The organism is Paenibacillus sp. 7541, from assembly GCF_002276395.1.
Taxonomy (GTDB): domain Bacteria; phylum Bacillota; class Bacilli; order Paenibacillales; family Paenibacillaceae; genus Paenibacillus_AQ; species Paenibacillus_AQ campinasensis.
Genome location: NZ_NQLZ01000007.1, coordinates 57,672 through 115,342 on the forward strand (window position 1 = coordinate 57,672; position 57,671 = coordinate 115,342).

45 protein-coding genes and 1 riboswitch (2 of these 46 cut by a window edge) are annotated in these 57,671 nt (G+C 52.7%); of the genes, 11 read left to right on the top strand and 34 right to left on the bottom strand.

The genetic code is table 11. From position 1 onward, the window contains the following. The 6 genes from CHH75_RS05220 to CHH75_RS05245 form a co-directional block, all read right to left on the bottom strand. On the bottom strand, positions 1-66 hold the 5' end (the start) of the coding sequence (locus tag CHH75_RS05220; RefSeq protein WP_255222964.1) for a choice-of-anchor I family protein. The gene continues 5,064 nt to the left of window position 1, outside the view; 66 of the gene's 5,130 nt are visible here — the first part of the coding sequence; the start codon lies at positions 64-66; its stop codon lies beyond the left edge, outside the window. A 202-nt stretch (positions 67-268) separates the two neighbouring features. After that, positions 269-1,249 carry a DMT family transporter gene (locus CHH75_RS05225; RefSeq protein WP_095265468.1) on the bottom strand — a complete coding sequence of 327 codons (981 nt, stop codon included), beginning with the start codon at positions 1,247-1,249 and terminating at the stop codon, positions 269-271. A 137-nt stretch (positions 1,250-1,386) separates the two neighbouring features. Beyond that, positions 1,387-1,571, bottom strand: a riboswitch (FMN riboswitch). Positions 1,572-1,843: 272 nt separating this feature from the next. Beyond that, the gene (locus CHH75_RS05230; RefSeq protein ID WP_095397620.1) at positions 1,844-2,050 is read right to left on the bottom strand and encodes a hypothetical protein; all 207 of its coding nucleotides are present in this window, start codon (positions 2,048-2,050) and stop codon (positions 1,844-1,846) included. Positions 2,051-2,284: 234 nt separating this feature from the next. Next, complete coding sequence (locus tag CHH75_RS05235) at positions 2,285-3,901, bottom strand: extracellular solute-binding protein (protein WP_095265470.1); 1,617 nt, start codon at positions 3,899-3,901, stop codon at positions 2,285-2,287. 43 nt (positions 3,902-3,944) lie between these two features. After that, on the bottom strand, positions 3,945-4,826 hold the full coding sequence (locus CHH75_RS05240; protein ID WP_095265471.1) for a carbohydrate ABC transporter permease: 882 nt from the start codon (positions 4,824-4,826) through the stop codon (positions 3,945-3,947). A 14-nt stretch (positions 4,827-4,840) separates the two neighbouring features. Next, positions 4,841-5,731 (bottom strand): ABC transporter permease, encoded by an 891-nt coding sequence (locus CHH75_RS05245; RefSeq protein WP_413773643.1) that lies wholly within the window; start codon positions 5,729-5,731, stop codon positions 4,841-4,843. A 405-nt stretch (positions 5,732-6,136) separates the two neighbouring features. Between CHH75_RS05245 and CHH75_RS24605 the strand changes: the two genes are divergently transcribed. Further along, complete coding sequence (locus CHH75_RS24605; protein WP_255222972.1) at positions 6,137-6,280, top strand: hypothetical protein; 144 nt, start codon at positions 6,137-6,139, stop codon at positions 6,278-6,280. Between the two features lie 108 nt (positions 6,281-6,388). Here CHH75_RS24605 and CHH75_RS05250 read toward each other — a convergent pair whose 3' ends face one another. The 7 genes from CHH75_RS05250 to alr all read right to left on the bottom strand — a co-directional run bounded on the left by CHH75_RS05250 (position 6,389) and on the right by alr (position 12,467). Further along, the gene (locus CHH75_RS05250; RefSeq protein WP_095397622.1) at positions 6,389-7,141 is read right to left on the bottom strand and encodes a hypothetical protein; all 753 of its coding nucleotides are present in this window, start codon (positions 7,139-7,141) and stop codon (positions 6,389-6,391) included. Between the two features lie 38 nt (positions 7,142-7,179). Next, on the bottom strand, positions 7,180-8,100 hold the full coding sequence (locus CHH75_RS05255; protein WP_095397623.1) for an ABC transporter ATP-binding protein: 921 nt from the start codon (positions 8,098-8,100) through the stop codon (positions 7,180-7,182). A 435-nt stretch (positions 8,101-8,535) separates the two neighbouring features. Next, positions 8,536-8,697: a hypothetical protein gene (locus CHH75_RS24770; RefSeq protein ID WP_155619094.1), complete on the bottom strand. Its 162-nt coding sequence runs from the start codon at positions 8,695-8,697 to the stop codon at positions 8,536-8,538. Between the two features lie 103 nt (positions 8,698-8,800). Next, complete coding sequence (locus tag CHH75_RS05260) at positions 8,801-9,130, bottom strand: radical SAM family protein (RefSeq protein ID WP_369680144.1); 330 nt, start codon at positions 9,128-9,130, stop codon at positions 8,801-8,803. 187 nt (positions 9,131-9,317) lie between these two features. After that, positions 9,318-10,376, bottom strand: coding sequence for a D-alanine--D-serine ligase VanG (gene vanG, locus CHH75_RS05265; RefSeq protein ID WP_095397625.1), 1,059 nt, complete (start codon positions 10,374-10,376; stop codon positions 9,318-9,320). Positions 10,377-10,402: 26 nt separating this feature from the next. Next, the gene (locus CHH75_RS05270) at positions 10,403-11,218 is read right to left on the bottom strand and encodes a D-alanyl-D-alanine carboxypeptidase family protein (protein ID WP_095397626.1); all 816 of its coding nucleotides are present in this window, start codon (positions 11,216-11,218) and stop codon (positions 10,403-10,405) included. Then, positions 11,184-12,467 (bottom strand): alanine racemase, encoded by a 1,284-nt coding sequence (gene alr / locus CHH75_RS05275; protein WP_230875741.1) that lies wholly within the window; start codon positions 12,465-12,467, stop codon positions 11,184-11,186. The genes CHH75_RS05270 and alr overlap by 35 nt, the downstream gene beginning before the upstream one ends. A 329-nt stretch (positions 12,468-12,796) precedes the next feature. Between alr and CHH75_RS05280 the strand changes: the two genes are divergently transcribed. Then, on the top strand, positions 12,797-15,061 hold the full coding sequence (locus tag CHH75_RS05280) for a helix-turn-helix domain-containing protein (RefSeq protein WP_095397627.1): 2,265 nt from the start codon (positions 12,797-12,799) through the stop codon (positions 15,059-15,061). A 172-nt stretch (positions 15,062-15,233) separates the two neighbouring features. Here CHH75_RS05280 and CHH75_RS05285 read toward each other — a convergent pair whose 3' ends face one another. Beyond that, the gene (locus tag CHH75_RS05285) at positions 15,234-15,908 is read right to left on the bottom strand and encodes a pectate lyase (RefSeq protein WP_095265478.1); all 675 of its coding nucleotides are present in this window, start codon (positions 15,906-15,908) and stop codon (positions 15,234-15,236) included. Positions 15,909-16,325: 417 nt separating this feature from the next. Here CHH75_RS05285 and CHH75_RS05290 point away from each other — a divergent pair, with 417 nt between their 5' ends. Both CHH75_RS05290 and CHH75_RS05295 read left to right on the top strand, forming a co-directional pair. Beyond that, positions 16,326-16,808, top strand: coding sequence for a PH domain-containing protein (locus tag CHH75_RS05290; protein ID WP_095397628.1), 483 nt, complete (start codon positions 16,326-16,328; stop codon positions 16,806-16,808). Then, positions 16,801-18,492: a PH domain-containing protein gene (locus CHH75_RS05295; RefSeq protein WP_095265480.1), complete on the top strand. Its 1,692-nt coding sequence runs from the start codon at positions 16,801-16,803 to the stop codon at positions 18,490-18,492. Before CHH75_RS05290 ends, CHH75_RS05295 begins: the two co-directional genes overlap by 8 nt. 80 nt (positions 18,493-18,572) lie before the next feature. On the opposite strand, the gene CHH75_RS05300 is transcribed toward CHH75_RS05295, so the two are convergent. The 5 genes from CHH75_RS05300 to CHH75_RS05320 form a co-directional block, all read right to left on the bottom strand. Continuing rightward, positions 18,573-19,220: a TVP38/TMEM64 family protein gene (locus CHH75_RS05300; protein WP_095397629.1), complete on the bottom strand. Its 648-nt coding sequence runs from the start codon at positions 19,218-19,220 to the stop codon at positions 18,573-18,575. A gap of 280 nt (positions 19,221-19,500) precedes the next feature. Next, complete coding sequence (locus CHH75_RS05305; protein ID WP_095397690.1) at positions 19,501-20,511, bottom strand: Gfo/Idh/MocA family protein; 1,011 nt, start codon at positions 20,509-20,511, stop codon at positions 19,501-19,503. A 295-nt stretch (positions 20,512-20,806) separates the two neighbouring features. Beyond that, entirely contained in the window at positions 20,807-22,912 is a 2,106-nt protein-coding gene (locus CHH75_RS05310; RefSeq protein WP_095265482.1) for an RICIN domain-containing protein, read from the bottom strand. Positions 22,913-23,272: 360 nt separating this feature from the next. Then, complete coding sequence (locus CHH75_RS05315) at positions 23,273-29,389, bottom strand: phosphodiester glycosidase family protein (protein WP_095397630.1); 6,117 nt, start codon at positions 29,387-29,389, stop codon at positions 23,273-23,275. A 300-nt stretch (positions 29,390-29,689) separates the two neighbouring features. Further along, positions 29,690-30,718 carry a CapA family protein gene (locus tag CHH75_RS05320; protein ID WP_095397631.1) on the bottom strand — a complete coding sequence of 343 codons (1,029 nt, stop codon included), beginning with the start codon at positions 30,716-30,718 and terminating at the stop codon, positions 29,690-29,692. 238 nt (positions 30,719-30,956) lie between these two features. Between CHH75_RS05320 and chrS the strand changes: the two genes are divergently transcribed. Genes chrS through chrA form a run of 3 tightly spaced genes read left to right on the top strand, consistent with a single transcriptional unit; the run spans position 30,957 to position 32,613 of the window. Beyond that, positions 30,957-31,436 (top strand): chromate efflux transcriptional regulator ChrS, encoded by a 480-nt coding sequence (gene chrS / locus CHH75_RS05325; RefSeq protein WP_095397632.1) that lies wholly within the window; start codon positions 30,957-30,959, stop codon positions 31,434-31,436. Positions 31,437-31,483: 47 nt separating this feature from the next. Further along, positions 31,484-32,071, top strand: a complete 588-nt coding sequence (gene chrB, locus CHH75_RS05330) for a chromate efflux transporter ChrB (RefSeq protein WP_176475475.1) — start codon at positions 31,484-31,486, stop codon at positions 32,069-32,071. Next, on the top strand, positions 32,071-32,613 hold the full coding sequence (gene chrA, locus CHH75_RS05335; RefSeq protein ID WP_095265582.1) for a chromate efflux transporter ChrA: 543 nt from the start codon (positions 32,071-32,073) through the stop codon (positions 32,611-32,613). Before chrB ends, chrA begins: the two co-directional genes overlap by 1 nt. Positions 32,614-32,759: 146 nt before the next feature. Here the strand turns inward: chrA and CHH75_RS05340 are convergent, their stop codons facing one another. The 8 genes from CHH75_RS05340 to CHH75_RS25470 form a co-directional block, all read right to left on the bottom strand. After that, a complete protein-coding gene (locus CHH75_RS05340) occupies positions 32,760-33,248 on the bottom strand; it encodes a cation:proton antiporter regulatory subunit (protein ID WP_095265486.1) in 489 nt (162 codons plus the stop codon). Between the two features lie 348 nt (positions 33,249-33,596). Continuing rightward, positions 33,597-34,595 (bottom strand): Gfo/Idh/MocA family protein, encoded by a 999-nt coding sequence (locus CHH75_RS05345; protein ID WP_095397633.1) that lies wholly within the window; start codon positions 34,593-34,595, stop codon positions 33,597-33,599. A gap of 56 nt (positions 34,596-34,651) precedes the next feature. Next, on the bottom strand, positions 34,652-35,107 hold the full coding sequence (locus CHH75_RS05350; protein WP_095265488.1) for an acyl-CoA thioesterase: 456 nt from the start codon (positions 35,105-35,107) through the stop codon (positions 34,652-34,654). Positions 35,108-35,420: 313 nt separating this feature from the next. Next, complete coding sequence (locus CHH75_RS05355) at positions 35,421-36,416, bottom strand: ABC transporter permease (RefSeq protein ID WP_095265489.1); 996 nt, start codon at positions 36,414-36,416, stop codon at positions 35,421-35,423. Continuing rightward, positions 36,413-37,954 (bottom strand): sugar ABC transporter ATP-binding protein, encoded by a 1,542-nt coding sequence (locus CHH75_RS05360; RefSeq protein WP_255222966.1) that lies wholly within the window; start codon positions 37,952-37,954, stop codon positions 36,413-36,415. Before CHH75_RS05360 ends, CHH75_RS05355 begins: the two co-directional genes overlap by 4 nt. A gap of 99 nt (positions 37,955-38,053) precedes the next feature. Continuing rightward, a complete protein-coding gene (locus tag CHH75_RS05365; RefSeq protein ID WP_095265490.1) occupies positions 38,054-39,169 on the bottom strand; it encodes a sugar ABC transporter substrate-binding protein in 1,116 nt (371 codons plus the stop codon). A gap of 289 nt (positions 39,170-39,458) precedes the next feature. After that, positions 39,459-40,097 (bottom strand): SGNH/GDSL hydrolase family protein, encoded by a 639-nt coding sequence (locus tag CHH75_RS05370; RefSeq protein ID WP_095265491.1) that lies wholly within the window; start codon positions 40,095-40,097, stop codon positions 39,459-39,461. 215 nt (positions 40,098-40,312) lie between these two features. Next, entirely contained in the window at positions 40,313-42,055 is a 1,743-nt protein-coding gene (locus CHH75_RS25470; protein WP_095265493.1) for an ABC transporter ATP-binding protein, read from the bottom strand. 132 nt (positions 42,056-42,187) lie between these two features. Between CHH75_RS25470 and CHH75_RS05385 the strand changes: the two genes are divergently transcribed. The 3 genes from CHH75_RS05385 to CHH75_RS05395 all read left to right on the top strand — a co-directional run bounded on the left by CHH75_RS05385 (position 42,188) and on the right by CHH75_RS05395 (position 47,071). Continuing rightward, entirely contained in the window at positions 42,188-43,630 is a 1,443-nt protein-coding gene (locus CHH75_RS05385; RefSeq protein ID WP_095265494.1) for an ABC transporter permease, read from the top strand. A gap of 13 nt (positions 43,631-43,643) precedes the next feature. Continuing rightward, the gene (locus tag CHH75_RS05390) at positions 43,644-45,152 is read left to right on the top strand and encodes an ABC transporter permease (protein WP_095265495.1); all 1,509 of its coding nucleotides are present in this window, start codon (positions 43,644-43,646) and stop codon (positions 45,150-45,152) included. Between the two features lie 92 nt (positions 45,153-45,244). Beyond that, the gene (locus CHH75_RS05395; RefSeq protein ID WP_095265496.1) at positions 45,245-47,071 is read left to right on the top strand and encodes an ABC transporter substrate-binding protein; all 1,827 of its coding nucleotides are present in this window, start codon (positions 45,245-45,247) and stop codon (positions 47,069-47,071) included. A gap of 407 nt (positions 47,072-47,478) precedes the next feature. Here the strand turns inward: CHH75_RS05395 and CHH75_RS05400 are convergent, their stop codons facing one another. The 6 genes from CHH75_RS05400 to CHH75_RS05425 form a co-directional block, all read right to left on the bottom strand. Next, positions 47,479-50,046: a glycoside hydrolase family 2 protein gene (locus tag CHH75_RS05400; RefSeq protein WP_095397634.1), complete on the bottom strand. Its 2,568-nt coding sequence runs from the start codon at positions 50,044-50,046 to the stop codon at positions 47,479-47,481. 241 nt (positions 50,047-50,287) lie between these two features. Continuing rightward, positions 50,288-51,325 (bottom strand): LacI family DNA-binding transcriptional regulator, encoded by a 1,038-nt coding sequence (locus tag CHH75_RS05405; protein ID WP_095397635.1) that lies wholly within the window; start codon positions 51,323-51,325, stop codon positions 50,288-50,290. Positions 51,326-51,553: 228 nt separating this feature from the next. After that, positions 51,554-52,480, bottom strand: coding sequence for a hypothetical protein (locus CHH75_RS05410; RefSeq protein ID WP_095265499.1), 927 nt, complete (start codon positions 52,478-52,480; stop codon positions 51,554-51,556). Between the two features lie 360 nt (positions 52,481-52,840). Next, positions 52,841-53,740, bottom strand: a complete 900-nt coding sequence (locus CHH75_RS05415) for a putative RNA methyltransferase (protein ID WP_095397636.1) — start codon at positions 53,738-53,740, stop codon at positions 52,841-52,843. A 213-nt stretch (positions 53,741-53,953) separates the two neighbouring features. Continuing rightward, positions 53,954-54,442 (bottom strand): DinB family protein, encoded by a 489-nt coding sequence (locus CHH75_RS05420; RefSeq protein WP_095397637.1) that lies wholly within the window; start codon positions 54,440-54,442, stop codon positions 53,954-53,956. Between the two features lie 72 nt (positions 54,443-54,514). After that, on the bottom strand, positions 54,515-55,018 hold the full coding sequence (locus tag CHH75_RS05425) for a DinB family protein (RefSeq protein ID WP_095265502.1): 504 nt from the start codon (positions 55,016-55,018) through the stop codon (positions 54,515-54,517). A 264-nt stretch (positions 55,019-55,282) separates the two neighbouring features. Here CHH75_RS05425 and CHH75_RS05430 point away from each other — a divergent pair, with 264 nt between their 5' ends. Beyond that, positions 55,283-56,245, top strand: a complete 963-nt coding sequence (locus CHH75_RS05430; RefSeq protein ID WP_095265503.1) for a helix-turn-helix transcriptional regulator — start codon at positions 55,283-55,285, stop codon at positions 56,243-56,245. Positions 56,246-56,499: 254 nt separating this feature from the next. Here the strand turns inward: CHH75_RS05430 and htpG are convergent, their stop codons facing one another. Then, on the bottom strand, positions 56,500-57,671 hold the 3' portion of the coding sequence (gene htpG, locus CHH75_RS05435) for a molecular chaperone HtpG (protein ID WP_095397638.1). The gene runs 706 nt beyond the window's last position; the window shows 1,172 of its 1,878 coding nt (coding positions 707-1,878); the start codon falls outside the window, past its right edge — the gene reads right to left on this strand; it ends in the stop codon at positions 56,500-56,502.

The following is a 57,671-nucleotide window of genomic DNA, read 5'->3' on the forward strand; positions in this document are numbered from 1 at the left end:
CAGCGAGGCTAACGTGATTTCAAAAGCCATCCATAATGAGACCACTTTCATGATCCTGTGCTTCAAAATTAGCTCCCCCTGTTCCAACTTGGAATCCATCATTCTCAAGTGTAAGGAGCGATTGTTAAGAGAGCCTCAAAATTTTCGGCGATTTATGTAAAAAAGCCCCCCATGCAAAAAGCCGAGCCCCCGGGTTGGAACCCGGATTGGCTCGGCAGTCATGACAGGCGCGCACGAGATCCGTCTCGCGGCCCGCCCATCTTCATATTCAATTCGCAACGGAAGGCTTGGATTGCAGGGAAATGGCAAACAGCACGCCCCAGATCAGCAGGAACCCAAGCATCTGGGCGCCTGTGACAACCTCACCGAACACCATCCAGTTGATGAGCACGCCCGCCATCGGAAAGCTCAGTTCCGCCAGGGTAGCTACAGAAGCCTTGGTTGTCGTCAAGCCTTTATAGTACACGAGCAGACTGAGCAGCCCCGGCAGCAGCGCCTGCCCCAGCAAATTGAGCGCCACAGCCCCGAAGGCGACGGTGTTCACCGCTGGCAGATTCCATGCGGCTCCCTCGCTCGCCGTAATGACAAGCAGCAGCGGCAGCGCCAGCACAAAGCGCAGTGAAGTCACCGTCTCGTACTTCAGCTTGCCAACCATCAGCCGTCCCATCACGGTAGATCCGCCCCACAGCGCGGCCGCTGCCAGAGAGAGCAGGCTGCCGACCTGCACGAATTCATTCCAGTGCCCGATCGGCACCGCAAAGCCGAAAGTAAGCATGTAGGTCCCCGTCAGCGCAATCAGCAGCATCCAGGCAAAGTGGCGAGGAAGCTTCTCCTTCAGCAGCAGCGCTGCAAGAATGATGGCAAACAGCGGCTGCAGCTTCTGCAGCAAGAGCACTGCGTTCAGATTGCCGCTGGTCAGTCCCATGGTGAACAGCACGGTGGCCAGCGCCGAGCCACCCCATGAGATGAACAGCAGCGCCCCGACATGGCGCCAGCCAAGCAGCTTGAATTCCTTGCGATTTTTCCAAATGATCGGTATCGCTATAAAAGAAATGATGACATGCTCCAACAGAACGATCTGGGCCGAGGTCAGATTATTCAGCAGAATGACCCGAAATAACGGATCGGCGCCCCATAGCGCGGCTCCGAGCACGACCAGCCAGAATCCTCCCCGAAATTGGCTTTTGACTTGCTCACCGCTTCCCGAATTATACGATTGTACAGGCACGGTTGTACTTGCGTTCTCCATCTTGCTGTCTCCTTGTCCTGAATACGGAGGTCTTACTAGCAGAAAACCCCCGTCATCGGCACATGGCCGACAATCGGGGGTTGATCAAATAAGCCTGCATGATGGCGACAGAAAGCCGCTTCGCATGCAAACCGTAACTTGATCTTCTCCCATCCGGACTTTAACCGTCGGCTTTGGATTTTCACCAAATCAGTCGCTAATCTCCCTGCACAAAAGTGCACAACCATAGCGAGTCGCGGGCTTAGGCTTCTTATGACAGAAACAACTGGCATACGAAACCATCACCGCCGGTCAGGAATTTCACCATACCCCGAAGATCCATATTCATGTTTTATTTTTATAAGCTTCAATTCACTTATAATTCCTATAAGCTTACTTACCTACATGCATTATACCATGAATGCTTTCATGGAAATACATTTTTTTTCATAACAAGTGAATCGACCAATGGAAACGGCGCAGACATCCACATCCACTACACCGCTTAACCACGATACTGAGAATTATATAGCAAATATATAAAAGTTTCTACTATTCATTTAAATAATTTTAAGTAATTTAAATGAATGATGTTCTGATCACAGTATCTATATTTTAAACTAAACCAAAATGCCTCATCGTTGCTATGATAATCAGCACAAACCAGCGCAACACAAAAATGCCCCACACGACAAGGATCGCGATGAACAGCACCGCAACCGCTAACTCGGTTTTCGAATAATGGCCGTAATTTCTTATCGATTTGAATAGCCATCCGAACCGCTTTTTGAAACTCCGCTTGTACGTGGTCCTCGGCTCCATATAACCCCAGCCTCCTTAGCTTGACCCTTTAATGAACAGGCGGCTGCGTCTGTAATCATTATCAACGATGCTCCTGTTGCAGCGCTTGGTTGAATTGTACCATTTCATATGGGAAATTTCACCATCTAATCCTCTCTTCCCTGGTAAAACGCAAACAAGCGGCTCACACAAGGATATCCTTGCGCGAGCCGCTGTGCTGCGGGCTGATTGCGACGTATTAGTGTCTGTTACATCTTATTCACCCTGGTAACGATCATATGCCGTCTGATATACGCGCATATACTCCTCCAGCCCCATCCGGTTGATCGTGTTCACATATTCTTCCCACTGGCTGAAGGAAGCGGAGCCGTTCACGAACTTGGCCTCCATCTCATTCACGTAGTCCTGAATATCCTTACCGATCGACGACATAATTTCATTCTCTTCATTCGTGAAGTTGAAGTTGTACAGAATGTCCTTAACGGCATACGGCTCTGCCTTGGCAGCCGCCTCCATCGCACTCGGAAGCGTCTCGGAGCCCTTGAACCAGTTCTCGCGCACGAGGCCTGGATAGCTGCCGCCCAGCCAAGTGAAGTATTTAGCCATCGCCTGATCCTGAGTCAGCCCGTCCGGGTTATTGGTGATCTCGTCCACATACTCCAGCTCGCCGTTAGCCGTTGTAGTAAAGGTCTCGCCTTCCTTGCCCATGAAGTAGAACTGTGCACCCTCATCCCCATAGAAGTAATCCATCCAGCGAACGGTCGCTTCCGGATGCGGGTTCTTATCGGTGATCGCAAACGCGCCAACATGCACCATCGGCACCTTCACATGGGAATACAACTGGTCGCCATGCGGCCCTTTCAGTGCGCCAAGACCGATATACTCCGTGCGGCCCATCACCGTTTCCGGATTCGGCACGATGGTCGAGCCAAGCAGACCCTCCTGGCCTTTAGCGTTCAGCGCGCCGCCTTCAATGGTGAAGATCTCCTTGTCCAGCAGACCCTCGGTATACAGCTTGTTGACAAACTCCAGCATTTCCTTGTACTCCGGCTGCGTCTTCGTGAAGCGAAGCTTGCCCGTGTCCGGGTCCACATCCACGAATTTATGGCCAAGACCGCTGGTCCCAAGTCCCCATGATCCCTTCAAATGATCGATGAGTCCGGTGATGCCGGTTGCGCTGAACGGAACCTCATCATGGACGCCGTTGCCGTTCAGATCCGTTTCTTTTACCGCCTTCAAATATTGGTAGAACTCCTCGATCGTCTCCGGTTCCTTCATCCCAAGCTGGTCCAGCCATTCCTGGTTCACCCACAGCGGTGTTCCCACCAGCATTGACAGCAGCGCCGGATCATAGAACGATGGCATGGAATAGATGTTGCCGTCCGGCATCGTCAGCCCTTTACGGATATCCGGATATTCCTCCATCAGCTTCTTGAAGTTGGGCGCATATTGATCAATCAGATCGTTCAACGGAATGAACACCCCTTGCTCTCCATAGCGCATCAGATCTGAAGAACCGATCCGGGCCGAGTAGAATACATCGGGATAATCTCCACCGGCCAGTGCCAGATTCCGCTTCTCCGTCAGCGTCTCAAACGGTACCAGATCGAAGGTCACATCAATATTGGTCATTTCCTTATAGGTTTTCCACACCAGCGTTTCCTCGAACTTGCTGCCGTTGGTCGGCGATTTGCCTGTGAAGAAGCGGAGCGATATCGGCTCATTCACAATCGGCATGCCCGTCTCGTTCAGAAGGTTAGGCTGTTCGCCGCTCTCCTCCGGCGCGCTCTCCGAGCTGCCGCCGCAGCCTGCCAGAAGTCCTGTACCAAGTACTAACGCTAACGCGGCCGAAACCCATTTTTTCCGTGACATTGTTGTTGTCCTCCCATATTTCTTCATTTTATGAATCTATGCGTCAACCTTTAATCGAACCAATCATGACACCTTTCACAAAATACTTCTGCAGGAACGGGTACAGCATCAGCATCGGCAGGTTGGTTACAATAACAGCCGCATACTTGATCGCCTCCGCATCCATCAGGCTTCGCGCCAGGGAATCGTCGCTGATGTCCACCATCTCCTGCATCTGCCCCTGCACCAGAATCTCCCGCAGGAACAGCTGAAGCGGATAATTGTCGCGACTCGACAAGTAAATCATGGCATTGAAGTACGAGTTCCAGTGCCCGACGGCATAGAAGAGCACCATCACCGCCAAAATCGGACCGGACAGCGGAAGCACAATCCGCAGCAGCACCCGCATATTCGAGCATCCGTCAATAAACGCCGCCTCCTGCAGCTCCTTCGGAATCGAGCTTTGGAAGAACGTCCTCATGATGAGGATGTTCCATACGGACACAGCGGTCGGGATAATCATCACCCAGAAACTATCCAGCATGCCGAGTTCCTTGATGAGCAGGTAGTTCGGAATCATGCCGCCGCTGAAGAACATCGTGAACACGATGATCAAGGTGAATACGCCGCGCCCCGTGAAATCCGCTCGCGACAGCGGGTAAGCCGCTGCGATTGTCATGACCAGATTTAAAGACGTCCCCGCCGCCGTATACAGCAAGGTGTTCAGGAAGCCGCGTCCAATCTCCGAATTGGCGAACAGCCGCTCATAACCGACAAACGACCACTCCTTGGGCCACAGCCATACTTCCCCGCGCATGACCGTCTCCGGCGCGCTGAAGGAAGCAATCAGCACAAAATATAAAGGATACAACACCAGAAGGGTGATCACCGTCAGTATACAATAGATCGCCACGCTGGCTATCCGTTCACTTCGGCTTTGAGGCATCCGTCCATTCCTCCTTACCATAAGCTGCTTGAGCTGACCTTGCGTGCAATCCGGTTCACCGAGATCAGCAGAATGAAGTTGACAACCGAGTTGAACAGCCCAACGGCAGCGGAGTAGCTGTACTGCGCCCCAAGAATGCCGCTTCGGTACACATTGGTCGAGATGACGTCAGATGCTTCCATGTTCAGTGAATTTTGCATTAGAAACACCTTCTCAAACCCGACGCCAAGAATCGATCCGATATTCAAAATAAGCAAAATAACAATCGTCGGCATGATGCCCGGCAAATTAATATGCCATATACGCCGCAGCCAGCTGGCCCCGTCGACCTTCGCCGCTTCATGCAGTTGGGGATCGATGCCCGCCAGCGCCGCCAAATAGATGATCGAGCTCCAGCCCATGCCCTGCCACACGCCGGACCAGACATAGATGCTCTTGAACCAGGACGGCTCTGTCATGAAGGAAATAGGCTCCCCGCCGAAAGCGGCGATTACCTGATTCACCAGGCCGCTGACCGGCGACAGAAACATCATAATCATACCGACCATTACAACCGTGGACAGAAAATGCGGAGCATACGTCACCGTCTGCACCATTCTCCGAAACTTGCTGTTTCGCACCTCATTGATCATCAGCGCCAGAATAATCGGGATCGGAAACCCGACGGCCAGCTCGTACAATCCGATGCCCAGCGTGTTGCGAAGAATCCGCCAGAAATAATAGCTGTCAAAAAAACGTTCAAAATGCTTGAGCCCCACCCACGGGCTGTCCAAGATGCCTTTGGTCGCAATGAAGTCTCTGAATGCAATCTGCACGCCATACATCGGCACATAATGAAAGACAATGAAGTACAGCAGTACCGGAGCGAACAGCACGTACAGCTGCCAGTTCCTTCGCATGTGCATGGCCTGCCTTCGCCAGCGTATCGTCTTCTTCGTACGATGATGGGTTAACGATTCCACGCGCTCGATCCGCTGTTCCAAAATCGGCATTCCCCCTTTTTTCAGCCTAAGCCTGCGATGTGCGACTTTATGTGTTCAGATGGACGATCAGCTCTCTTGCTGGCCCTAGCCATCGCCGTGAGCTTGTCCACGTCTGCATCATAATCGAGAGATGCGCCGAGGACTATTGACCATTCTTTTGATATGATTCACTGGATTGGATCGCGGAGGGGTTAGCCGGATTTGCTAAATCAAGTCCTAATATCTTAAATAATGACTAATGATTTTTAACGGAGGATTAACATCGGGCAACCGACATCTTAATACTTATCCTTTTCAATCAGGGGGGGCATCATCCTGCTGATCGGCATACTCGCTTTTCTAAGCACAGTTGCATTTGCACGTTACATTGAACGAGGGGCGGTGTTTAAAATGAAGGTGATCGTTATTTTGACAATTTCAGCGCACGACTGCTGCTGGGAATTCTGTCTGTGTTCATCACAGCCCCAGTGAGTAAACAAAATCCCCCGGAGGTATCGCTCGTAAGCGGCTTTCCTCTGGGGGATTTCTGATATAACCTAAATATCGTTTATATACTTCGATGCAGATAGAATTTACCCACTAGACGACCTTTTCAACCTTAAACAATCTCATCAGAAAATGGGACAGGAACGCTGTCACGATACAGATCATTCCACTGTATGCAGCATAACGGAAGTCCAGAAAGCTGAAATCCATCCGAAGATAGTTCACCGCAGGAAATGCTGCGACAATGCCCACCAGAATGAAAATTCTAAATATTTTCAGTACAGTTTCACTTCCGTTGGTAGCCCAAACAATCGCATTAGCCATATACAAAAATGCAGCTATGCATAAAACAATGGTCAGACCAGAAGAGAAAAGACTCGTTGACCACGCAGACCTAAACCCTAACAGAGTAAATACAAACCAAATTAGAACACCATTCATGATTGCCATAGCTACAACGCGGATCAGGGCAAACAACCACACTGCAAGCATGATTTTACCGGGTTTGGACACTACCGCAAGCAGAAAACTCAGGTTCTTTTCAGCTTTTTCTTTCGTGAAGAACTGTAAGACATGAGGTATACCGACATACAATGCAAACACCAATGCAGAAGACAGGAGACCAACAGCAATCAATGAATTGGTAAACATGACACGATGTTCCCGGGTCTCATTCAACTTGTGCAACAGTGGAACAAGACCATCGATCGTCAAACCCAGACTTGCTTCCAGTTCCCCTAGTTGACCGATCGTAAACACGAAGAAAATGCCAAACATCAATATTTGCATGGTCAATGACCTTTTCCAATTGAGGGTTTGCACATCTTTTCTTAATAACGGCAGCAAGTACAGTCTCTCCTTCCCCAAAAAGATTACTTTACACGTTAGTTTTGTACAGCGGCTTGTTTGGTTGTTCTGTAAAAGTCCTCCAATGAGCTTTTTTCCTTGAAAAATTCCTGGATTTCTATGCCGTGCTGCAGTAGAATTTGTAGCGGCTGTTTAATAACCTCCGATTCAACCATAAATGTTACAGACTGCTCATCATGACTCACAACCGTCATTCCATCAATATCCTGAAGAATACTCACCACCAGTTGCGGGTTGTCACAAGTAACGACGTAACGTTGGGTCATTCCAGTGATCGCCTGAAGTGCTTGATCTGCTACAATGCGGCCTTGATGTATCATAATAACCTGATCAGCAATTTTCTCAAGATCAAATAAATCATGAGAGCTGATAAGGATTGAAGTACCCTGCTTCGAACAGATTTCACTGAGTTTGTCTCGTAGAAAAATTTTGGAATCCGGATCAAGACCGTTGAAGGGCTCATCCAGAATAAGCAGCTCGGGTTCGTGCAATAATTCACGTATTATCATAAGCTTCTGCTTCATGCCTTTGGAAAAACGTCCCACCTTCAAAGAAGTTTTCAACTCAAAATGTTGCACAAGCTCGTTGTATCGTGCTGCAATTTTCTCTTTTTGCATACCTCGGAGGCGTGCAAAAAACAGGACATTCTCCCAAGCTGACATTTCACCGTACAATCCACCCTCGTCAAATACGATACCAAAACGGTTCCTGCTCTTCTGACTCATGTTATACGCTGGCTCGCCAAAGATCGTACATGCCCCTGTCGTTGGAGGGTAAAGTCCTGCAATGCAGCGAATGGTAGACGTTTTACCCGCTCCGTTCTCGCCAATCAAAGCACAGATTTGCCCGGAGTGCGTAGTAATGTCAATATTTTTAAGTACATGGTTTCCCTGCAGGTTCAGATTTAATCCACGTGTTTCAATGATCTGTGATCCCATGATTTCCCCCCTCTAAGGATGACCACGAAGGGTCACATATTCATGTGTATCTGCTGCCCACCAGGGTTAGCCCCTCCATGGGCCATTTCCGTATCCAATGCATTTGGAAAATCGGAGATAAATGGTTGAAGCTGATACTTCTCCAGCAATGCCCTCAAATGAACGAGCTGTTCCGGCAGAGCATTCGGAAGGATATTGTCCAGAACTCCTCATCCTCCTTATACTCCCTTACTCTATCAATACTACCATTATGGGATTTATAGTTACTCCAAAGTCAGCCATAGCCTGAACATTTCCCAGCACTTTTGCAAGGTAACCTGTGAAAGATACATACTCACCTAAAGTTAGCGTTTTCCCCAAAATCATGATTCCGGAGAACAGTAATACTACAGCCCCGCCATAATTCGCCTGTAATAAGCGGAATTGGCATCGCAATTAATTCTTGAACATGCCAATAATCATAAATGTTGCAATATACAGGACAAAAACGATGGCCAGAATCATGCTCATCCTGCTTTTGTTCTTGACCTTCCTGTTCAGAAAGACAGTTAGTATGCCTATGGCCACAATACTTAAAATCATTATTAAATTGTTCATACCAAGCTCTCCTTTAAAGCCTGTCTACATGAATTAAGCTGAGCTGCATACCCAATGAATTGAAATGTTTATAGTAGTCTACAATTTCCTCACGAATATATAGTTATTTATTTAATACTACATTAAAACAGAAGGGAATTCCTGTTTTTCTCAATTTATTCATATTTTCGTAGAAATTCGAGAAGTCAGGACGGTTTTCTATCATTCGATTGGTTACATCCTGATTATGGGAGGATGCATGGATAACCAAGCTGGCACCGGACAACTCTTCCCAGTTCAGCTCTCCTACGTCCATTAAGTTCGTATAGATAAAGATATTACGGTAACCGAGTTGACGTGCCTCTGCAAGAATTACAGAGAGAAGATCCCACTGCAACAACGGTTCTCCACCAAATGATATGCAGTGATTGAGCACACAGAAAAGAAAGAACACGCCGATATAAGACGTGTTCCGATTGAAAGCCGAGGTGCCTCGGCCTCTTTCTTGTTCGTTCGGTTTTGTTCTATTCCTTTCACAGCTTCATTCAAACCCTGAAAAGATCGATTGCTGCATAGTTTTAGGATGTCATCTTGCTGACCGCCCATCGAGTTCGTCGTGATGGAGATGCTCATGCTAGCCGTCATTCCCGGTCCGCGGCAGCGGCGAGCACCAGCAGCTTGTCAAGAATATGGGCATAGGATAGCCCGCTAGCTTGGAGCATACTTGGGTAGCGGGAGCTCGATGTGAAGCCCGGTATCGTATTGACTTCGTTAAACACAATTCTTCCGTCGTCAGCCAGGAACATATCCACCCGCGCCAAACCTCTACAGCCCAGTATTCTATAAATCGATCGTGCCGTCTCCTTGACCCTGTCCGCCGTTTCCTCATCAATGCGGGCAGGCAAGTGGATCTTGGAATGGGCCAGCGTATACTTCTCGGCATAATCAAAAAAGCTCCCTTGCAGTTCAATCTCGTCAACAACACCAATCAGCGGATCTGAATTGCCCAGAACCGCACACCCCACCTCAAAGCCGTCGATGTTCTCCTCAATGACTACTTTGTTGTCGTGGCCAAAAGCGGTTTCGATACCTGCCGCCAATTCCTCCATGTTGTTAACCTTCGTTATACCGAGCGATGAACCTGACCTTGCCGGCTTGACGAAGAGCGGGAAGCCCAGCGCTTGCGCTTCTGACAGACGCGCTTCTATGTCTTCATTCTTATTCATCGTAAAGGAGCTCGGCGTACCGATGCCCGCAGCTTGCACCAGCTGATGCGCAAGCTCTTTGTCCATGCATAACGCGGAGGACAACATCCCGCACCCCACAAACGGAATGCCCGAGAGTTCCAATAATCCTTGCAGGGTGCCATCCTCTCCGTATTTGCCATGAAGGACCGGAAATACCACATCCACCGGCGTGACGCGGAACTCCGTTCCGACAAGCTCTACCAGTCCCTGCACCTCTCTGCTTGGGGAGAGAAAAGACGGCCTGCAGCTAGGATGAATATGCCAGCGGTCTTGGCGAATATCCTCGATGCTCCCGCCGTATCCAAGCCAGGCCCCTTCCCGTGTAATTCCGATCAATACAAGATCATATTTCGCGGGATCCAAATGCTCGATTACCGCAGCGGCGGAGTTCAACGATACGTCGTACTCGCCGGAACGGCCGCCGAACAATACCACAATCGTCTTTTTGTCCATCGTTATTTGCCTCCTTAAACTTTAAGTTAGTGTTTCGGATGTTCGGAAATCGTTGTAATGATGAATCCGTCCCGATTATTTCCGGATATGCTGTAAGCGTCGTTTGTCAGGATGGGAATCTCGGTATCGTCTCCCTTATCTGCCGGCACGTAATAAATCTTTGTCGTCCTGTTCGTTTCCCGCAGCGTTAGCTGCTCCCCGGAATACCGATATGTCTGAACGAAGTCGATATACTCCTCCAAACAAAGATCCTTCTCCTCCATGATCCGGGAATGAGGGTATCCTACATATCGAAAGTGCCACGGTTCATGGGAAATTTGAGTGATCGACTCCTTTTCCTTCTTATACCGGAGAATAAAGCCGTAATTCGCAGCTTGTTCCCTGAAGGACCTGTATATCCCTCTGTCCGGGAATGTCGGTGCGATAAAATCGAGTTTGGATTTCAACCTGCCGACATCGATTGCAAGTCCCGTTTGGTGCTCGCTGTGACCAGGCCAAGCTACATATTGGGACGTATAGTCGGCCCCCCGTTCGATTAGAGAATCGTTATAGATTCGGGTCTGTTCTTCTTTCGTTCGATAACCGCTGACCGCAAGGATATCATCCATGCCTCCGCAAGCCTTCAGCAGCGCATAAAGCTGCTCCAGGCATTGCTTGTCCAATCTCATTCCCTTGTCTAGCTGATGAATAGAAGGGTAGACATCCAGAGACCTAAGTTGATCGGCTTGTACCGGGAGTCTGACTGGGTGCTGCCGGTTGACCAATACTAGCTCCCCTCTGAATATATCTTCGTGGCTTGCGCGAATGTTATAATGCTTCTGCCTCACTTCGAATGGCTTCATTCGGAATCCCCCCACGATTTCTGTAAATTCTGGTGACTCGCTCCGTGATGGAGCTCGAGATTTCCTGCGGCACAACCTCGATACGATCGGCAATTTCCTGAATGGAGATGCTCTGTTCCTCCGAGCTGCCAATCAGAGTAACTTTCGTCCCCACGGGAACATCCTTTGGAAGCTCCACCGTAATTTGATCCATGGAGATTTTCCCGATTATTCTTGCCCGTTGCCCTTCGACCAGCACTTCCGCATGCCGCATGCTTTGCGACCAGCCATCGGCATAGCCGATCGGAATCGTGCCGATCCATTGATCCTGTCCGGCCTGATAGGCATTGTCATAGCCTAGGTATTCCCCTTGATTCAGCCTCTTCGTGTGCATTAATCGGCTGTGCAGACTGAGTGCCGGCTTTAAGGTGATGCCCGTAACCAGATGTTTCGGATAATAGCCGTACATGGCGGCTCCGATGCGAACCATGTCCATGCACAGTTCCGGAAAACGAAGCGCCGCCGCGCTTGCCGCGCAGTGATAATGGTTAACGGGGAGCTTGCTGCTCCATCGTTTCATTTCCTGAAAACGCCGAACTTGAAGCTCAAGATAACTGCTGTCTGCATGGCTGGCCGTAGCAAAATGCGTATAAACCCCGTCCACCACAATATCCGGTGCATTCAGCCACGGAACCATGTCTCTCCATTCCTCTACCGTTCGAACTCCGATGCGTCCGAGCCCGGTGTCCATTTTTATATGAACATACAGCTGCCCCCCGGTATGGACGGGCTTGTACGCCCGCATCTCCCGAAACCAGGAGGCTCGTGTAACGGTAAGCATCAAATCATGCTTCAGAGCCAGCGGGGTGAGCTCTGGACGAATCGGAGTCAATATAAGAATCGGCAGCTTCAGGCCGGCCTTCCTTAAACGAAGGGCTTCTTCCATATAAGCAACCGCTAAATAGTCCGCTCCTGCCTGAACGGCCTCCCTAGCTGTTTGGATATCCCCGTGACCGTACCCGTTTGCCTTCACTACCGCCATCAGCTTGGTGGAACGGGGCAGAAATTCGCGGATCGCCACCACGTTCTGGCGAATTTGTGTTAAGTCGATTTCGGCCCAAGTGTCACGGTACATCAGCATATCTCCTGTATCGCACGGGACGGGTTGTTTTTCCTGCCCCTCTTCCTTCGCTCCGTTTCCAGGGCGGATGAAGGGAGCAGCATGTGCATTCGATGCTTCGAAATATATAGGAAACGGTATACTGCTCATCGTTGTCTCCTCCTGAGAACGTGCTTGTAGAATATTTACGAATTCGTATTCAGCTTAAACCAACCGGTTGTCCAGTTCCTATCGATCATACTTACGCCAAACTAACAATCTTGTAAGAATCCCTCACTCACTGAACAAAAGGGATAACCATGCAAAGGCGGAAAGCAGAGAGTAATTTTCTATGCGTATGCGGATTTCCTAAATCAAGTCCTATGATCTTAAATAATGACTAGTGATTTTTAACGGTGGATTAACATCGGGCAACCCGCCCCTTAATACTCCTCCTTTATAATGTGAGGAATCCATACTGCATACAAAGGAGGATTGCCTTGAATTGGATCAAAGAGAAGAGCCGGACGTTGTTCTTTAAAATCTTCATTAGTTTTCTGTCCATCATCGTCGTTTTTGGTCTGTTTTATGCCGCTATCTTCCATCTATTTAAAACAGGCTTGCAGCAGGAAATCATTAAAACAAGCCAGCGTGATGTCACCGACACGGCAGAGCGGTTCTCCAACCAGTTCAGACGGCTGCAGGTGCTGATGCTGGATATTTCCAGCCAATCCGAGCTGATCGGGTTCAATAACGAGCTGCGTCACCAATCGGGGAATAATGTCAACTATTTAAAAGCGCTGCAAGTGATTCGGCAGATGCGAAGCGATATTTACAACCCGCTGTTTTACCTCGAGGACACGCTCATTTATTTCCATGCGCATGACGTGGTGCTCAGCAAGTCCGGCAGCGGCAGCGCTTCGTATATGTTCAATCGCTCTTATGCCAGTCCGGAATATGGGTACAGCTTCTGGCAGGGCCTGGATCAGAACGAGACGTTCCAGCTGTTCCCGGCATCTATGTTCCAGATCAACAATCAGTTGTCGGAAAAGAATCTGCTGCCCTTTGTGTACAGACATCCCGACCGCTACTACAGCATCATTGCCCTTATGGACATTGAGCAAGCAGCCGGATCGTTCTTTGGCCAATCCGGAGACCGCATGCTTGCGATTATGGATAAGGAAGGCCAGCTGCTGTACAGCCAGGGGTTACTGGCCGACAGCATGCCGGCTTCCATTCGTGCAGGCCAGCCCGAGGTCGTCCTGCAGGATAATACCTATTATTTTGCACAGCCGCTCCCGGAAGGGCTAGTCTTTGTGTCCGCCGTGCCGTATAGCCATGTGACCTCCCAGCTGAGCCGCCTGACCGGGGCGCTGACCGTGATGTTCTTCCTGTCCATCGGCATCGCTCTGACGGCTTCCTATTTGCTGAGCCGCAGGCTGCACAAGCCGGTGAAGCATATTTTATCCACGGTGCTGGACCGGAAGTCTACCGCTTCATCGCCAATCATCGGCGGCATCGCCGAATACGACCTGATCCAGGACCGGATTCAGGAGCTGCTTCGCGAGAAGGAGGAAATTCGGGAACAAATGAGCAAACAACAATCGGTATTAACCAGCTACTCCTATATCAGTCAATTGAAAAGCATCAATACGGATATTAGCGAGTGGGTGGACTTTCTGTCGGAGGACGGCAGCTTCAACGTCGTGCTGTACGATATCCGGTTTCGGATGAATCCGGCCTATGAACTGCCGCTGCAATCGGAGCAGGCGGTGCGCCATATTCTGGAGCATATCCACCTGATTACGGCAGAGCATTCGCCGAAATCCCATACCTTCCAGATTGAGAAGAATGAAATCATATCGATCTACAAGCGGGAGGAAGCTGGCAAGCTTGAGGCCATGCTGGAGGAGATCCGGGCTATGTTAGACCGGGAAAGGGAAGTGTTCCTGGTGACGATGGCGGTCAGCGCTGAAGTGAGCCGCTCGGCGGACTTTAACGGCGCCTATCGCCAAGTAAAAACGATGGCGGGTCAAGCAAGATTGCTGGATGAGACACAGCTCATCATGGGGCTGCGGACACTGCCGGAGGCGGTCCACCTGAGCTCTGCCCAGGAAAAAGGCCTGCATGAAGCGCTCCAGTCCGGGAGCGACGTACGCTCGCGGCAAATTATCGAGCAGGCGCTCGAGGGGCTATACAAAAAGGAGGCCGGCATCGACCAATTCCGAATGTTTGCCGATGCCGCTGCTTCCAAAATATTGGGGCTGGTGGATATGTCCCGTATCGACAAGTCCTCGGTCCGGACGCTGAAGGATTGGAGCGGCCGGCTCCAAGAATGCCAGACGCTGGACGATTATGCCGGCGTCTTCCGGCAGCTGATCGAAGCGGCCTGCGCCCTCATTCGCAAGAAGAAGGATACCGGCGACGAGCCGCTGATCGCCATGTTCATGAATATCCTTCACACTCAGTATGCGGAGGATATATCGCTTGATTATTTATCCGCCAGGCTGAATCTGTCGAGCGCCTATCTGTCCGTGTATATCAAGGAGAAGACCGGCATGAACTTCAGCGATCATCTGCTGAACATCCGCATGAACAAAGCCAAGGAGCTGCTGGCGTGCACCAACCTTACGGTCAGTGAAATCAGCCAGCGCGTCGGCTATCTGAACATCACCTCCTTCAACCGGATGTTTAAGAAAGCGACCGGCATGACGCCAGGCGCTTACCGCAGACAGCATCTGGCGCTTACACACGCAGGCAGCTAACGCCTGACAGGATGGCCCTCGTCCTCGTCCTCGTCCTCGCCCTGCCGCGTGTTCCCGGCATAACGCTTCCTGAGAGCATATGAAGCTGGCCAGACCCAAAAAGCCGCCAAAGGCTGAAAACCAGCCCTTGGCGGCTCCTTCTTGTGTCCTCGTCTACCCCTGAGGCTTAGGCTTAATACTGCGTATTTCCGGATGCGGTGGTATTGCCTGATTTAAAGCCTTTGAACAATGTTGGCACGTTAGAATAGCGGGTATTCACAATTCGTCCTGTGCTTGTGCTGCTGTCCGTTCTCAGGATCGCATCCTTCACTCTGGAAATGTTGCAGTTTTCCACGTTCATCACCACTTTGTAGGTGGTGCCTCCGTTCTGCCGAACCAGCTTCCCGATGTCATCGGCCCTGAAGTTGCGAATGTTGATCGTCCCCGCTGCATTGATTTGGAACACCTTGTCATACGCCTTGTAGGCTGCCCCGCCCGAGATGTTCACCGTTCCGGAGGATTTAAGTGTCAGCGCATCCTCACCAACATCCTCCCAGATGACATTTGTAATCGTACAATCCCCGTAGCAGTGCACCCCGTCAGCGGCAGGAGCGCCAATCACTACATTTTTCAGGCTTGCCCCAGCCTCCAGACGAAAGATCGGCTTCTGATTCTCCGCCTGCGATCCGTCCCCCAATGTATTCGGATTAGCCACATAGGTCTGCCCTTTTCCGTCAAACGTCTGACCGGCAGGCACACGAATCGTTTCATGAACGACCGTCGGCGCCGCCTCCGCAACCTGAGGCTCGAGACCGTACAGAGACAACGTCAGCGCTGCAGACAAAATCAAACCGAGCAACTTCTTCATAATCCATCCATCCTTTCGTTATGGTGATGATTCGTACGGTTCTCCACCAGCCCCTTCCTAGTTAAAGCGGATATCATAGCGATGTGCACCTCGTATGAATCCGTTCTCATATTAGCAAAATAATTCCATAACAGGAATAATCATTATATCAGAATAAGAAATGGTCGCGATAAACAAACCTTCTCTGCATAAAACTGCGAAAATCATCCGTTCAATTACAGTCGATATCCGATCTGTTCATCATCGGCTTGCGGTTGTTAAGGAAAACGTTAGGGAATGTTCACCCTGATGTAATCAGGGTTTGATATGATATGGATATCGCTTATGAACAGGAGAGATGAAACCAACCGGCTGTGCAGGGCGTATCAATCTTTAATGTTACCTGGCAGGCAGTCTAATCACCAAGGAGGAACCCCTATGCATCATCGACTGGAACACATGAATCGCTGTCACCCGGATTATGTCACCACTTCACGCATCGCAGGCCTGATCGGAGAAGGTGTGATCATGCTGGCAGCCGTCGCTTATTTGATTATCGCTTCCCGGATCGGCTGGACGCTGATTCCTGGATGGATTGTGCTTGGAATATCACTGCCCAGCCTCTGGTTCACCTGGTATATCCCTTCGTTCACATACAAGCATTTTGGATTCATGGTTACAGATGAACAGCTGGAACTTCGCTCAGGATGGCTCTGGCTATCGGATACGCTTGTTCCGATGACACGCATTCAGCATGTGGAGCTGGAAAGCGGCCCCCTGCTACGCAAGTACGGTCTTGCCAAAATTAAAGTTGTTACGGCTGCAACGACCCATGTCATCGAAGCGCTGAAGTTGGAGGAAGCGGAAGCGCTGAAGAAGCGGATAGGGGAACTGGCGAAAGTGGTGGAGCACGATGAATAAACCGGCTCACCTGCACAAGCTGTACATCCTGTTCCCGCTCGTCAGCATCTTCAAATCGCTGGCCCCGGCCTGGATTCTGATTGGCATCCAGCTGCTTCGCGGACGGCCGCTTGAGCAGCTGCCATGGAACTGGATTGCCATCGGCGTGCTGGCTGTCGTTCTGCTCGCCATCGTCTTTGGCTATTTCCAGTGGAAGCGATTTACGTACCAGTTGGAGGATTCCAGAATGGTGATCCGAAGAGGCGTGCTATTCCGCGATGAACGGTCGCTGTATACCGGAAGAATCCACTCGATGAATATTGAGCAGCCGCTGCTGCAGCGCATGCTTGGCATCATGCAGGTGAGGATCGAAACGCCCGGCAAGAAGGATGACGGAAGCGTCCTCCCGGCCGTATCGGGTCATGCCGCGGAGTTGCTCCAGAAGTGGCTTCGCGAGCGAACCCAGACCGGGAGCACCGGACTGGCCGGAGCGCATTACAAGACCAAGAGTGAGGACCAGACGGAGGATGACACCGATCCAGCCGCCGTTTCCATGCCGGCTTCATCGTCTGGCCCCGTACCACATGCAGATGCCGGCATTCCGGCGGGAAGTGCTGTACAACCGGATGTGGGCCCCGACTCGGGCCAGCAGAGTAACGCGGCGTCCGATCAGATCAGTCCGGGAGAGCTATCAGGGTCGTCCTCGCAGTCACATGACCAGGAAGTGTCCCGGCATACTCTGATGCAGCTCTCTAACGGAAAACTGCTGACAGCCGCCCTGACCTCCCCCAATCTGTCGCTGGCGGTGGCTTTCATCGGCGGTCTGATCTCCTTCGCTGACAATCTGCTGCCGGACTGGATGTATGACACCCTCCTGCAATCTGCCGGAGGCCTGTCCTATGGCAGCTGGATAATAGTTATCATCTTTGCCCTGACACTGACATGGCTGTTGTCGGGTCTACTGTACACCCTGAAATATGCGGGGTTTACCGTGGAGCAGATCGAAAGGCAAATTGCCGTCAGCTGCGGCTTGCTAGAGAAAAAAAGAGTGCTGTTCTCCCCTGAGCGCGTGCTGGCTGTTACGGTAAAGGAAGGGGTCATCCGCCGCTGGTTCGGCTATGCCGAAGTCCGATTGCATGTGCTGACTTCAAGCGAGGACAAGACTTTCATGCTGCATCCCTTGCTTAAGAAAGATGAGATTCCTGCACTTCTGGGGAACGTCGTCCCTCAGTTCGAGGCACATCCGATCACCGCTTCTCCCCCTCGGAGAGCACTGTGGATGTACCTCGTATGGAAGCTTGTTGCTGCTTCAGCTGCCATTGCGGCCAGTCTGTCCTATTTCGGCCTTCCGGGCCTATGGAGCCTGCTGCTTCTGCCGCTTGCCGTTCTGTGGGGAATGCTCGCACATCGGGATGCCGGCATGAATCTGACGGGCAAGCAGCTGACGATCCGCAGCCGGTTTATCGCCCTGTCAACCCGCTATATGCGCCGCCCGCATATCGTGTCGCTCAAAGCATCCGCATCCCGCATGCAGCGGCGGAAGGCTCTTCTATCGATGAAGGTTAACATGTTCTCCAGTGAAGCCAGCGAAAGCCTGCGGGGAATGGACCAGCAGCACATCGAAGCGGTATGGCGCTGGTACGAACCCGGCAGCCATGCCAGAAGATCGTCCGCGGAGCTGCAAGAGAAGAGCATTACAGAATGACGGCATCCACCTGCCAGCCGGAATCAGGAGCATTTTTACATGGATTGGCTATAGCATTTATCGTGTTACTTATGAATTCGTTAAGACGTCCGCTCTGGCTCAACTTTGGCTCGTGCCTGTGGACCGAAACCGGCAAGCTTGTAGATCCACAGTGTCACGCCAAGAAATACAGCGTAAATGCCTACGGTCAGGATAATGTTCGACGGATTGGTCATCAGATTGTCTCCCACGAGCACAAACAGCAGCATCGCCGGAATTTTCCCAAGGGACGAGGCTACACTGTAGGACAGGAACGACATTGTGCTTAACGCTGCGTACACATTAATGAAGATCGAAGGAATGACCGGGATTAATCGGGAGAACAGAATCGCCAGGAATGCGTTGCGCTCGAACATGGCTGTCACTCTGCCCAGACGATGCTGGCCATGCAGGAGACGGCTCCCCCATTCCGCATACCCATACCTGACCCATGCAAACATCAGAATCGAGGCCATCGCGGAGCCCGCCCAGGTGACAACTCCGCCAGCCATCGGCCCTAGCGCCGCTCCGATCACCCCTCCCACCACCGGGTAGGGGATGACGGGAAACAATGCCATGACCGTAGCCATCAAGGTAACGAGCACGAGGTTATCCGCAGACTGCAGCCACTGCAAAATGTCACTTCCATAAACATAGATCAGGCAGCCAATGGCAATATAGGCCGCTGCCATCCCTACTTTCTTCAGCATATATACACGCTCCGGTTATCAAGTTAACCCCATTGTAGCATGGACCAGGATGGTGGACAAAAAGTCTACGTGCCCAGGGAGTATGCTCGAGTATTTGATCCGGCAGGATGGCCCAAGCCTAAAAAGCAAAGAAAAAAGAGCCTTAGAAGTGAACGCTCCCCTGGGCTAGGTATATCTAACCCAGGAAAACTTTCAAAAGCTCTGGCTCTTTGCAGCTCTCTGGCAATCAATCACAACGGCGACAGTTGTCAGCGGTAGGGGCCGTAGATATGCTCCTGAACTAAATGGCTGTTTCCTGCGATTCCGAAGGGTATTTCAGTCCCCACGGCTCGCGAATCCGGTCAAGCAGCTTCATAATCGCAAGCGACTCGTCCAGCGGAATGATATCACTTTCAAGGCGGCCTTCAAGAAGACACTTGCCAACCTCATAGGCTTCAAAGGCGTAGCCTTTTTCCTTCCGGTCATCCTTAAAGTGAACGGGCTCTTCTCCCTGGACATGAAGCGAAGCCGAAGTGGCATTGAGGAAGGACGGGATGTGGATATAGCCTTCTGTGCCAAAAATATACGCCTCATTGGTAAGCCCAAGCCGGATCGCTCCGTTGAGCGACGCAGACTTGCCGCCTTCATAGGTGAGAAGGACGGAGAACTGCTCATCCACGCCTGTCTCCCCGATATGAGCGGTGCTGTGGATCTGCTCCGGCTCGGCCCCAAAGATCATCGAAGCAAACGATACCGGGTAGATCCCGGCATCCAGCAGCGCGCCTCCGCCCAGCTCCAGATTCAGCAACCGGCCTTCGGGGTTCCAGCCGCTCCGGAAGCCGAAATCGGCTTTCACCAAGCGCGCCTCTCCAATGCGGCCGTCCTTCAGCCATTCCCGCACCTGGCGGATCGGAGGCAGGAAGCGTGTCCACATCGCTTCCATCAGGAACAGCTTGTCCTTCCGGGCAGCCTTGATTAACTCTTCCAGCTCCGCTCCATTGATGGTGAACGGCTTCTCGCACAGGACAGCCTTGCCTGCACGCAGGCTCAGCAGGACGTTATCCCGGTGCAGCGGATGCGGGGTCGCAATATAGACGGCATCCACATCCTGATCCTGTACCAGTTCCTCATAGCTTCCATACGCACGGGGTACGCTGAATTTTGCCGCAAATGCTCCAGCGCTATCCGATGTACGCGAACCGACGGCCAACAGCTCCGCATTGTCTGTGTAGGCCAGGTCAGCGGCAAATTGCTCCGCAATCCAGCCTGTCCCCATAATGCCCCAACGAATCTTGCCCGAATTGTTCAATATTGTCTCCTCCTCCACGGTTCTCGTTCTGCTTGTTATTGTTTGTCTCCAAAGAGCGGATGCAGGTTCGGGGTCCCCATTGTTGTAAGCGATTCCCGAAAACGGCGTGCAAGACCGGACGCTGCCCCGTCTATTAACGATGTCGATCCATGATGTCTTGATTCATTATATCGTATTTTCGAGATTCTAACGCATCATAATGGAACTTCTAATAAAACTTTAAGCGCACACCGGTTAATAGAAAACCCCATGGCAAGGCCCCCAGCACATGAACTGCGCTGGGGGCCTTGTCAGATGTTTATTTCGAGCCCCAGATCGACTCGTTATTGCTTCCGATCAGCGAGAAGGTCATAACCTCGTTATGGCTGGAGAGCTCATTCTTCTGCTTGAAGAACACCCCCTTGTATGTCACACCATTAATGACCATGGTGCAATAATAAGTGCCCGGCGTGTGAGACCATGTTCCCCTTACATCGCCCGTGATGGTGCCGTTCGCATTTAAAGTGACGCTGCGGGTAGGCAGCATGCCCACCCCGGATGTTGAGGCATCCAGTCCCATATTGATGAATTGATACGTTCCGGCCATTTCGTTCATGCTGTAACCCGTCTCCGAGATGCGGCTTCCCAGAAACTCATACACCGCCGTGACAGGCCAGTTATCCTCATTCAGGAATTGCTGATGCACCCGTACCTCGTGCATTTCCGTTCCATTGTTGAATCGGGTATGGTAAACCAGATACCGCGCGCCATCTGTATCAATCAGCGCCGAGTTATGACCTCCCGACTTATAACCTAGCGGAATGCCCGAGAGATTGTAATTGCCGAACAATTTAATCCCGTAATTCGCTTGATTGATGGAAGCGGAAGGATACACGGCCTGATTGCCTGCCGCGTCTGTATACGGACCGTCAATTGTTCTAGAGCTGTATAGACGGATGTGATAACCGCCTTGGTTCGCCAGACCGCCGTATGTGATATACAGATAGTAATAGCCTGTGTCCTCATCATAGACGATATAAGGGGCCTCCCCGGTTTTGCCGTAACCGCCGGCGATACGTTTGCCGAAGTAACGATCTGTGTTGCCGCTGTCTGTTCCCGGATAATATGGTCTGCCTGTTTCGGGATCAAGCTCCAGCATATAGATGCCGCCAGACCAAGACCCGTAGCTCATCCAGAGCCTGCCGGAAGTATCGTAGGTCAGAGCGGGATCGATGGCGTTAGGGAACAGCGTATTGTTATAACCGCCGTTGTTATTGAACCAGCCGCTGCGGACTCCCGATAAGGTACCGTTGTCGATCAGATCCGGGATGTTGGTATTCTGAACCCAAATATCCACGGTTTTCGTCCCGAGCGGCGACGTGGTCGTAATCGGGTTGCTTGTGCGTGTGAAACCGGAATAAACGATGGTATCGATATATTCATATGGACCTGTGATGGACTTGGATACGCCAAATCCGATCGCGGAACGGATATAGGTTGACGATGTGCTGTAATACAGCATATAAGCTCCTCTGGAGCCATCGGCCCATACATAAGATGGATTATAGGTCACATCAGGCGCCCATACCGCGTGGCCTCCCGAGCTGTCCTGATCATTATAACCTGCCCACGCAAACGATGGCGCAAGTGCCGAGGTCAGAGCCGCACCCGTGCTTCTGGCTGCATTGCCCGTGCCTCCCGCCTTGATCAGCTTCCATCTTTGCATGTCTCCGCCCCAATAGTTCCACTGCTGGACATTGGCGCCCGCAGCTGTGCTTCCATCCGCGACGTCCAGTGCAGAAGCATAGTTGGAGGCCTTGGTCAGAAAAGAAACCGTTCCATCCTCGTTCTGCTGGATTCGGAACAGCTGCATAGGGCCGCCCCAGTATGTCCATTGCTCAATATTGGTGCCATCGGCAGGGGAGCCGCTGTTCACATCAATGCTGCTCTGGTAGGAAGAGTTAGCTGTCAGAATATAATAGTCTCCGTTGCTGTGATGCACAATTCTGAACTTCTGGGCATCGGAGCCGTTATACGGCCATTGTCGGATGTTTGTTCCGTCGGCTGCCACCCCGTCGGCAACATCCAGGTACAATCCGCTGTTCTTATTCTTGATATAATAATAGCCTTCATAGGTGGATGGCGCATACAGGGTGCGATTAGTGTAGCCCTGGGTTCCGACAGGCGACCAGTTTCTCAGATCCGTACTGCTCGCCTGGGCCAGGTGGGAACCGAAAACATAATATCTGTTCGTTGAAGAATCGTAGTATACGGATGGATCATGGACCGTTACTCTCGTCGTATTAGAGGTGGTTGATGAGCTTGCGGCACCCCATGCACCTTCACTGCTTACACTGACCGCAAGAAATATAAATACTAGAGCCAGAATGCTCAGCTTGCTCCACAGATTGTGAATCAGATGCATGATCGAACACTCCCTTCATCATGAAATCTAATATGCTTAGTCTCTCGAAATCCTGTTTCCTTCGGAATCATGCTTTGGCTAGGTCGCAGGCGTCCCTGTATTCATTGTTAAGCGCTTTCAAATCTGGGGTTAAGCTGACATCACTGCAATAGAGACAATAACCACCTCATTACATCCATTATTTTTATATTTATGCAAAAATAGTTTTATGTGTATATCATACACTGGACAACATGTCGAAGTAAGGTGAATTTTGAAGCTGCACATTCCACAGATCAACAAAAAAAGGCCTCTTCTTTCGATCATGTGAACGACCGGAAGAAGAGGCTTCGGACATGTGTGATATTCCAAAATAATAGTTTAATTCATAGTCTCTACTTTCAGCTCATAGAGCAGGTTGTAAATCACCTGGGCACTTTCCGCCCTTGTCATCAGACCGGACGGCTCGAAGCGGCTTGCGCCCCGACCCTGGACAAGGCCAAGTGCATAGGCCTGCTCGATGGACTCCTGCGCCCATGCCGGTGAGGATGCAATGTCGCTGAATGGTACGTTTGCGGTACCGGCCGCCTCGCGTTGTCCAGCTGCGTAAGTGAAGCTTCGAACCAGCATGACGGCCATTTCCTGGCGTGTGATGGAAGCATCCGGCGCAAAGCGGTCTGCCGTTACGCCCTGGATGATGCCTGCTTGCACAGCAGCGGCCACCGCATCCGCGTACCATTTGTCACCCGGCACGTCGGCAAACGATGACGTTTCGCCGGCCTGCAGCTCAAGCAGACGCACCAGCATGGCTGTGAATTCCGCACGGGTTACGGTCCGGGCCGGGGAGAAGTGTTCCATGCTTACACCCTGAACCAGCTGTCTAGCGGCCAAGTCGCCGATGACATCCGCTGCCCAGTGCGAAGAAGGCACATCGGCGAAGTCTTTGGAATAATCGAGCAAGCCATACGTACCGGATTCCTTGATGTTCGCCCTCATAAGCCCTTGCTCATTCACGCCGCCTGCATATTTCAGCTGACCGTCGTCCATTAGCTGATACAGACCGATGCGTCTGCCCGCTTCACTCTGCAGAGGCAATCCGATCGTTAACCTCTCATCAAACCCGGACAGATTCAAGGCGTTCCCCGCCTCATCCACCCATGCAAGGCGAAGATCCAGCAGTTCTCCCACGGGATTAAGTGCTGCCCGCGTGAGCGATGCGGCAGCCGCCAATCGCTGCATCCGCTCCGCCGAAGACAGCGGCTCGAGGGACAGCCGGATCATCCCCTGATCCGATTGCCCGGCTGGCGCAAGCTGAGCCAGCTGACGCAGCAGTTCAGGCGGTAAGGTAATGTACGCATTGCTTGCCTCAATCCGGATCATGCCGTCGCCTATAAGGTCGGCAGCATTGCCCGGGAGTGTCAATTCGCTGATCGCGCCGTCAATGACCAGTCTCGCCTCCCCGTTCACCAGCCTGGAAGTTACATCGTCCGCCGTCAGCGTAAGGCTGCCGGAAGGCAGTGGTCCCGGCGGCGTGACCGGCGGTGTCTCTGGCGGGGCAACTGGCGGTTGTACCGGCGGCTGTACCGGTGGTGCAACCGGCGGCGCTGGCGGCGGATTCGGCGCCGGCACACCCGGTGTATCGCCACGCAGGCGGACCCTGAGCTCATACTCGGCATGGAACAGATCATAAGTGGCGCGAATGACCGTCACGCCTTCTGCAAGCGCATGGACGACACCGGTGTCACTGACGGAAGCGATGTCCGGCCTGCTGCTTGCATATACGACGCCTTCCGTCAACCGGATGCGCGTACCGTCGGTATACACAGCCTCGGTCACCGTCACATCCGTATCACCTACCTGCAGCTCTCTTTTGCCTTGAAGCTCCACATGCTGTACGGTCCCCTCCGGCAGTCGGTCGACCTTCACATGAACATCGGCATACACGCCCGGAGCCGAGACGCTGGTCGCTCTAACCACCGCATCACCGAGCCCCAAGGCTGTAACGATCCCGTCAGCGGACACCTCGATCACCTGCTCCGGCTCCGAGCTGTAAACCGACCATACGACGCTCGCATCAGCTCTCTCCGGCCGAACTGTCGCTTTCAGCGCCTGACTTTCTCCCACGGCCAGCGTCAGTTGATCCGGTACAACTTCGATTCGCTCCGGCACAGGAACGTTATCGTTCTTCGTCAGCGTAAACTCGTCCACGATGCGGCCGTGGATCGTCTTGGCCACATAGCGAAGCTCATCGCCTACAATCTCAATCGATGCATACATCTGGGTCTGCTCTTCATCCACGACCTCATGCCATCCTCTTTCCGTGTGAGAATAGAACTTCGGCCCGGTTGAACCGGCAACGACATACGTCGTGCCTTTGCCGTCTGGAGAAATCTGCTTGTTCTTCATCGGATAAGACCGGACATAGATGTGATCATGACCGTTCAGCACCAGGTCCACCCCATGCGCCTCCAATACCGGCGCCCACAGCTCGCGAACCTCGGCCGTATCATAGATGCTGCCGTATGGCCCGCGGTGGAACATAGCGATTGTCCAAGGCTTATCATTATGAGCCAGATCCCGCTCCAGCCAATCCTTCTGATCCTCCAGCTTGTATTCACTGTTCAGCACGACGAAATGCATATTGTTGTAATCGAACGAGAAATTCGTGCCCTTAAGGTGATCCAATCCGTTGCCAGGCTGGTTGAAGTGCGCGAGGAAATCACCGTTCTCCTTCGTGCCCATCACCTCATGATTGCCGATGGCCGATACCAGCGTCGTGTTCATCAGATGCCCTTGAGCCGCGCCGAACCAATGGTTCCACTGCTCCTCCAGGAAGCCTTTGTCCACCATATCGCCGGCATGAACCATAAACTCCGCATCCGAATGCTCCTGAACAGCCTTGTCCACTGTATGGCCCCAAAGCTTGAATTCATTGGCCGTCGCTGCCTGGGAATCGGCAAAATACAAAAACTTCGTCCGCTCCCCATCGCCGTCGGCGGTCTTGAACGTGCCTTCACCGCTGTAATGACCTTGGCCATCTCCGACACGGTACACATATTCCGTCCCTGGCGCAAGGCCGGCGGCCGTCGCCTTATGGACACGAACCGTGCCCAGATCCAGCGTATGATACAGCTCGCTGCTGCCATCAAACCGCTGTACATTCGGCGCATCAAAGCTTGTAAATGCCGAACGCTCAGCCAGCTCGACCACCGTCCCGGTCGTTCCCGGATCGGTATGCCAGACAAACATTCTGGACTCGGCCGGATCTTCGCCCATGCCGACGCTGATGTTCGACGGAACCGGACTGCCCGCCAATGGCGAAACGGTGAATTCCGCGGCCTGGCTGTAGTGCTGGTCCTTGACAGCCTGAACGCTGTAGGTTCTCACATTCGCCGTGAGGACACGGGTGCTGAGTATGCCCAGCCCATCCGTGAGTCCGATTTCCGCTCCGTCAGCGAGAATCGCCGCCCCTTCGACTGGCATCCCTTGCTTGTCCTCTACCTTGAACTCCGTCTCATAGCCTTCCACGATGCCGTCCGCATTCCAGCTAAGCACATAGGCGGTCTCAATCCTGGAATGCAGCGGCAGGCCATAGAATGAAAACTCGGTGCTGCCTGTATCGACAAAAGATACCGCCCCCGATGTTAGTCGGATTGTGCTCGTGCCGGCCGCATCCCGTTTGACATCATAGCGGATCTGCCCGATCAGGTCCTGATCGTCTAACGATGCGGTATCGATGTCCTTCCAGCTCACCTTCACCACACCGGTTGTGCTGTTGATATCCGCCTGCACCTGCGATGTGCTCAGTTTCCCTCCCGGAATCAGCTCCAGGTTCTCCACCTTCGACATATCGAATGCGAACTCGACCTGTCCGCTGCGGATGTGCGATGTCCGCACGCCGCCGATATCAACCGTATACGTCCCTCCGGCATACACGGTATCCGGCGTGTCGTAGACTACCCGGGCTGCACCCGTGTCGACTGTAAAATGCCATTCTTCGCTTGTCTGATTGCCCGACATATCGCGCACCATCACCTTGACCTGGTGCACCCCGTCCGCCAGCGGGGTTCCGGGCGTGTAATGAATGCGCCCTTCCGGCGGATAGAGCGTATGCGGCACCAGGCTTCCATCCAGGTACAAGCGGATTTTGTCCGGATCAATCAAGGTGGTTCCCGGATTCTTCACGGGATCATATCCCTTGTCCTCCGCATACACCGTGATCGTCGGCGTATTATTGGCGATCACCTCTCCGTCCGCAGGAGAGAAATCGCGCAGCACCGGCGGATCGATATCATCATTGGCCGGGCCGTACAATGCGCGAATTTCATCCACATAGATAACCCCTGCATCCTTTTTCTCCGCTTGGGTCTCCATGTACCGGACCGGCATATCCATCGTGAGCGGAAGCTCTCTGCCCTTCGGCACCGTCGCCTCAAGGTATCTCCAGCCCGTAAAATCAACACCCGTCGTCTGATTGGTGAAATCCAGCGGGATGGCGCCTTTACTGTCACGCAGCTGCGCACGCAGCCAGTGCCGGTTGCCATCGCCATACACCCACATGCTGATTTTCTCCGGGTAACCCGGAATCTGCAAACTGTCATCCAAGGTTTTCGTATGAAGATACGCACCGGAGGTTCCCGTCATTCCTGTAAAATCGTACTCCAGCTTAAGCGAGCCGTTGCCGGAACGGACGTAGGTATCCTCTGTTTCGATAGAGACACGCGTCGATTTAACCTGCGCACCGGAGCTCGGCCTGTAGCGGTCCAGCCCGTTCTCGAAGTCCTCCAACATGACCGGAGGCAGGCCAACATTGACCTCAATCGAAGTTTCAGCCTGACCATATTTCACATAGATTCTGCCGGTCACGCCCTGCTCGTCCGTTGCCGTAAACGTTCCGCTGGCATCAATGATGCCGATATCCCCCTCAGTCCGCCACTCGAATCGGCTGTTATCCGCCTGGACGACCTGTCCGTTTCGCAGCGCCGTAACACTTAGCGTCTCCGTGGAGCCTGAGGCGAATGTCTTGACCGTATCGGCAAAAGACAGCTCGGTCAGCTCATCCACGACCTCGACACGCGCACTGCCGCTTAGCCCCCCGGATTGCACCTTAATGTCCGCAGCTCCCGCTGCGTTTCCGGCTCTGAACAAGCCGCCGCCATCCACGCTGCCCACAGATGAGTCCACGCTCCATACAGGCGTTCCCGTCATCTCTGCCGGATGGAGATTGGCATCCACAGCGGCAGCTTGGAAGCTGACCGTTGAGCCTGTCAGCACTCTTTCCAATGCCGGCGTCACCACAAGCTTGTCGGCTGCGCCTTCAGGCGCTTTATTCACCAGCAGAATGCCGTTTGCCGTCTTGCGCTCACCGCCATCAGAAGGAGAATTAAGCACGGTTCGCTCCTTCGCCCCCGGCAGTCTCGCAACGAAGGTCGAAGAGCCGCCGCCATCCAGGTTAATGGCATTGACGACCCCAAGCTCCTGCAGAATCTCCCCGAGCTGGACGTAGTTCACCCCTTCACTGAAGCCCGGCTGACGCCCGTCGATTTCGAACATGACGATCGAGCCATCCGCCTTCGTGCCAATCGCTGTTCGCGGATGGATGGCCGGATCGGCATGCTGCTGCACAACCCCGTCCTTCACAAGCTGAACATTGCCTCCGACAGCCATCGTGACATCCTTCCATTCCCCTTGCAGCTCGAAGCTTGCTGTAACCTCATCCCCGACCTGGAGCCCGTCCAGCTTGCTTCGATGCTGGCCTGACGCGGACAACACCACCTGATTGGCCCCGAGCGGGGAATTGCCCTTGTTATGATGGATGGAGACCACTTTCATGGTCAGCGTCTCCCCGCTAGCCACTCTTCCATTCACAACGTCCAGCACCACTTCATCCCCAAGATCATTGGTCATGGTAGACGTGTGGAACTTGTCCGTATATAGAACCAGCTCCTCATTCCCGCGCATCCGGTTGATGGAGGAGAGCGCGCTTGTCATGCCGTTGATGGTGACGCTCCGGCTGAGCGTCGGCGTTCCGAACAGGCTTGTGCCGTCCTCCTTGATGCCGAATGCCACTCTGCTTCCCTGCGGGCTGTTCAGAATCTCTCCCTCTCCCATGAACAGACCGAGCGGAATCCCGGTCGACATATCATAGAAGTCCGCATTCACCGCGGCGATGACCCGATTCCCTTCCCGGTCGACATCGGCCGCCATTTTGCTGACTCCCTCCATACCATATACCTTGCCGTTCGTCATGCCCGGTTGAAGCTCCAGGCTTCCCTGGGACGGCTGAAATTCCACCATATGAATCTTCTGTTCACCGCTGCCTTTCCTCATATTCATCCAGGTGTAGACCGCACCGGGTCCGATCTCCATCCGGCGGGTATCCACAACAGAGGAGCCCTGGGTTGCAGCAGCAGCTTGTCCGACTGGAAGCAGCAATGACAGAACCATCACCCCGCTTAACAGCGATGACAGCATCCTCTTGCTCCTCACGAAATTCATAAATTCCCTCCTTCCAATAATAAAAAGCCCTACCCGGGCAGTATAACGATAACCTGTAAATTCCATCTCCCTTCTTTGTTAATCAATGGTTAATTCTTTCATTCTCCATCGTGTTCATAATAGGACTTACCTTTATCTTAATGAAAATTTATTCCATTTATCAATGATACTTTTGGATTTTTATTTCATTTCATAGACAGGCATATGGGCCGAATTTCGTAGTTCAGGAGTATAGTTCGAACGACATGTACATGTAACACAAAGAGCCGCAGTCCTGTGACTGCGGCTCCATGCTCCGGATTATTTAGGCTTCACATTGCCTTTGGAATCGATTTTGGCATTGTATGATAGCTTATTCAGTTTGGCAATGAGGTTGTTGTTGTATTTGGAATCCATCAGCGTTGGCTGTCCTTGAATGATTTTTACCGGGGTAACCCGGCTGGTGATCTTCGAACCCTGGATATCAAAATGCACCATCATCGACAGCAATGTCTTGTCTCCCCCGCGGGTGGAGCGATTAAACACAAAGTTGCCGAGGGAATAATAGATCGGTTTCCCCTTGTAATACTCAATTCCCATCAGCGTGTGGCTGTGCGAGCCGATGATGATGTCCGCTCCGGCATCGATCATCTGCTTAGCCATCTTGCGGGCGTAATCCTCCGGATAGTCCGCAAATTCCTGATTCCAGTGTATGTACACAATCGTGACATCGTTATCCTTGGCCGATTTTTGGATATGGGTGAGCATCGGCTCCATCGCATATGCGCCGGCAACGCCCGGATTATTCTTGCCTGCAATCCACGAGTTGTGCGGAACGACCCGGCTGACGCCGAGCACCGCGATCTTTTTCCCCTTGACGGTTTTCACATAAGGCTTGAAGGCCTCGTCAATGTTGCTGCCCGCCCCCGTATGCCCGATCTTCTGCCGCCGCAGATGAATCATCGTGTCCATCATCGCCTGTGGGCCGTAATCCAGGATGTGATTGTTCGCAAGCGTCACACCGTCAATTCCGGCGTAGACCAGACCCTTGAGGGTATCCGGCTTGGAGCGGAAGGCAAAGGTTTTGTCCGCCTTTTTCCCCCGGATCGAGACCGGTGTCTCCAGATTGGCAAAGGCCAGATCGGCCTGCTTGAGCGTAGGTGCTACCTTTTTAAACGGAAACAGGTTGCCGTAGCGCTCGATCTGGTTCCCGACATAGCCATCCAGCAGAATGTCCCCTACAAAAATCAGCTCTATCGGCTCATTTGTAGGCTTGGTGGATGTCGCGGATGCCGCAGACGCCGGAAGAAGCATCATCACGACCAGCACAAGCACCAACCACTTCTTCATTATCGATCGCCGCCTTTCGTGGTGTAGTATCGTGTCTATCCATTCTTATACGCCTTAGACTGGAAAAAGTCGCTAAAGGTTGCAGGAAGCTGAAGTCAGTCAGCGTCCTGAACCGAAAAAAATAATTGAACATGACGATAAATCGCTATATATTTATACATAACGCAATCAATACGAAGAATTTGTTTACGTTTCGAAACCAACAAACCTCAATAATGAGCGAAAAAGGAGATTTGCGATGCATCTCAATTCCGGAGCGCACACGCCCTTTCTTATTGATGAAACGGATCGCAGCATTATTGCCATCCTGGGAAAGCATGGACGCATGTCCTACACGGATCTGGCCAAAGAGATCGGCCTGTCCCGGGTCGCTGTGCAGGCCAGGGTACAGACGCTGCTGGAGAACGGCGTCATTGAACGTTTTGCGGCCGTGATCAACCCGGAGAAGGTGGGTATTCACGTATCCGCTTTTTTTAATGTGGAGGTGGAGCCGAAGTACTTGCAGCAGGTCGCCGATCAGCTGGAGCAGGAGCCTTACGTCACCAGCCTGTATCACATGACCGGTCCGAGCAAGCTGCACATGCATGGGCTGTTCGCCGACCATAAAGAGATGGAAATGTTCCTGAACGAGAAGCTGTACCCTCTGCCCGGCATTACGAGCGTGGACACGCAAATTTTGATCAAACGGTATAAAAGCCGGATGGGTATCCGACTGTAAATCTTACTTATCTTAACGGACAGAAAGGAATCATCACATTGAATCGTATAAAAAGCAATCCATACATCGAGCTGACTGTCGGCATGTTTCGAACCGGCATTCTGGGTTACGGCGGCGGTCCGTCTGTCATCCCGCTTATCCGTTATGAAGCGGTGACACGCTATCGCTGGCTGAACGACGATGAGTTCGGCGAGGTGCTGGCTTTGGCCAATGCGCTGCCGGGGCCAATCGCCACCAAAATGGCCGCCTACCTCGGCTATCGCGAGAAGGGTGCGCTCGGGGCCGTGCTGGCCGTGCTGGCGCATATTCTGCCTACCTGTATTGCGATGGTCGCACTGCTGTCCGCAGTCACTGTGCTGAGCAGCTCCAAGATTGTAGCCGGCATGATCGCTGGCGTAACGCCGGTCATTGCCGTGATGCTCGGAACGATGGCGTATGAGTTCGGGGAGAAAGCCGTCAAGGGGCTTGGCCTATACGTTGGCATCGGCATGTTCATCCTGTCCTTCCTGCTGCTGGAGGCGGTGCAGATTCATCCGGCCATCGTCATTATGCTGTTCCTGGCATATGGAGCGGTGCATTTCCGCGTGCTCGCGAAGCTGAAGAAAGAGCGGAAGAACAAGGGGGGATCGGCATGATGGAAGATTGGCTGCAGCTGTTAATCAGCTTTTTTGTCGCGAACGTCCTTGGCTACGGCGGAGGCCCGGCCTCCATTCCGCTCATGTATAAGGAGATTGTCACGAACCACGGCTGGCTGAACGATGTGGAGTTCTCCAACATGCTCGCGCTTGGCAATGCGCTGCCGGGGCCAATCGCCACCAAAATCGCGGCCTTTGTCGGCTACGGTGTAACCGGCTGGCTCGGCTTCATTCTTGCCATTGCGGCCACTGTCGTACCGTCAGCCATGGCGCTGATCTGGCTGCTGAACCTGCTGCAGAAATACCGCAGCTCGCCTGTCGTGAAAGGCATGACCCTGCTCGTGCAGCCGGTCATCGCCATCATGATGCTGGTGCTGACCTGGCAGATCGGCAAGAGCTCGGTCCTCTCCATCGGTTACCTTCAATTTTTCGGAATTGCAGCGGTCGCCTTCTGGGCGATGAACAAACGCAAAATCCACCCGGCGCTGGTGATCGTCGCGGCCTTTGCTTACGGCGGGCTGGTGCTGTCCCAGACGATGTAAGGTGAGGCAGGTTGGGAGTTCAATTCTGATAGAAGAAGTATTCAGGGAGCCGGACCGGATTACACAACAAAAAAAAACGCCCGTCACCAAACCGAATGCCTAAACCTAGGCTTTTCGTTCGTCGACGGGCATATCGTATTTGTTCCTTATCCATGGGCCAGCAGCTCTTTCAGCTGCTTGATCTGCTTTCGTTCTCCGGCAAGAACAAGCGTTGCACCAGCAACCAGTTTATCGTCCGGACCAGGATTAATCTTCTGCTCGTTTCTCTTTATAATGGCAATGATGTTGGCACCAGTCCTGGGACGTACCTGAAGTTCGGCGATGGATTTGTCCACACATTTGAAATGCGGCTCAATCCGCGTCCACTCAATCATCAAATCTTCCAGCGTGACCTCAATCGTCTCAAGCGCTCTTGGTTTATATGTCATGCCGCCAAGAATTCCGGCAATCTGTCTGGCTTCGTCATCCTCCAGCGTAATCTGGGAAAGGGTCTCCTCCGGATTATCGTTATCAAAATGGTACATCTCTCTGCGGCCATCGTCATGGATAACAACGACCAGCTTATCGCCGGACCTTGCCTGAATAAGGAACTTCTTCCCAATCCCCGGCAAATCGGTTTCGCGAATAATACTCATCTGGTAATCCTCCGTTTTCGTGTAATCAGCGCTACTAAAAGCCAATACTCCCTATTACGGATCAGCCTGAGCGAATGTTTCAAATTTCGCCGTCCGCTTAATCCATCTCTTCTGCCTCTGGAGCAGCAAGAAGGATCAGTGCACCAATCTGCGCTCCAGAAACTCAATAATACCCTGAAACATCCCGAACTTAAAGACCATTTTTCAAAAAAATCCGTGCAACTTTATCCAAACCGGGCAGCCATAGTGCCATTAAGCGCAACAGGAAAGTTCAATAGTTTATTCTTTCCATATCATTAAATTCATAACCGTGATCATGCGGACCAGCCAAACCGGAAATTATTTATTTTATTTCTGAACAAGCCGGTCTGCCGGGAACACAAGTCCGATCTGACGCCGCGCTTCCTCCATAATCTCCGCCGTCACCAGGGAGTTCGTCCAAGTGTTGACCGCACTTTCCCTCTCTCCGCGATTCAGCAGGTCGATAAACTCCCGGGCTTCGTAATACATCGACTCATGCTGCTGCAGCTGTGTCAGATTCTCCACCGTGCCGTCGCGATAGTGAATTTTCACATCATAGGGCTGGTTGATCTTATCAATGAGCATCGTCCCGTTCTCTCCCTGAATTTCGGCAGGCGCATAGGAATCGCTGATTTTGGAATGCATGATAACCCCGTCCATTTCCGGATAGGACAGAAGCAGGCTGCCTTCCCCGTCCACGCCCGAGGACAGCATCACGCCGGATGCCTGAACCGTGTCAGGCTTGCCGAACAGCGTCACCATCGGATAGATACAGTAAATCCCAAGATCCATCAGAGAACCGTTGGAGAACTCGGGATTAAAAGCATTAAGAATTGTCCCCTGCTTGTAGGCATCATAACGCGAAGAATATTGGCAATAGCTTGCAAAATAACGGCGAATCTGCCCCAGCTTGTACAGATTATCCCTCACCGTTCTGAAATTCGGCATCAAGGTCGATTTCATCGCTTCCATGAGCAGCACATCATAGGTTCGGGCTGCGTCAATCATCCGCTTCACCTCAGCCGTGTTCGACGCCATCGGCTTCTCACACAGCACATGCTTCCCATAGCTCATACACAGAACAGCCTGATCTGCATGAAAGGAGTTCGGGCTTGCAATATAAACCGCATCCACCTCTCGATCTTCCAGCATATCCTCCAGCCGGGTGAACACTTTAGGCTCCGCATATTTGGCGGCAAAAGCCTTCCCCTTCTCCTCCGACCTTGAATACACCACTGACAATACAAATTCCTCCGTATCCAGTGCGGCTTGAATGAACCGCTCGGTAATCCAGTTGGTTCCGATAATGCCGAAACGGACGGTCATCGCATTCACTTCCTTTCCCCTGTTTATCCGTGCTTACGTCTCATACACCACTTATGTTACTTCCAACCTTCGAATGCAGCGATCTTCTCCCGCGCCGTCTCCGGGATCGGTGTGCTCTTGCCGGTCGCTGTGTCCACCAGCACAATCGTCCCTCGTCCGGCAGCCTTCAGCTCGTCATTCACAACCACCGCATAATGAACATCCATGGAGGAACGTCCGATCTCCGCCACCTTGACATGGAGCTTAAGCGGGTCCCGCAAATATAACTGGGCCAAATACTGACATTCCAGATCGGCAACAACCGACACCTGCTGCTTGCTGAACAGCTCATCGGTCAGCTCCAGATTCTCGAAGTATTCAATTCGCCCCTGCTCAAAGTACATAAAATAACTCGTATTGTTCACATGACCGAGAATATCCGTCTCACAGTACCGGATTTTGATCGGAATCGAAAATTGGAATGAATCCAGCCAGGTGTTCGGGTCCGGCGTCATAAAGCTTGGTTTTCTCATGATGATCCCACCTCCGGTAATCAAGGCTCCTCTTCAGAAGCCATCACTTCTACAAGAATATAGAATACAAGCAGTGCCCGTCAATAGAAGAGGCGGGGGAATGATGGTTGCTCCATGCCGCTTTGTACCGTTATCCCTTTCGTTCAGGAAGCTCCCTGATCCTGCGGGATCATGCTGCTGAGCTTGGCGCAACCGCTTCTCGAATATCCGGACAGCGAGTCGTGCTCCAGCCAGTATATCAAAAAAAAGGAGACAGGCCGGTCAGCCCCGGTCTGTCTCCTTCAGAATTGCAGCAAGCTGCGATTCGATTCATTCAGCTTCGTTTCTTATAATACGTTAGCGCCAGGGCAAGGGCCAGCACCGATCCCTTAACGATATCCATCGCATAGTACGGTACCGACAGCATGATAAGCCCGTTCTGCAAAATACCGATCAGCACGGCGCCAACAAACGTGCCAAGCGCATTCGGACGGCCTGCGCCAAAGACGGAGTAGCCGATGAAGGCCGCCGCCACCGCATCCATCAGATAAGGGCCGCCGGAGTTCACCTCGGCGGTCATGACACGCGCGCCAAGCATGATCCCGCCAATGGCGGCAAACAGCGCCGACACCAGGTACGCAACCAGCCGGTAGCGGCTGACCGGAATGCCGGACAACGCCGCTGCTTCGCGGTTGCCGCCGATCATGTACATATACCGGCCATGCTTCGTATAGGTCAGGAACAGATGCACCACGACCACAACCAGCACCATAATGATGATGATCCACGGCACCTGCCCAATCTTTCCGAACACCGCCGGGATTTTGCCGGTTGCAAAATCGCCGTTAGGCATGATCATATTTTGCGAGATGGTCGCTCCCCGGGTATAGGTCAATGCCACGCCCTGGAAAATAAACATCGTCGCCAGCGTCATCAGCATATCGTCGATCTTGAAATTAATGACCAGAAACGCATTCACCAGACCGACAGCCAGACAGAACAGCAACGTCAGCCCGATGCCGATGCCGATATTCTGCCCATGCCACACAAACATCGAGATGACCAGCGCATTCGCAAGCGAGGCGGTCGAACCGACGGACAGGTCAAATCCTCCCACAGACAAGGAAACGGTCAAGCCGACGGCAATGATCGTGACAATCGAGATGGAGCGAAGGATGTTAATAATATTGCTTGGGTTCAGAAAGTTGTCGGCCATTATGCCAAAAACCGCAATGAGCACAACAACGGTAATGATCGTGCCGTACTTGTATAGAAAATCAAATGCGAAGCTCGCCGTCCGCTTTTCTTTTACAGGTCTTGCTGCATTCATGTCAATCCGCCTCCCGTGCAGTAAAGCAAAATCTCCTCTTCATCGGTGGAACTCGTCTCCAGCTCTTGGATGACGGCGCCGTCATACATGACATACACCCGGTCGGTAATGCCGATAATTTCGGACAGCTCGCTTGTCGCATACAGCACACATTTACCGCGCTCCGCCAGCTCGTGGACCAGCTTGAATATATCCCGCTTGGCTCCAACGTCCACCCCTTTTGTCGGCTCGTCAAAAATATACACATCCGCATCCGCAAGCAGCCATTTGCCAATCGCAACCTTCTGCTGGTTGCCCCCTGACAAGTTGCGTACCCGCGCCTTCTCGTTCGGCGTTTTGATGCCGAGACTGTCGATCATCTCTTGAGCCGCCTGCTTCTCCTTGGAGGAGCTAAGCCAGCTCCCCCATGCCGTGAACCGGGACAGCACCGTAGCGGTCAGGTTCGCGGATACGGCTTCTTCCACGAACACGCCTTCGCGGCGGCGCTCCTCAGGCACAAGCGCGATGCCTTGCTGAACAGCGGCATGCGGGGAAGAGAGTCTTAGCTTGCGGCCGTTCAGCAGGATGTCGCCCGTTGCGGTTGCCGATGCGCCGAACAAGGCGCGGCACAGCTCCGTCTTGCCCGCGCCGACCAGCCCTGCGAGCCCGACGATTTCCCCCTTGCGGATCTGGAGATCAACATGATTCACTTTGCCCGGGTCAACGATGCCGCGAGCTTCAAACACCACCTCCCCGACAGATTTCTCCGTCTTGGGAAACTGCTGCTCCATCTTGGTGCCGAGCATATGTTCAACGACACTCCCCTGCTCAAGATTGACGATTTGATCGGTGATAATATGCTGTCCATCCCGCATAATCGTAATCTCATCACAGATTTCGTACAGCTCCGGCAGCCGATGGGAGATGAAAATCACGCTGACCCCCTCTTCCTTCAGCTTCCGCACAAGCATGAACAGCTGCTCGGTTTCACTGTGACTGAGCGGTGCCGTCGGTTCGTCCAGCACCAGAATGCGGCACTGCCTGGACACGGCCCGGGCAATAAGCACCATCTGCTTCTCTGCCAGCGTCAGCTCCTTGACCACCTTCCGGCTCGGAATGCCGATGTTCATCCGCTCCATCACCGTTTGCGCTTCCTTATGCAGTTCATTCCAGCGGACGAGCCATTTGCCCTTCATATCATGGACCATCCGGTCCAGCATAATGTTCTCGCCAACCGTCAGGCTCGGAATGAGCGCGGTGTCCACTTCCTGGTACACCACCTGTATCCCGTAATCCTTCGCTTCCTTGGGAGAGCGGATGTGGACCTCGCGGCCCTCCATCCATATCTCGCCTTCATAGTGGGTGTAAGCCCCGGCAAGAATTTTCATCAGGGTCGATTTCCCTGCACCGTTCGCGCCGATCAAGGCGTGTGCCGTCCCTGCCGCAGTCTGAAAATCAACATTCGATAACGCTTTGACACCCGGAAAAGATATCGAGATGTTCTTCATCTGCAGCAGCGGGGTAGAGGCTGGTGTCGCTACAGCGGTTTCAGTTGTCATCGTTTCCGTGGAGTTCATCTCAGCGAACCTCATCCCTTCCAATAGGATAGAGCGCCCCTGTCTTCACACGAAGACAAGAGCGCCTTAAAGACTTGCTGCTTATTTACCGTTAGCTTCCTTCAAAGCCTTCATCCAATCCTCTTCAAAATCGGTGCTTTCTCCCCAACCCGGAATTACATTCGCCAGGTTCACCATATTTACTTCTTCCCCTGCCTGCTCCAGGGTCGCACGGTCAATCAAGGTTGGCTGCAGGTTATACGTGTCCGGCGTATCCTCGCCTGCAATCTTCTTCGCCAGGAGGCGGACATTGATCGCGCCGATCATCTTCGGATCAACCGCCGCTGTGGCCACCCAAGGGCTGTCCGCATTCTGCATGATCTCCAGATCCGCATTCGACACGTCGATGCCATAGATCTTGATTTCATTGCGTCCCGCTTCGGTAATCGCTCTGGCCGCACCGATCGCGAAGGCATCCCAAGTTGCGAAGATTGCGTCGATCTCTCCTGCCGGATACTTGGTCAGCAGCGCCGACACTGCATTCTGCGTATCGACCGAGGTCTGGTTGCTGGCTACGCCAAAGCGCTCAAGCTCCTTGATTCCCGGATTGTTGCTCAGCACTTCCTGATATACCTGGTTCCGCCGAACCATTGGCGGAAATCCGTCGACCCATAAGTAGACGATATTGGCATCCGGCCCCTGTTCCTCGACCAGTCGATCCAGCGCCAGCTGAGCCAGCTGCTCATCGTCCTGGGATGTTTGCGTGACACCTTCAACCTCTCCGACCTCAGGTACGGAGTCGAAGGTGACAACCGGGATACCTTTCTCCCGAATTTTCCGAATATCCTCTACGGTCGCAGGATCATCCCCGTGAGATATAATGAAGCCATCGTACCCGCTGTCGATCGCCTGGGCGATTGCATCATGAAATTTCGCGGAATCTCCGTCAGCGGAGAACGTATCTACTTTAAAACCCAGCGCCTCGCCTTCCTGCTTGGCTCCCGCCAGGAATTGCGCCGTATGATCATCGCCGCCGATTTTCCGAACGACCATCAGCTTGATTTCATCCTTCTCTGCAATGCCGGCAGGCAGATTCTCTACCTTTGCTGCTGCGCTGCCCGAGCTCTGCGTGCCGCCGCTTTGTCCGCATCCGGTCAATACCATCACCAATGCCAGCGCCAGCAACGTCAGTTTTTGTGCTGTTATACCGACTCTCATGTCCTCTTTCCCCCTGTAGCCATTTAAAGTGTTAATACCAGTAATCCTATAGGATTTTCAATATGCCGTCAATAGATTTCCGCTATTCCTGCTAGATTTATTTAAAATATGAGCGATATAGTTTACCTTCCTCAGTTGACCCTGCAATCTGCAACAAAAAAAGAGCCACCCCCCGAAGGTAGCAGCTCTATCACGAACACGGATTACAATCACGATCACGCGTTTACGCGATCATGGATGCCTAACATCAATGCTAACATGGAACATGAATGCCTAAATTATCCATCCTTTACAACTCGATTCGGACACCCAGTGTCTCCAGCCACGCTTTGGCGATCAGGCCATGCCCCGCCGGGGAAGGATGAACACCGTCCGGAGCCCAGAACGCCGCCTCGCGGCGGGCTGAGGCTGCGGCGAATAATCCGTCCAGCGGCACCAGCAGCGCCCCGTACTCCACCGCCAGCTCCCGCACCGCATGAATCTTCGGGTCCAGATCCTCTCTCCAGGCTCTGCGATCCTCCGGATGCGGCAGAACGAATGGCTCGACGAGAACCAGATTGGCATCCAGCCCGGCCTTCGTCCGCTCGATCAGTTGACGGTAGCCGGCCTTGAAATCTTCCGTGCTCGTCGGATCACCGCTGTCATACCTGCGCCAGCAATCATTGATGCCAATATAGATCGACACCCAGTTCGGCTTCAGATCAAGGCAGTCCTCCTGCCAGCGTTCATTCAGATCCACAACCCGATTCCCGCTGATGCCCCGGTTCAGAAATTTCACGCCAAGCTCCGGGAATTTCATCCCGAACAGGCTGTCCACTAATAACGGATAGCCGTTCCCGAGATCTGACGGGTTGCTCCGGTCTCGCCCACAATCCGTAATGCTGTCCCCTTGAAACAGGACGATATCTCCTTGCTGTAATCGGCTCATTTGGCACAATTCCTCCTTCTGTTTCCCTGCTGCTGGTTGTACAGCGAAATATGCGCCTTCCGCACGGCTGTGCTATGGAAGCGCTTGTACAGTAAAGGTATTAGCCATGAAGGTGTAAAATCCTTCTTTATTATGAACGATCGCAGGGCATCCATCCCTATCTCATCATCTCGGCCTATCCCATCATCTCGGCATTCCTTCATCGCAGCAGCGCATCATGCACCGGAAGGCATGGCCACCCAGTGCCCTTTGGACACCTCCACCAGCTCGGAATGCTCCAGTTGATACTTGTCTTCTCCCGTACGCTCTTCGAGAAGCACGCGCTTCCTCCGCGATTCCACTTTCGGGTCCGGGATTGGGATCGCCTCCAGCAAAGATTTCGTATATGCATGCATCGGATTGGAGTACAGCTCTTCGCTTTCCGCAAGCTCGACAATTTTCCCCATGTACATAACGGCCACGCGATCGCTGATGTGCTTCACCATCGACAGATCATGCGCAATGAACAGATAGGTGAGACCCAGCCGCTGCTGCAGCTCCTCGAGCAGCTTCACGATCTGCGACTGGATCGATACATCCAAGGCGGAGAGCGGCTCGTCGCAGACGATGAATTTCGGCTCTACGGCAAGCGCTCGGGCGATACCGATCCGCTGACGCTGACCGCCAGAGAACTCATGCGGATACCGGGACGCATAGGCCGGGTCCAGGCCGACCATATCGAGCAGCTCCTCTACCCGACGTCTCCGCTCCTGCTTGCTGCCGGTCAGTTTGTGAACATCCAGCGCCTCACCGATGATGTCAACCACCTTCAGCCGAGGATTCAGCGAAGCATACGGGTCCTGAAAGATCATCTGCATATGCCGCCGCATCGCTTTCATCTCGGAGGGGGACAAGCGGTTGACCGAGATGCCCTGATACAGCACCTCGCCGCCGGTCGGCTGATGAAGCCGCAGAATCGCCCGGCCTGTCGTCGATTTGCCGCTGCCGGACTCACCGACAACCCCGAGCGTTTCACCGGCCTTAATATGGAAGCTAATATCGTTAACCGCCTTTAAAACCTTGCCCTTGCCCATATCAAAATGCTGCTTCAGCGACTTCACCTCCAGCAGCGGCCCCTTGTAATCCGTGCCTGGGATGATCAGGGGCGCCGGCTTCGGCTTCTTCTTCTCATGCAGGCGCGGAAGCGCGTTTAACAGCTTCATCGTGTACGGATGCTGCGGATTCTCGAATATCTCCTCCGTCGTCCCCGTCTCCACAATTTCGCCTTCCTTCATAACGACCACCCTGTCGCACATGCCAGCCACAACACCGAGATCATGCGTGATCAATATGATGGAGGAACCGAAGCGCTCCTGCATATCTTTCATCAGGTTCAGAATTTGGGCCTGGATCGTCACATCCAGCGCCGTCGTAGGCTCATCTGCGATGAGCAGGGCCGGGCGGCAGGCAAGCGCAATCGCGATCATCACCCGCTGGCGCATTCCGCCGGAGAACTCGTGCGGATATTGATTGTAACGAGTCTCGCTGTCCGGAATTCCGACCAGCTTCAGCATGTCCAGCGCCTGCTTCTTCGCCTCCGGCTTGGACAGCTGCTGGTGCTTCACCAAACCTTCGGCGATCTGCTCCCCAATTCGGATTGTCGGGTTGAGCGAGGTCATCGGATCTTGAAATATCATGCCGATATCCCGGCCCCGAATGCTCTCCATCTCCTTCTCCGATTTGTCAGCCAGATTCTGTCCCAGAAAGCGAATCTCGCCGCCTTTCATATAGGAAGGAGGGGATGGCAGAAGGCGCATGATCGAGCGGGCGGTGACACTCTTGCCGCTGCCGGATTCCCCTACGATGCCGAGCGTCTCCCCTTTTCTAACCTCAAAGCTGACATCCTTGACCGCATGAAACTCCGAGTCACGCGAACGAAAAGCGACGCTCAAGTTGTTAACCTGCAATATCGTTTCCAATTCTCTCACCTGCCACTGTACGTTTATATCAACTATTGTTAAACTCAAATCTATTGACTTTCAAAATAGGCTCCCATAAAATATACTATATCAATCGGAATAATGCAATTTATGTCGAGGAGGAAGTTCATTATGAAGGGGGCAGAAGCGGCAGCGCAGAACCGGCTTGTCTCTACCATCAGCAATACGTATCGCAAGATTCTTCTGAATCCTTCTTATAAATACTTGTTGTTGCTGCTTGGAGCACCCGTAAATCTCGTTGTGTTCCTGATCTATTGGATCTGGCGAAGGAAAGATCCCTCTACACAGGCGGAAGAGCGAATTCATAGCCAGCTTGTGGAATCCGGGGCTCTGATCAAGCTTCGTGCAGACATCTATGAGCAAGAGAAGCGTAAGGCCGCCTTTTTCAAACGAACGGCGGATGAGCGGCAGCTTCAGCGCCAGGCCGAGCGCATCGCAGACGTCCAATTGCGAGAGCTCGTCAAGGAGCAAGCCGCCAAGGAATTGAAGCTGAGCGGACAGCAGCGTCTGAGCATGGCCGATACATTCGAACGGCTTTTGCAGCACCCGTTATTTTTGGCCGCATCATTCATTCCCGGCCTGCTCATGTACATTCTTATATTTCTATATAGCAATCCTTATATGAAATATATTTTCGAAAGGCTTGTGATGACGGTTTTCGTTATTTTCGGCGTAGCCTTTCTCGTCTTCACCATTCTGTACCTGTCACCCTTTAATCCGGCGGCCAACATTCTGGGCCAGACGGCAACAGCCGATCAGATTGCCGCCTTTAACCGGATCCACGGGCTCGATCAGAGCTACTGGGTGCAGCTGTGGAACAACATCAAGGGGATTGCCTTCTTCGATCTCGGAAGATCGTTCTCCGGCAACGAGGATATTACAGCAAGCATCGCAAGGAAGTTTCCGATCACGTTGACGCTGGCGCTCATCTCGTTGATTGTAGCGGTGGCGATTGCGTTGCCGATCGGGATTATTTCCGCCACGAGACCGAATTCGTTCTTTGACTATACGTTCATGTTTGTTGCCTTGATCGGACTGTCGATTCCGAACTTCTGGCAAGGCCTGATCCTGATTCTGAACTTCTCGATCAAACTGAACTGGCTGCCTGCAACCTTCAATCCGGCCAACTGGCTGTCGATGATCATGCCGGTGATCGTGCTGGGGACAAGCCTTACCGCTTCGGTCGCCAGAATGACGCGGTCCTCCACGCTGGAGGTCATTAACGAGGATTATATGCTGACAGCCAAGGCCAAAGGGCTCGGCAAGCAGACCATTCTGATGAAGCACGCGGTCCGCAATGCCCTGATTCCGATCATTACCGTCATCGGTCTACTGTTCGGGGGGATGCTGGGCGGTGCAGCCGTCACGGAGAAGGTATTCAATATTAGCGGGATCGGCAGCTATATCGTGGACAAGCAATTCATCCCCGATATTCCGGCGATTATGGGCGGCGTAGTATATACAGCCATCACCATCTCGCTGATCAACGTGATCATTGATATTTTATATGCATTCTTTGATCCGAGAATCAGATCCAAGATGAAACAATACTAAAGCAGGTGTACTCATGATCAATAAGCTTAATTCCAAGCGACATACCAATCACCAGCTGAAATCGTCCCCCGAGTACAGCCAGGCGAGCTTCACATTTGTCTTGTCTTTGGCGATCACGGTCATCCTTCTGCTAAATAGCTTTCATTATGCGGATGGAACGGTACGCTCCTGGGTCTTCCTCGCCTTTGCAGCTTATGCGGTGTTCACCATTATTCAGCTGATCATCGCCATTCTGATCCGGCGGGACCTGCTTCAAGCGGGTGATATCCGGCGCTCTACCAGACTGCTGGGCTATGTGCAGCTGCTGAGCATTCTTTCCGGCAATCTGTTCACCACCGTATTCGGGTGCAACCTGGTCAAGAAGCGGAAGCCGCCCGAGTACACCATCGCGGTCTACATGCTGCTGACCCAGCTGTGTGTCATGGCGATATCGGCCTTGAATTTATTCAAGCCATATGTGTCCAACACCTTTCTGCCGGCGATGTTCGGGTTATTGATCATCACGGTCTTTCATTTCGCATCACTGCTGCTGGTCGCCAAATACGTGGACGGACACTACGCCCATCCCAAGCTGGTGTGGATCGCGCTGCCGCTCGCGCTGTCAGCGGTATCCGGCAATCTGTTCGCCCTGGTGCTCGGCATTAATCTGCTGGCCAAAATCCGCCGCAATGGCAACCCCGCGCTCACGCGCTGGGGAGACGTATGGGTGAAGCTGACAGGCAATTCAACCGCGATGCTCGGCCTGTTCTTTGTTGTCTTTCTGTTCTGCCTGTCGGTGTGCAGCCTGCTCACCTTCGAGTACAGCTTCGCGATTGATAACAACTACAGCGCAATTCTGCTGCCGCCGAGTCTGGAATATCCGCTCGGGACGGATAACTTCGGCCGCGATCTGTTCTCCAGAATTGTGTACGGCGCAAGAATATCCCTGATTGTCGGCTTCGCCTCCACGCTCGTCCCGGTTGTGATCGGGGGCATCCTCGGTGCGATTTCCGGATACTACGGACGTCACACCGACAACATCATTATGCGGATGCTCGACGTGCTGTACGCGATCCCGGGAATTCTGCTTGCGGTGGCGATCATCGCCGCGTTTGGGGCCAATACCGTCAACCTGATTATTGCCCTCAGCGTGGGGGCCATTCCTACCTATGCAAGGACGATGCGAGCCAATGTGCTGCTCGTGTCCACCTATGAATACGTCGATGCGGCACGGGCATTCGGCTCAAGCAATCTGTCGATTATTTTCAAGCATATCGTGCCGAATTCGCTGGCCCCGATGATCGTGAAATCCACGCTTACGATTGGTTCAGCCGTCATTGCAACGAGCAGCTTGAGTTATCTGGGGCTTGGCGTCGAGCCGCATATCCCGGAATGGGGCAATATTCTCAAGATCGGCAGCACTTATCTGGAAACTCATTCTTATCTGGCCATTTATCCGGGTCTTGCCATCATTTTGCTTGTCCTCTCCTTTAACTTTCTGGGAGACGGGCTGCGGGACGCGCTCGATCCGAAACTGGATTAAACTTCAACGCCGTTCACTCAGGATTTTGCAAAATACGATTCCGGCATTGCAAAAGCCTTATTTTATATAACATTACCCAGGAGGTCATCATCATGAAAAAGAACAACCTGCTGCTGCTCATGCTTACGCTTGTCATCGTGCTTGCGGGCTGCAGCGTTACGACCAAAGAAGATGCACAGCAACAAAACCAGCAAGACCCTGCAGCGGAAACACCGGCCGATAACACGGCAGTCGATATTGAACTGCTCGGCATGAGCGCAAACGAATCCGATCTTAACATCATCCGCGACCAGCTCAGCAAGAACGGCTTCAACGTGAAGCTCAACCTGCAGCCGGACTACGGCAGCTACAAAGCTCAGCAGGATGCCGGCAACTTCGACATCGCCCTGTCCAGCTGGACCACCGTCACCGGGAACCCTGACTATGCGGTTCGTTCCCTGTTCAAGACCGGCGGCGACTACAGCATTATGTCGGATGAAGAGGTGGACCGTCTGATCGATGAGGCAGCCACCCAGACGCCTGAAGAAGCGGTTGAGACATATCGTCAGCTTGAGCAGCGTCTCGTGACAGACAAAGCGTACATTGCACCACTGTACATTTCTTTGAAGAGCCAGGCTTTCAACAAAGAGGTGCTGGACCCAAGCTCCGTACGCCTCTCGAAGTCCCGTTCCCTGCCATGGGAAGAAGTCGATTTCAATGATACATCCAAGCGCGCTACCGAGCCGCTCATTTTGTCCCAAGCCAACTCCGAGCTGACCTCGCTCGACCCGATCAAGGGCAACGACGGCTCGATCAACATCATCAACACCAACATGAACGTGCGTCTGATCAACCTGACGGATGATGACAAAATCACTTCCGAAGGCTCCCTGTCCTACAATCATGCCATAGGCGAGGGAAATTATGATTATTACTTCATTCTGCGCGATGATATTAACTTCGCCAGAATCAACAACAAACAAGCCGAGGATTCCGGCGAGCGCGTTGGTGCCGATGACGTCATCTTCTCGATGAACAGAGCGAAAGACAAAGACTCGGTGCCGGACCACCGTACGTATACCCTTCACGAGCATATCAATACTGTAGAAGCGGTAACCGATCTGAGCGAGCTGGAAAATACGAAAGTATCCGGGTCCAGTGAAAGCATCAAGGATGCGCTGGAAAAAGGATTGTCCACCAAAATCTCTGCTCTGGTCAGCGACAAAAATCAGGCCAACAGCAGCGAAGGAAAATACCAGGTCATCAAGCTGACAACGACCGAGCCGTTCCCGCAAGTGCTGAACTATCTTGCCCACCAATCGGCAGGCATCGTGTCCAAGCAGCAGGTTGAAAAAATCAACACGTATGACATCAACAACTTTGATATCAACAAAGACATTCCATACGGGGATCAAAGATCCGTAACCGAAGGGGATGGCTACAACAATACGCTTTATGCCAGCGGCCCGTATATTCTGTCTTACAAAAATGATTACGAAGCCGTCTTCTACAAAAATCCGGGCTACATGAGCGGCACCGAGCATGAGCCAAGAATCGAGCAAATCAACGTCCGCTTCATCAAGGACGCCGAAAGCACACTGTCTGCGCTTCGCAGCGGCGAGATTCATCTGTATTACGGCGTGCCGGAGACCCGCTATGATGTGGTTCAAAGCGACAGCAAGCTGGAGCTGACAACGATCGAGAGCAATGCGGTATCGTACCTCCTGTTCAATACGAAGAACCGGGATGTTGCTAATAGCGATGATTTGAGAAAAGCGGTGCTCTACTCCATCAATCAGGATGAGATTTTGGCCTATTACAGCAACAACAAGATCAAAGCCTACTCTACCGTAAGCCCGATCGTCAAAACCGGCAACGAGCTCGTAGCGGATCCGGCGAAGGTTCAGGAATTCCTGAACGCTTACAAAGCGAGCAAATAATAACGCAGCTTTAGCGATAAGCGGATTCGCGCTCTTGCTCGTTGTGCCTCCCTATCCCCTATCTATAGCCTTTGCATGAGTATCCCTTTTGATCAGGAGGCGGATGATGGGGGCTAAGGAAGGGTTGAATAAGGACAGTTCGAGGCTGAAAACAGAGGCCGAAAAAGTTAGTCGGCTCTAAATATGCTTCTACGCTGCCTGATCAAACGGGATAATGGTGCAAAGCCCACGGATAGCACCATGCGGGTCGGGGCGCTGCCTTTGGCCCACCTGTCCGATAATGAGAAGTGGCGATACAAGGATCATCTCCTGCATCGCCACTTTTTTATTTATCCCAAGCAATCGCAGAGCCCGCCTACATCAGCTCGAGCCGAGATAGGGAATACTGCACGTCGTTTCGGCCGGCTCTACTGCGCCGTCACCACCGCTGCCGGATCAATGCAGTCAACCATCGACCGCACCTTCACTGAACCCGGGCTTCCCGGCACGAAAGGCTGATCCTCGTCGCTGCGGCGGTAGAAGGCAACCGTCACTGGGATCCCTGGAATGAGATCAAAGTAGTTGTCGCTGTAGATCCCCTCCTCTTCCTGCGACAGCCACACATGACGCGCCAGCACATCGCTCTCCAGCACGAATGCCGTGCCGCCGTTGTCCTCCTCGATCTCGCGAACGCGAATCGTCGGACGGCTGAGTCGGAGCGCCTTGTCATTCACGAAGAAATACGTCTTGCTGTCCACTTCACTTCCGTCCTCCGTCTGCAGCCGTGCAAGCAGCACCACCTGCGCCGGATCATGACCGCCAAGCAGTTCGCTCTCCGTCTTCCGGTACACAACCAGCGCCGCCTGCTCATCCGCACGAACCGGCTGTTCGAAGGCATTCAGCTCGTTCCCCGCATAATCAAGCAGCTGAATGTGCAGTGTGCCTGCGATCGTCTCGGATACATCCGAGACGAGATGCACCAGCACCTCCTGATCCTTGCCTTCAATGGACAGGCTGACGTCCCGGAAGCTGCGCTTAGCCACGTATTGCAGCGCCTTCCATCTGCCGAGATAGTCCATGCCTGCCCAGGAAGCAACCGGCCAGCAATCGTTCATCTGCCAGTACAGCGTGCCCATGCAATACGGCTTGTTCCGGCGATGCGCCTCAATGGCCATCTTCATGGCTTCGGCCTGCTGAATCTGACTCATGTGCAGGAAGGACTCAAAATCCTTCGGCTCGTTATAATATTGCTCCATGTACGTTTTGATCAGGCGATTGCCCGCCCCATTCTTCTGGTGAGCCAGCATCACCTTCGATTCCAGCTCCATATCGCCTTCCTCCGCGTAAGTCCGCACCGTCTTCGGCTCGGGGAACGACTGGAAGCCATACTCGCTCATGAAGCGACCGACATAAACGTTATAATTGCTGAACGGCTCCTTGTTGTGCCATACGCCCCAATAATGAATGTCTCCGCTTGTGGTGGACGGATTGGCATGCTGCGTTTTATCTCCGCTGAGCGATACTATCGGAGATGAAGGCCAATATTCGCCCCCTGGCGCATACGCAGAGACGGCTTCAGGCAGAATCCGGTGGAATACCGCCTCGTAATCGCTCCAGATCTTCTCGCGCTGCTCCATCGTGTAATCCTTCTTCCAGCCCCATCCGGCATGCTCGTCATAATGCGCCCAGGCCGAGTCAATCTCATTGTTGCCGCACCAGAGCACGATGCTCGGGTGATTGCGGAGACGTACAATATTCTCTTCTGCCTCCAGCCTTACGCTTTCGAGAAACGCTTCGTCACCCGGGTACATGCTGCATGCAAACATGAAGTCCTGCCACACCATGATACCGTATTCATTACACAGCTCGTAAAAAATATCCTCCTCGTAAATGCCCCCGCCCCATACACGCAGCATATTCATGTTGGATTCGGCTGCGGACGCGATTTCGTGCCGGTAACGCTCCGCCGTCACTTCCGTAATAAAGCTGTCGTTCGGAATATGGTTCGCTCCCTTGGCGAACACCGGCGTTCCATTCAGCTCAATGTAGAACGAAGTGCCCCGCGCATCCGGCTCCCGCACCAGACGGACGCTGCGCAGGCCGGTTCTCACCTTCTTCTCAGCCGCCACCTGCTGTTCCTTCACAAGCTCGGCATGAAAATCATACTGATGGGCCTCTCCCAGCCCCCGGCACCACCACAGCTTCGGCTCGGCAATGGCGATCTCCAGCTCCACCGTATGGGTTCCGGCAGCAAGCTCCACGTCCTGCTCCCACTGCCGACCGGCGGCCGTCAATCTCAGTTTGCCCTGCCATGCCTGCGTTGCCTCCACCGTTGCCATAGCGGTCACTCTGGCCGAAGCCGGGGATACCTCATCTTGACGGATGAACAGATCGGCGATGCGAACCTCGGACCATGATTCAATACGCACTTCCCGCCAGATGCCGCTGGTCACAAACCGCGGCCCCCAGTCCCAGCCATAATGGTAAGGCGCTTTGCGCGCAAAAATGCTCACACGCTTGTCGCCCAGCCCCCCAAGCTCAGACTGATCATTCGAGGCCGGCAGCGGGTAACCCAGCGCCGCAAGCTTCGGCAGATCCTCCTGGATTGGCGAACGAAAGCGGATCCGAATCACATTGTCCTCTGACTTCAGGAACCGCTTCACGTCGACACGCCAAGCGCGGAACATATTATCGGCAGACAGCACCTGCGTTCCGTTCACATATACCTCGGCATAGGTATCCAGACCGTCACATACAAGCTCGACTCTCTCCTGGGATTGAACCTCCGGCTCCAGTCGGAACGACGTCTCGTATTCCCAGTCCTTTTTGTCAATCCACTGCAAATCATGCTCATTCGTGCCATAGAACGGATCGGGAATTATTCCGTTATGCAGAAGATCCGTGTGAACACAGCCAGGCACCTTGGCGGGAAGCCATTCCGACTCGTCACTGGCCTTGAATTTCCATGCATGTAACTTCAGAACGTTTAGGGTCATATTGATCTCCTTTTATCCTGTTTTTCCAAAAATATAGCACCCGCCATCCCGGTCGTCAACCATAAAATTATCACTAAACTAACAAATAACCTAACAAATAATCATCATCGTTTTCATTATGTTAGGTAAAGATGTATCGTTTTCTAGGAAATCAGATGATCCCCTTCTGGTAGCGTAAGAAGAATAACAAATAAAGAGGCCCCGATGCTTATCGCATCGGAGCCTCCAGCTGCGTGCCTAACTACTCATCTTCCCGGAAGGCCGGGTGCGGCTCGCGAACCAGGACATCGGCCTGGATGAGCAGCCGCTCATAATTGGAGCCTGGATTCACAATCCGCCACAGCAACTGATCGACAGCCCGCATGCCCAAGAGCTCCTTGTCCACGTTGACCGTTGCCAGGATGGCCGGATCATCATAGGTATTGTCGAATCCGGTGACCTGAACCTGCCCCGGAACGTCAATCCCCCTTGACTTCAGCACGTCGATGACAAACATCGCGGTGATGTCATTGTTGCACACGAACAGCTCCGGAAGCTCGTGCTCAGTCAGCGCCTTGGACAGCGTCTCCTGAAAATGAAGGCCGATATCCGGGCTGATCAGCTCCGGAATCTGCCCCATGCCGAGTTGATGGTCAGCCAGCACGGACATATAGCCCAGATAGCGCTCGTAGAAGCTCGGGGCATCCCCGATATTGCCGACATACTGAAACGATGTGAAGCCCCGGCTGACCAGCTTGGTCATCATATGCCGCATCGCGGACAGGTTATCTGTGAACACCGTATCCGACTGGAAAGCGGGATCCATGTGATCAATCATGACGACCGGAATGTTCAGCTTCTTGATATCGAGCAGATTCTGCGTCGTGACGGAACCGACCGTGACGATGCCGAGCAGCCCCTGCGGGTTCAGAAGCGAGAACATATGGTCATTGGAGGGCTCCGTAAGGGTCACAATATCGAGCCCTTTCTGATTCAACCGGGCAGAGATGCCGTCAAACACAGGCCCCCAGTACAGCGACTCCCGGTTCTGATGGCGCACATTCGGGAACAGCACCAGCACCGCCCCGCTCCATTTCCGATGGTCAGCCTCCTGCAGCTGTGACCGCTCCTTCGCCGGCAGCGGCTGATCCTTGAAGTAGCCAAGCTGACCGGCTGCCTTCAATATCATGTCCCGCGTCTCCTTGCTGACGCCAGGCTTGCCTGACAGCGCACGGGATACGGCGAATTTGGATACACCCGCAAACTCCGCAATTTCCTGTAGCGTTACTTTATTTTTCATTACTCGTCTACCTGCCTGAACGATATATTGGGAACGGAGTTTATGTAATGCCATTCCGTTAGCTTGCGTTAGGATACAAACATAATATATTGGAAATAGACCGGGAAGTCAAAGCATAATAAGCCAGACGCTGCTATCCGCTGCCTCGAAACGATAAAAAGCCTCAGCAGACTGTCTCTCCAGTCCACCGAGGCCAACACGAGCCGATCGCTTAAACTTTTATCTCCTCTAAAATTTAATCTCCTCTTCTTCAAACAGCGGCTCCCATTCCAGACCTTCACCCGTGATTTCCTTACGCAGGTCGGATATGCTCTGAAGCGTCTTCTCCCGCTGCTCTTCCAAAGATAGGACCGTCTGGATATATAGTTGTTCCACTTTCTTCTGCGTGCTGCTTGCCATGTCGGCAATCTCTTTTTTCCTTACGGCATTGCTTTGAGACATCTCCGTGGTGTATTTCTTGAACAGCTTGTTGTACTCGTTCTTCGCCGCTGTTTTGCTGATGCGTCCCATCTTGTACTTCCACATCGGGCTGTTGAGCGAACTGGAGCTTGAAGCGTTCCGAAGCTTATACATTGCGCTGTTCAGATAGCTTTCATTCACCGTATTCTTAAATTTAAAGGCCGAGCTGTTAAGAGAAGCCGGGTTAATGGCCTCGCGGTAAGTCCACATATAACTGTTCAGGAAAGCATCGTTCAATTCCTTATCCAGCTTCCACATCGTGCTGTTCAGCATGCCGATGTTGGCCTGGCGCGCATAGTTGTACATCGGGCTGCCCATATGCCCAGGGTTAATGTAACGGTTGTACTTCATCAGCTGGTTCCGCATATTCAGGCTGCCGTCCGCGTATCTCGCGCTCAGCGCCTCATAATCGTCATTCAGCAGCTGCACCCAGTGCTCCTGGTCTTCCAGCACCTTGCGCTCAAGCTCGTCGAGCGCGGCCTGGCTTTTATCGTTAAAGCGTTTGTAATCCTGCTCAATCCGGGCCTGATATTTGTTGTACGTATCCACCGTCTTCTTGTTAAACGCCTTGTAGTCGCTCCACACCTGATTGATCCATTTCTGGTCAGCAGCATGGACAGCACCAGCCGGAACCAGAACAGCAGTCGCAATCAGCAGGCTGCACATGATCAGGAGTGATTTTCGGAGAAATGACATCAATAAGTTCCACCCTTCTACCAGAATAATCCATAGGTTATTGTACCCAAAGCAGCATCATTCTCCAATAGGCAATAGGTACACCCTGACCCGGAGCCCAAAACTTACTATCATTATCCAGTTTTATTGCTTGCTTGCGCAAGGGTCCTACCCGCCTCGGACATATCTTTCGGCATCGTATATCCTTATGAATCGTCATCCGCAGTGGATGGTTTACAGCTTTCCCTTATCCAGCACGCATCGCCATCGGTTTGCCGCTTTTTGTCGAACAGATTAAAGAGAGGGCCCTTTAGGTTTCATGACCTATAAGGACCCCTTCCGCATACCTATTATAGATGATACTTTATTGTAAGCTGCACTTCAGCCCGGTCTGCGTCTGCCGCACACCATCATCAGATCAACGGTCATATCCGCCGTCTTTTGTCCAAGGACCGCCATAATGTCTTCTTCAGCTGCCCCCCAGGCCAGAGGCGTCATCGTGACCAGATCCTTCATCAGCGCCGGGCCCACCTGATAACGGTACTGAACCGGTCTTTGGGCAACCAGCTCATAATGCCGGGTAAAGAGCCTCAGCAGCTGGTCGTTCGTCTCTCGTTTATGACCGGAATCAGGATAGAGCATTTCCCTCAATTCCTTGAGATATCCGATCCCGGGAATCACTTTCAGCACAAGCCCCTCTGCGGTCAGCAGCCGGTTAAACTCCGCATAGTTGGAAGGCGACAAGATGTTCAGAATGACATCAAACTGCTGATCCGCAAATGGAGCCTGCGCCAAATCCCCGACACACCAGACGGAATCCCGATCCGACTTGGCCGCGGTCAGAACCCCTTCTTTGGCAATATCAAGCCCCGCGCGCACGCATCGGCCCGGCTTCTCGCCATCCAGCGCACGGCCAATCGCAGTCAGATGCGAGCCTTCACCACAGCCGGCGTCGAGCAGGGTCAGCTGCCCGCGCTCATCTGCCAATTCCTGTACGACGTCAATGATCTCAGCCAGCATCGGCTGAAAAAAACCGCTGTCGTTCATTCTTTTCCGGGACTGGAACAGCGCTTTGTCATATTTGGTACTGCTTCTGCCTGCAAGCAGATTTATATAGCCATGCCGCGACACATCAAAGGAATGATGGTTGTCACATACCAATGCCGCCGAATGCTCCGCAAACTTCATCGAGGCGGTGCATACCGGGCAGCGAAATAGATGCTCGTGCTGCCGCAGCGCTTTCGTTCTGATTCGTAATCTATCATGTTGATGTTGGGACATCGTCTTCTCACCCTTTTCATTCGTTTATTACGATAAAAAAAGGTGCAGGAAAGAAGACCCTTGCCTAATTTCATTGAAAAAAGGCCGGGCTTGCTATCAACTGCACCTCTAATTAACGCAAACGAATGTAATGGATCATAAGAGCAACTATCCTTTAAGGGTGGTTTGGGGGCTATCCAAGCATGCCCTGTCTCACATTGTAACATGACTAGCTTAGTACAGGTCAAACATGCTGATATCATATCCCTGCGCTTTCAAATAGTTGAACATCTGGGCCCGGTGATGCTGGGCGTGGGTCACCACTTCGATCAGCCATTTGGCCTGCGCGCTTCCATGCTCCAGATAGAACGGCCGCGTCTTCTTATGCAGAAACGCATCATCCTCCAGACTGTTCATGTAGGATCTTAAGTTCTCAAGCCCGCTCTCCATCCACGTGATCAGCTTCTCCTTGTCCTGGCCGTCAGCAGCGATGGCGCCTTCCAGCTTGCGGATGTCCGCCTCCGGCTTCTCTTGCATAATCAACAGATCGGTTGCGGGAACAGATACCAGATGATGCACCAGCTCCAGCAAGGTTCTCATGTTGTCAGCGGGACGGTAATCCCAGTGCTCGTCCGAGATGTTCCGGATCAGATTGGAGGATGTCCTCACAATCAGTTCAAGCTCCTCAAACAGCATTTGCTTCAGTTCTCCAACTTGACTCATAACCCAATCTCCCTTCAATTCTATTCATCGTCCCAACTCTCTCGATCCATACTTAACCGTCCGTCTTGGCCCTCACAACGGCGCATGCTCCACGCCATAACGAACCCAATCTTCCTTCGGCGGTCCATAGACGCCATACGGCTTTAATCCGGCCTGACGCATCAGCACGGTGATCTGTCCGCGATGATGGACAATGTGCTTGATCAGCCCCATAATGATGGCGGCATTGCTTTCCTGTCTGCCAAAGGCCTCCTGAACTTGCCCAAGCGATTCATCTCTCCAATTCGCCTGAATCACCTCTGCTGCCCGGGCACTGACCTGACGGAAAGTAGCGGCGATTTCCTTCGCCGTGGCAGGTACAACCTCCGCATTCGGCACGGCTTCCATCTTCAGCCCGAACTCGGTCAAATACTCGGGAATGTTTGTCGTCAAATGCCATGCGATTCTCCCAAGAGAACGCCCCTCCCCATGAACCTGCTGCTGCAATGCCTCATCGGTCAGACCATCCAGCACATGCAACGTAAGATCAGCTTCCCGGTTCCATTCCTTAATAAAATCTGCAACGGTCACATACATAAGAATCCCTCCGCAATCTTCTGAAAATGGGTTCGAAGAACATACAGCCTCAGCGATGACTGGCAGCTGACCTGCCCCGCCACTTCTGACAGATCACGTGCGCAGCCGGAATCGGCAGGGGATCTGTAGACGATCAGTAGCAATCGGCAGACTACTATCAGACAGCCGGCCTGATGAACAGACCGCGCTTCGAACCTGCTCTTAGTTTAGGATATAATAGTGACAACTATTGTCATAATCATTCAAAAAGATGGAGGGCCCCTCATGTCCAAATCCAAGCGTCTGATGGAGCTGATGATGACCGTCAACCGGATGCGAAAATTTACGGTCAAGGAACTCGCGGACCAATTCGGCGTCTCCACCCGCACCATGCTGCGGGATCTCCAAGAGCTGAGCGAGCTTGGGGTGCCTCTGTATTCCGAGGTCGGTCCGCACGGAGGATATCAGGTGCTGCGGGAACGCATTCTGCCGCCGATCGCCTTCAGCGAGGAGGAAGCGGTCGCGATGTTTTTTGCCAGTCACGCCCTTCGGCATTACTTATCCCTTCCTTTCGAGACAGAATCGTCAGCAGCCCTGCAAAAATTCTACAATTATATGCCAGGCGATGTCCGCGACCGGATTGATCAGATGAAGAACCGGGTCGACTTTCTGACGCACACCCGGAAGCAGAAGCTGCTGTTCCTTGACACGCTGCTCGATGCAGCCGTAACGCAGCAGGTCGTCGCCATCCAGTACGAAACGAAGCGCGGTTTGTCCGAGCGGAACATTCAGCCGGTAGGGATCTATGCCATCAACGGCTTCTGGTACTGTCCCGCGTACTGCTTCTTGCGGGGAGATTTCCGGCTCTTCCGCTGCGACCGGATGAAATCGGCCGTCGTACGTGAAGATGTAAAGCCGCTGGATCACCGCCATATTCATCTCGGGAACTGGAGGGCGCAAGGGGCTGAACAAATCGAATATATGCTGATCGTGGCCGAGCTTACCCGGGAAGGCGTCCAGCGGGCCGAAGCGGAATTATGGCCCTTCCCGCACATCGAACTTCGGGCGGACGGGAGCGGGCGGCTCCTTCACGAAGTGCCTGCTAATGACGTGGATTACTTCGCGCATTATTTTCTCGGGCTGGGCACGGAAGCGACCGTGGTAGAACCGCAATCGGTGATTGACCGGATGAAAGCTATACTGGCGGACATATCCGCCAAATATAATGGATCTCTAACCGATTCCTGATCCGGCTATTCGATAGCTGATGCCTGATCCCTCATCATATCGTTCATCGCCCGAACTCGCCTTCCGTAGACGGTGACCGTTCGCGTTTTGCGTCCCTTCCCCTCACCTGATTAGGCCATTAGCAAGAACAAGCTCACCTTAACCAACAACCAAACAACCCCCGGTCCACCAGCAACAGCTGGCAGGTCGGGGGTTGCTTTCCTTCCATATCTGGACTGAACCTAACACGCTAATAGGATAGGCAGTCAAAAGTGTCAGACCATAATTTTGCAAATATCGTTAGTGAATTCCAGTGGATCCGCTACAGGCAAGCCTTCGATCAGCAGCGCCTGATTGTACAGCAGATTCGTGTACAGCTTCAGCTTCTCTTCATTGTCTTTATGGGCCTTCAGCGATTGGAACACCTCATGGTTGGTGTTAATCTCAAGCACCTTATCCGCCTTGACTTCCTGTCCGTTCGGCATCGCCTTCAGAATTTTCTCCATTTCGATCGACAGTTCGCCTTCCGAGGACAGGCATACCGGATGCGATTTCAGACGCTTGGACGCTTTTACCGCTGTCACCTTGCCTTCCAGATAGCCCTCCATCGCCTTGAAGAGCTCCTTGTTCTCATTCTCCTCCGCTTCGGATTCCTTCTTCTCCGCCTCGGACTCGATGCCAAGATCCCCGCTGGATACCGACTTGAATTCCTTGTCTTTATATTTCATGAGCATCTTGATCGCAAACTCGTCCACGTCATCCGTGAAGTACAGAATCTCATAGCCTTTATCCAGCACGAGCTCGGTTTGCGGAAGCTTCTCCAGACGCTCGATCGACTCGCCGGCCGCATAGTAAATATACTTCTGGTCCTCCGGCATGCGGGACACGTACTCGTCCAGCGTCACCAGCTTCTTCTCCTTGGAAGAAGTGAACAGCAACAAGTCCTGCAGCAGGTCCTTGTTCGCACCATACTCGTTGTAGACACCGAACTTCAACCCGCGGCCAAAGGCTTCATAGAACTTCTCGTATTTCTCACGCTCATCTTTCAGCATGCTCTGCAGCGTGCTTTTGATTTTGCTTTTGATATTCTTCGCAATGAGCGTCAGCTGACGGTCATGCTGCAGCATTTCTCGGGAAATATTGAGGGACAGGTCCTCGGAATCCACCATCCCTTTGACAAAGCTGAAGTAATCCGGGAGCAGATCCCCGCACTTTTCCATGATGAGCACACCGTTGGAATACAGCTCCAGCCCCTTCTCATACTCCTTCGTGTAGTAATCGAACGGCGTATGCTCGGGAATGAACAGAATCGCATTGTACACCACCGCGCCATCGGCTTTGATATGTACATGCTTGAGCGGCTTATCGAAGCCATACCGTTTCTCAGTATAGAAGTTCTCGTAATCCTCCTCGGTCAGCTCATCCTTGTTCTTGCGCCAGATCGGAA

Bases quoted from the DNA above. Each gene is read 5' to 3' on its own strand.
- CHH75_RS05225 (WP_095265468.1), bottom strand. From the start codon at position 1,249: ATGGAGAACGCAAGTACAACCGTGCCTGTACAATCGTATAATTCGGGA.
- CHH75_RS05340 (WP_095265486.1), bottom strand. From the start codon at position 33,248: ATGAGTATTATTCGCGAAACCGATTTGCCGGGGATTGGGAAGAAGTTC.
- CHH75_RS05235 (WP_095265470.1), bottom strand. From the start codon at position 3,901: ATGTCACGGAAAAAATGGGTTTCGGCCGCGTTAGCGTTAGTACTTGGT.
- CHH75_RS05360 (WP_255222966.1), bottom strand. From the start codon at position 37,954: ATGACAACTGAAACCGCTGTAGCGACACCAGCCTCTACCCCGCTGCTG.
- CHH75_RS05240 (WP_095265471.1), bottom strand. From the start codon at position 4,826: ATGCCTCAAAGCCGAAGTGAACGGATAGCCAGCGTGGCGATCTATTGT.
- CHH75_RS05245 (WP_413773643.1), bottom strand. From the start codon at position 5,731: ATGCACATGCGAAGGAACTGGCAGCTGTACGTGCTGTTCGCTCCGGTA.
- CHH75_RS05345 (WP_095397633.1), bottom strand. From the start codon at position 34,595: ATGACCGTCCGTTTCGGCATTATCGGAACCAACTGGATTACCGAGCGG.
- CHH75_RS05415 (WP_095397636.1), bottom strand. From the start codon at position 53,740: ATGTCCCAACATCAACATGATAGATTACGAATCAGAACGAAAGCGCTG.
- CHH75_RS05310 (WP_095265482.1), bottom strand. From the start codon at position 22,912: ATGCATCTGATTCACAATCTGTGGAGCAAGCTGAGCATTCTGGCTCTA.
- CHH75_RS05355 (WP_095265489.1), bottom strand. From the start codon at position 36,416: ATGAATGCAGCAAGACCTGTAAAAGAAAAGCGGACGGCGAGCTTCGCA.
- CHH75_RS05230 (WP_095397620.1), bottom strand. From the start codon at position 2,050: ATGGAGCCGAGGACCACGTACAAGCGGAGTTTCAAAAAGCGGTTCGGA.
- chrA (WP_095265582.1), top strand. From the start codon at position 32,071: ATGGAAGATTGGCTGCAGCTGTTAATCAGCTTTTTTGTCGCGAACGTC.
- CHH75_RS05365 (WP_095265490.1), bottom strand. From the start codon at position 39,169: ATGAGAGTCGGTATAACAGCACAAAAACTGACGTTGCTGGCGCTGGCA.
- CHH75_RS05385 (WP_095265494.1), top strand. From the start codon at position 42,188: ATGAAGGGGGCAGAAGCGGCAGCGCAGAACCGGCTTGTCTCTACCATC.
- chrS (WP_095397632.1), top strand. From the start codon at position 30,957: ATGCATCTCAATTCCGGAGCGCACACGCCCTTTCTTATTGATGAAACG.
- CHH75_RS05290 (WP_095397628.1), top strand. From the start codon at position 16,326: ATGCATCATCGACTGGAACACATGAATCGCTGTCACCCGGATTATGTC.
- CHH75_RS05295 (WP_095265480.1), top strand. From the start codon at position 16,801: ATGAATAAACCGGCTCACCTGCACAAGCTGTACATCCTGTTCCCGCTC.
- vanG (WP_095397625.1), bottom strand. From the start codon at position 10,376: ATGGACAAAAAGACGATTGTGGTATTGTTCGGCGGCCGTTCCGGCGAG.
- CHH75_RS05255 (WP_095397623.1), bottom strand. From the start codon at position 8,100: ATGGGATCACAGATCATTGAAACACGTGGATTAAATCTGAACCTGCAG.
- CHH75_RS05350 (WP_095265488.1), bottom strand. From the start codon at position 35,107: ATGAGAAAACCAAGCTTTATGACGCCGGACCCGAACACCTGGCTGGAT.
- CHH75_RS05430 (WP_095265503.1), top strand. From the start codon at position 55,283: ATGTCCAAATCCAAGCGTCTGATGGAGCTGATGATGACCGTCAACCGG.
- CHH75_RS05270 (WP_095397626.1), bottom strand. From the start codon at position 11,218: ATGAAGCCATTCGAAGTGAGGCAGAAGCATTATAACATTCGCGCAAGC.
- CHH75_RS05315 (WP_095397630.1), bottom strand. From the start codon at position 29,389: ATGAATTTCGTGAGGAGCAAGAGGATGCTGTCATCGCTGTTAAGCGGG.
- alr (WP_230875741.1), bottom strand. From the start codon at position 12,467: ATGAGCAGTATACCGTTTCCTATATATTTCGAAGCATCGAATGCACAT.
- CHH75_RS05320 (WP_095397631.1), bottom strand. From the start codon at position 30,718: ATGAAGAAGTGGTTGGTGCTTGTGCTGGTCGTGATGATGCTTCTTCCG.
- CHH75_RS05285 (WP_095265478.1), bottom strand. From the start codon at position 15,908: ATGAAGAAGTTGCTCGGTTTGATTTTGTCTGCAGCGCTGACGTTGTCT.
- CHH75_RS24770 (WP_155619094.1), bottom strand. From the start codon at position 8,697: ATGAACAATTTAATAATGATTTTAAGTATTGTGGCCATAGGCATACTA.
- CHH75_RS05395 (WP_095265496.1), top strand. From the start codon at position 45,245: ATGAAAAAGAACAACCTGCTGCTGCTCATGCTTACGCTTGTCATCGTG.
- CHH75_RS05405 (WP_095397635.1), bottom strand. From the start codon at position 51,325: ATGAAAAATAAAGTAACGCTACAGGAAATTGCGGAGTTTGCGGGTGTA.
- CHH75_RS05410 (WP_095265499.1), bottom strand. From the start codon at position 52,480: ATGTCATTTCTCCGAAAATCACTCCTGATCATGTGCAGCCTGCTGATT.
- CHH75_RS05300 (WP_095397629.1), bottom strand. From the start codon at position 19,220: ATGCTGAAGAAAGTAGGGATGGCAGCGGCCTATATTGCCATTGGCTGC.
- CHH75_RS05390 (WP_095265495.1), top strand. From the start codon at position 43,644: ATGATCAATAAGCTTAATTCCAAGCGACATACCAATCACCAGCTGAAA.
- CHH75_RS05370 (WP_095265491.1), bottom strand. From the start codon at position 40,097: ATGAGCCGATTACAGCAAGGAGATATCGTCCTGTTTCAAGGGGACAGC.
- CHH75_RS05425 (WP_095265502.1), bottom strand. From the start codon at position 55,018: ATGTATGTGACCGTTGCAGATTTTATTAAGGAATGGAACCGGGAAGCT.
- CHH75_RS05400 (WP_095397634.1), bottom strand. From the start codon at position 50,046: ATGACCCTAAACGTTCTGAAGTTACATGCATGGAAATTCAAGGCCAGT.
- CHH75_RS05420 (WP_095397637.1), bottom strand. From the start codon at position 54,442: ATGAGTCAAGTTGGAGAACTGAAGCAAATGCTGTTTGAGGAGCTTGAA.